Genomic DNA, 57,197 nt, shown 5'->3' on the forward strand with positions numbered 1-57,197 from the left:
GCGTGCCTTGACAAACCCGACCGGCGGCTGAAGGGAAGGCTGGGATGAGGGGCGGGGGAGGTCTGGTGACGTCGTTGGCCAGCTTGCGCTCCCGGCCGCCGGCCGGACAAGGCCTGTGGACAGCGCCTGCGGAGGCCGCCGGTTTTGTCGGTGCCCTCCGCTAGCGTGGAAATCGGGGGCTGCTCAGCTCGGTCCCGCACGAACCTTGCCTCCTGCAGGAAGTGCCCCGCCCCTGCGATCACCGGGTGGTCCGACGGCCGGACCGACGTGAGCGGCCCGGCACCCGCCGCGGTCAGCCCGAATTGGCCAAGTGGGCCAAGGCCACCCGCAGCAGCTGCCGGGCCTCCGGCGGCAGCCCCGCCAGCTTCCGCTCCTCCACCTCGCGGATCGCGGCCCGGACCGCCGCGTGCCGGCGGGTTCCCTCCGGTGTCAGGCGGACCACCCGGGCGCGGCGGTCGGCCGGGTCCGGGTCGCGGGCCACCAGGCCCTCCGCTTCGAGCGCGTCGAGCAGGGCGATCAAACGGGTCTTGTCGTAGCGGATCTGCTGGGCCAGCACCAGCTGGCTCGGCGCCGCTCCGGCGGCCAGCGCCGACAGCACGACGTACTGCCACATCGAGAGACCGTGCCGCTCCAGCACCGGCCGCTCGGCCTCGGCCAGGACGCGGCCCGCCCCGGCGCAGAGGGCTCCGAGATCGTCGTCCTCGTTCACCCGCAGAATTTTACGCGTGGACAGATCGTACGCAGCTGCGTATCGTTTTCCGTATGACACGCATGAGCTCCACGACACCGGGACGGGCCGAAACCCGCACCATCTCCGTCGCCGCCCCGCCCGCGCGGGTCGTCGAATACCTGGCCGATCCGCGGCACTTCCCCGAGTGGGCGCCGGGGTTCGCCAGCGCGGTCGACCACGACCACGACGACATCTGGCGCGTCCAGACCGAAGGCGGCCCGCAGCGGGTGGCCGTGCGGGTCGCGGCCGACCACGGCGTCGTCGACGTCGTCAGCGCCGATGCCCCGCACCTCGGCCTGTTCACCCGTGTGGTGCCGAACCTGACCGGCGCCGAGCTGATCTTCAGCCTGTTCTTCCCCGACGGCACCGACCCGGCGGCGGTCGACGCGCAGATGGTGGTCGTCGGGGAAGAACTGCGGGCTGTGCGCGATCGCGTCGAGTCCGGACGCTAGCCCGCCGCGCAGAGGACGCCGTTGAGGGTGAACGCCGCCGGCAGGATGTTCGGCCCGCTGTAGTCGGCCGTGAACCCGACGTCCACCCCCGCCGCCGGCGGGGCCGACGACGAGACCGTCACCGTCGTGCCGTTCTGGGCCCAGGTGCCGCTCCAGCCGCCGGTGAGCCGCTGCCGCGCGGTCGGCCAGCCGAACGTCAGGGTCCAGTCCCCCACCACACCGGTGCCGGTGACGTGGATGGCGCCGACGAAGCCGCTCGCCCAGTCGGTGGTGTCGGTCAGCCGGACCGTGCAGCTGCTCGCCGCCGGCGCGCCGGTCGTGAACGTCAACGGCGGGGAGGCCGCGGACACGTTCCCGGCCGTGTCCCGCGCCAGCACGTTGACCGTGTACCGGCTGCCCGGCACGAGGTTCGCGACGTCGAGCGACGTCCCGGTCGTCTCGCCCCACTGCTCGCTCACCGCGCCCACCTGGCGGTAGACCTCGTACTTCGCGATCGGGTGGGCGCCGGGCGCGGCCGCGGGCCAGCTGATCTTCGCGGTCCGGTCGGTCGCCGTGCCGGCCGGCTGCCCGGGTGTGCCGGGCCCGCCGGCCCCGGCGGCCGCCGGGTGCAGCACCACGGTGGTGAGCGAATACGGCGGCAACGTCTGGGCTGTGCTCGTGCCGGTCGTGGCGCTGCTGATCGCCGTCGCGCCGTTGGTGAAGGTGAACACCTGCGGCGCGGCGGCCGCCGGGGTATAGCCCGCGTAGTCCAGCGTCACCGCCCTGGCCTGGTCGGGGTCCTTGTTGAGCAGCAGCACGGCGAGGTCGCCGTTCGGCCGACGGACGGCGTGCGCGCCGACGAGCGGGTCGTCCGCGGCGGCCCGGACGTACTGGTCACCCGGGCGCGCGAAGGTGCTCAGCATCTTCAACCCGTAGTAGGGCGCGAACGGGGTGTTGAGCGCGGGCTCGCAGGCGCCGTCCTCGAGGCAGGTCGCGCTGGAGAGCAGGCCGGAGTCGCCGTAGTCCGGATAACCGGCCACAGTGGACAGTTTCGTCCCGCCGTTGTGCGTGTCCCACCAGTCGACGGTGAACACGCCGTTCTCCAGCAGCGAGCTGTAGGTGTCGGCGGCGAACAGGGCGCCGGGCTGGGTGTCCATGCCGACCGGCGTGTTGGTTTCGGTCATCGAGATGCCGATCCGGCCGGAGTTCGCGCCCGCGTACCGCGTGATCTGCTCGCGCGCCAGGTAGATCATGTCGGTGATCTGCTCCGGCTTGGTGAGGGCTTCCGCCGCCGTCGAGCCGCTCGGGTACCAGTGCAGGATGACGAAGTCGATGTGCGGGCCCGCGATCGAGAGCACGGTCTGGTTCCAGGTGGCCGTGTCCCCGGCGCCGACGATGCCGTCCGGCCAGTTCGCCGGGGTCGTCAGCACGGCCCCGATCTTGACGCCCGGGTCGGCGGCCTTCATCGCGTCGGCGTAGGCGACCACGCCGTCGGCGTAGGCGGTGGGGCTCTTGTCCGCGTGGTTGTCGGCTTCCCAGTTCGCCCCGTAGTGCCCGTTCCCGTAGAGCTCGTTGCCGATTTCCCAGTACTTGACGCCGTAACCCTTGGTCACGTTGGCGTACCGCACCCAGTCCGCGGCTTCCGCCGGCGTGCCGGTGCCGTAGTTGGCGATGACGATCGGCTGCGCCCCGGCTCTGCGCACACCGCCCATGAAGGTGTCGAAATCGGTGTTCGGCGCCACGTACCCGCCCGGCGCGGTGTTGTCCTTCCAGTGGTAGATGTCGCCGTAGGAACCACCGGGGTACCGCATGGTGCGGACACCGGCGGCGCCGAACAGGTCGGCCACCTGGTCGGTGCCCAGCTGGCTGTCCCAGACCGCGTGGTTGATGCCGATCCCGGTGTCCGGCACGGTGGCCAGCCCGGCTCGGGCGTTGACGGTGACGGTCGCCGTGGGCGTGGTCGCCGCCCCGGCGCTACCGGCCGCCGGCACCGCCGCGGCAAGCACGGCGATCACCGGCCACGCTGCCCAGCGCAGACGTCGAGCTGTCATGAAGTCCATCCTCACTTCGTCGGGCACGAACGGATGACTGGGAGCGCTCTCAGGAGAGAACCACCGGGGAAGCCCGAAGTCAACGGAAGTCGCGGGAGGGCCCGGTCCGCATCGACGGCACCACACCACAGCCCCGGGTCGCGATCGACTCATTCGAAACTCCGAGAGCCGGCCCACCGACCCGCACGCCCCTCGATCGACGCGGGAGTCATCGATGCGACCCGAAGCCCAAGCCCGATGTAGGTCTCAGGACGCGTGACATCTCCTCAGCCACGTTGAGGGTTTACACGTCGGCTCCGCCGTTCGGGGCACATGGGTTGATCCCCACGCCGGTCTGAGCCGTGGCGCGTGATACTGGACCGATGCGTCACCATTTCGGCTTGCCGGAACCGGACTTCGCCAACACTGTGGCCGGCGATGTGCAAGGAACCGTGGTACAGGCGCACACGGTCCACGGTGGGCTGCATACCCACCATCACCCGGTCCGGTCCGCGGTCACACTGCCGCACCGGATCGGAGTCGTGCCGCCACGAACCCGGTTCTTCCAGAACCGCTCGGCGCTCCAAGTGCTTACGTCGCCGTCCGAGTACGAGAACGGCGTGGCTGTGACTGCAGCCGGTGTGCCACAGATCCGTGTGTTGTCCGGGCTGGGTGGGGTGGGCAAGACCCAGCTCGCCGTGAACTACGCCGAGCAGTTGTGGTCCGCGAATGAGATCGAGCTACTGGTCTGGGTGACCGCCGGGTCGGTAGACGCCATCGTGTCGGGCTATGCCCGCGCGGCCGCAGCCTTGACCGGAGTCGACGACTCAGATCCGAAACACAGTGCGGTGCGTTTTCTCGAGTGGCTGGCCAGCACGCCCGTGCGCTGGCTGGTGGTGCTCGACGATCTCCAGAGCCAAGCTGACCTGGCTGGTTTGTGGCCACCAATCACACAATCCGGTCTCGTCGTGGTGACCACCCGGCGCGCGGACGCGGCACTGCGCGGCACCGGGCGGCAACTGATCAAGGTCGGCGAGTTCGCACCGCCCGAAGCCCAGGCTTACCTTGAGGCGTTGCTGGCCGAGCAGCCGGGGTTGGCGGATGACGAATCCGCCTTGTTGACGCAGGACCTCGGGTATCTGCCGTTGGCGCTCGCACAGGCGGGTGCGTACATGTGCGATCGGGATCTGACCTGCTCTCGATACCGGGCCCGACTGGCCGACCGGCAACGTAGCTTGGATTCGCTGTTTCCCGACCGTGATGGGTTGCCGGACGACCACCGGGCTACGGTGGCGGCGACTTGGTCGTTGTCGATCGAGCAAGCCGACCGGCTGGCACCGGCGGGCGTGGCGCGTCCACTGCTGGAAATCGCCAGCGTGCTGGATGCCAACGGCATCCCCGCTGAGGTGTTCACCGCACCCCCGGTGCTGGACTTGCTCAGCACGCGTGCCGGGCGGCCAATCGACGAAAATGACGCGTGGGACGGGCTGGGATGCCTGCGACGGCTGAGCCTGATCACATGGGAACCGAGGGCAGCGTCGCGAGCCGTGCAGGCACACGGGTTGGTGCAGCGTGCCACCCAGGACAGCCTGTCTGTCGACAGCATCGTGTCGGTGACTTTCACGGCCGCGGACGCGCTGGTCCAGATATGGCCAGAGGTCGAGCGTGACACCGTGCTGAGCCAGGTTCTAAGGGCCAACACCGACGCGCTCGACGTAGCCGTTGGCGAGCATTTGTGGGGCTCGGGATACCACCCAGTCCTGCTTCGGGCAGGGACCAGTCTGGGCGCAACAGGACAGTTCAAAGAGGCAATGACATACTTCGGCGCGCACCGTGACGCCGCCGCCCGCCATATGGCCATCGACCATCCTGACGTTCTGACCATCGGCCACAACCTCGCTCGCTGGCGTGGTGAGGCGGGCGATGCGGCCGGAGCCGTTGCCGTATTCCAGGATGTACTTGTGGACCGACTGCGGGTTCTCGGCCCCGACCACCCTGACACCTTACGTACCCGCCACAACCTTGCGTGGTGGCTTGGTGAGGCTGGCGATGCGGCCGCAGCTGTCGCCGCGTTCGAAGACGTGCTTGCGGACCGGCTGCGAGTTCTCGGCCCCGACCACCCCTGCACCCTGATTACTCGCAACAACCTCGCGTTCTGGCGTGGCCGGGCCGGCGACCCGGCAGGAGCGGTAGTTGCTTTCGACCAACTACTCAGCGATCAACTTCGACTCCTTGTTACCGATCATCCTCATTTCCTGACCACGCGTCACAACCTCGCCCGTTGGCGTGGCGAAGCCGGCGACCCCGCAGGGGCAGCAGCCGCGTTCGACGAGCTACTCGCTGATGACCTGCGTGTCCTTGGGCCTGACCATCCAAGTGTCTTCAAGGCTCGCCACAACCTCGCCTTCTGGCGTGGCAAAGCCGGCGACCCGGCAGGTGCGGCAGCTGCGTTCGAGAACCTGCTCGCCGATCAACTGCGGGTACTCGGACCCGACCACCCACATACCCTGAAGGTCCGCAAACAACTTGCACGCTGGCATATGGATGCGAAGCCAGGTGTTGCTGCGGAACTGCCATCGCCGGAAGCGGAGACCGACACCCGATACAGTTATGATTGCGCACATGTACCAGACGCCTGAAGGTACACTAGTGCCACGATCTTTGGAAAAATGCCATTGATTTCGGCACCGTAAAAGCCCGAATACCCGGAGCCCGAAGTCAACGGAAGTCGCGGGAGGGCCCCGTCCGCATCGAGAGATCGAGGTTTTCGATGCGGTCCGCGACGAGCGTGACGACGCCTTCGGCGGCCTGCACCTGCCCGCGGACGAGCAGGGCGGCGCTCGTGCGGGCGACCAGCCGCTGCCGCTGCCAGAGGCCCGGCGAGACGAGGACGTTGGCCATGCCCGTCTCGTCTTCGAGGTTGAGGAACGTGATCCCGCCGGCCGTCGCGGGGCGCTGGCGGTGGGTGACCGCGCCGCCGACCCACACGCGCGTTCCGTCCTCCGTCCGCATGAGCTCGGCGACGGTGATCGCGCCGCGGCGGTCCAGGAGCGAGCGCAGGTACTCCACCGGGTGGCTGTCCGGGGAGACGCTCGTGGCCCACAGGTCCGCCGCCGTCACCTCCAGGCGGGTCATCCCCGGCAGCGCGGGCGCGTCGAGGCCCGGGGCGAGGCCGGGCAGGTGCCCGGGCCGGGTCGCCGCGGCCGCGCCGGCGGCCCACAGGTCCTGACGCCGGTCACCGCCGAAACCGCTGAACGCGCCCGCCGTCGCCAGGGCCTCGGCGACGTTCTTCTTCAGCGGCACCCGGCGGGTCAGGTCGCCGATGCTCGTGTACGGGCCGTGCGCATCCCGTTCGGCGACGAGGAGATCGGCGACGTCGTCGCCGAGGTGGCGGACCGCGGCGAGGCCGAGCCGGAGCGCGACGCCGCCGGTGCTGCCGGCGTCCGGTTCGAGGGTGGCGCCGGCGAGGCTGGCGTTGATGTCGGGCTCGCGGATGTGCACGCCGTGCCGGCGGGCGTCGGCGACCAGGGACTGCGGGCTGTAGAAGCCCATCGGCTGGGCGCGCAGCAGCCCGGCGCAGAACGCGGCCGGGTAGTAGTGCTTGAACCACGCCGACGCGTACACCAGCAGCGCGAAGGACATCGAGTGCGCTTCGGGGAAGCCGTACCCGGAAAAGGCGTGGATCTGCTCGAAGATCCGGGTGGCCAGTTCCCGGTCGAGTCCGTTCGCGGCGCAGCCGGCGAAGAACCGCGCCATCAAGGCCTTCATCTTCGCACTGGACCGCTTGGCGCCCATGGCGCGCCGCAGCTGGTCGGCCTCGGCGGCGGTGAACGAGGCGACGTCGACCGCCATCTGCATCACCTGCTCCTGGAACAGCGGCACCCCGAGGGTGCGGTCCAGGGACGCGGCCAGCAGCGGGTGCGCGTGTTCCCACTCCTCGTCACCGCGGCGACGGCGGATGTAGGGGTGCACCGAGCCGCCCTGGATCGGGCCGGGGCGGATGAGGGCGACTTCGACGACGAGGTCGTAGAACTTCCGGGGCCGCAACCGCGGCAACGTCGCCAGCTGGGCGCGCGATTCCACCTGGAACACACCGACGGCGTCCGCCGCGCAGAGCATGTCGTACACCGCCGGGTCGGCGAGGTCCAGCTTCCCGATGTCCACAGTGGACGAATGGTGGTCGGCGACGAGGTCGATCATGTGGTGCAGCGCCGAAAGCATGCCGAGGCCGAGCAGGTCGAACTTGACCAGCCCGACGGCGGCGCAGTCGTCCTTGTCCCACTGCAGGACGCTGCGGTCCTTCATGGACGCCCACTCGACCGGGACCACTTCGGACACCGGCTGCTTCGAGAGCACCATGCCGCCGGAGTGGATGCCGAGGTGGCGCGGGAAGTCCTCGATCCGCGCCGCCAGGTCGAGGACGTCGTCCGGGATCGCCCCGGCCGCCTGCTGCTTCGTGGCGGCGACCCCGCCCCAGCGATCGACGAGCTTGCCGTAGGCGTCCTGCTGCCCGGGGCTGTGGCCGAGCGCCTTCGCGGCGTCGCGGATCGCCGAGGGTGCCCGGTAGGTGATGACGTTGGCGACCTGGGCGGCGTGGAACCGGCCGTGCTTTTCGTAGACGTACTGGATGGCTTCCTCGCGGCGGCCGGACTCGATGTCGACGTCGATGTCCGGCGGCCCGTCCCGCTCCGGCGCGAGGAACCGTTCGAACAGCAGGTTCCACTTCACCGGGTCGGCGTGGCAGATCTCCAGCGCGTAGCAGACCGCGGAGTTCGCGGCCGATCCGCGGCCCTGGCAGAGGATGCCGGCTTCCCGGCAGAACCGGACGATGTCCCAGACGACGAGGAAGTAGCCGGGGAAACCGAGCTTCTCGATGACGGCGAGTTCGTGGTCGAGCTGGGCGTAGGCCTTCGGGTTGTCGTCCCGCGGCCCGTAGCGCTTCGCCGCGCCCTGCCGGGTCAGCTCGGTCAGGAACGACATCTCGTCGTGCCCGGCCGGGACGGGGAACGGCGGCAGGTCCGGCGCGACCAGCTGCAGGTCGAACGCCACTTCGACGCCCAGGACGGCGGCCCGGCCGACGGCGCCCGGGTAGCGGCGTTCGAAGCGGCGCCGCTGCTCCATCCCGGACCGCAGGAACGCCTGCCCCGACGGCGGCCGCCAGCCTTCGAGGTCCTCGGCCGACCGCCGGGCCCGGACCGCGGCGACCGCGTCCGCCACGACGGCGTCTTCGGGACGGGCGTAGTGCACGTTGCCGGACACGACCGTCGGCAGCCGGAGGTCCTTGGCCAGCGCGGCGAGGAGGTCGTTGGCGGCGTCGTCGCGGGGCTGCCGGTGGTCGATCAGCTCGACGGCGACGTGCGAGCGCCCGAACCGGTCCACGAGCCGCGCGAGCTCGGCGTGCGCGGCGGCCGGGCCGCGCTCGGCCAGCGCCCGCCGCACCCCGCCCTTGCGGCAGCCGGTGAGCACGACGACGTGCCCGGCCAGCTCTTCGGCCAGCTCGTCGAAGTCGTAGACGGGCCGCCCCTTTTCCCCGCCGGCGAGCTGGGCGCGGGAGATGACGCGGCACAGCCGGTGGTAACCGGTCTGCTGCCGGGCGATCACGAGCAGGTGCGACCCGGCCGGATCGGGCGCCCCGGCCTGCGGCGCGGGCAGCCCGAGCGAGAGTTCGGCCCCGAAGCCGACCCGCACCCCGAGCTCCCGCGCGGCGTCGTTGAACCGCACGGCACCGTACATGCCGTCGTGGTCGGTGAGCACGAGCGCGTCGAGCTCGAGCCGCGCGGCCTCCTCGACGAGGGTCTCGGGGTGGCTGGCGCCGTCGAGGAAGCTGAAGTTGGAGTGGACGTGCAGCTCGGCGTAGGGCGCGCGGATCCGGTCCCCGCCGTCGTCCCGCCCGCGCCGGTTCCGGAGGTCTTCGGGCGCGCCGGCATAGCCTTCGCGTTTGCGCGACCACGCCGGGGCGTCGTTGCCGTCCCCGGGAACGGGCGGCCGCCCGGAGGCGATCCGCTCCACTTCGGACCACGGCACGCTCGGATTGTTGAACGCCAACACCAGCTCCCACCACGTTCGCTGTGGGGAAGCCAGCGACTACTGTTCGAACACACGATCGACTACTGTGGACCGATCCTGCGACGCGCACGCCGCCGATGTCAACCGGGACCGGCCACAAGCGACAGTCGTCACCCCAGCCGTGCGGCGCGGGTCAGCAGGTGGCGCCGTTCGGGTTCGCTGGTGGTGCGCCGGGCCGCCGCTCGGTAGCCGGCGCGCGCCGCCTCGTGGTCGCCGGCCAGCTCCAGCAGGTGGGCCCGCACGGACAGAAGGTGGTGGGAGGCGGAGAGGCGTTCGTCGGCGGAGAGGGCGTCGAGCAGGGCGAGTGCGGCCGCGGGTCCGTGGACCTCGGCCACCGCCACCGCCCGGTTGAGCGTCACCGCCGGGTTGGGCGCCACGCGCTCCAGCACCGTGTAGAGGGCGAGGATCTGCCGCCAGTCGGTGGCTCCGGCGGTGGGTGCCTCGTCGTGGACGGCGGCGATCGCGGCCTGGAGCTGGTACGGGCCGATCGGGCCGCTCGACAGGGCCCCGGTCACGAGGGCCACGCCCTCGGCGATGGCCCCGGTGTCCCAGAGCGTCCGGTCCTGCTCGCTCAGCGGCACGAGCGACCCGTCCGGGGCGGTGCGGGCCGGGCGGCGGGCGTCCGTCAGCAGCAGCAGGGCCAGGAGCCCGGCCACCTCGCCGTCGCCGGGGACGAGCCGGTGCAGCTCGCGGGCCAGCCGGATGGCCTCGGCCGTCAGCTCGGCCCGCACCAGCCGCGCCCCCGACGTGGCCGTGTAGCCCTCGTTGAAGACGAGGTAGACGACGTGGAGCACGACGCCGAGCCGCGCCGCCTGCTCGGCGGGCGGCGGCAGTTCGAAGCCGGCTCCGGCCGCCTTGATGCGGTGCTTGGCCCGGCTGATGCGCTGGGCCATGGTCGCCTCGGGCACGAGGAAGGCCCGGGCGATCTCGGCGGTCGACAGGCCGCCGACGGCCCGCAGGGTCAGCGCGACCTGCGACGACGGCGTCAGCGCCGGGTGGCAGCACAGGAACAGCAACGTGAGGGTGTCGTCACCGGCTTCGGCCTCGCCGCCGGCGGGAGGAGGCGTGCGGAGGGCATCGGCCTCCTCCCGCCGGCGGCGGGCGGCGTCGCTGCGCACCTGGTCGGCGAGGCGGCGCGACGCCACCGTCACCAGCCAGGCCCGCGGGTTCTCCGGCCACCCCGCCACCGGCCATTGGGCCGCGGCCGCCGCCAGCGCTTCCTGGACGGCGTCCTCGCAGGCGTCGAACGGGCCGTAGCGGCGCACCAGCACGCCGAGCACCTCCGGGACCAGCCGCCGGACGGCCTGCCAGCCGGTCACGGCCCGACGTTCGCCTCGTGCATCAGCGGCCGCACCTCGACCCCCCAGTAGCGCGCCGACGGGGCGCGGGCCGCGATCTCCAAGGCCCGGTCCAGGCCGTCGCAGTCGACGATCATGAAGCTGCCCAGGAACTCCTTGGCTTCGGCGTAGGGACCGTCGGTCACCACCGGGGTCCCGCCGGTGACCCGGACCATCTTGGTGTTCTCCTCGTCGGCGACGCCGTAGGCGCCGACCAGCTCGCCCGACTCGAACAGCTCCTGGTTGAGCGCGTCGGTCTCGCGGATGAGCTCGGCGAGCGCCTCCGCGCCGATCGAGGTGAAGGCTTCCTCGTTGCCGTAGATCAGCAGCATGTACTTCATGGCGCGGTCCTCTCTCACTGCCCGGTCTTGGCCGGTCCGACCAGGTCGCCGCTGGCCCCGCGGTCGTCCAGCACCAGTTTCGACCGCCCGGTGACGGTATAGCGGAGGTGGGTGACGCCGGGCGCGTCGACGACCCGGGCCGGGACCAGCTCGATGCCGTCGTCCGGGCCGAGGCCGAGCCCGGGGCCGAACAGGCGCTGGCCCTCGCCCAGCAGCACCGGCGCGATGTGCAGCTCAAGCTGGTCGAGCAACCCGGCGGCGAGCACCTGGCGCAGGAGCTCCCCGCCACCGGCCACCGCCACGTCCTTGCCACCGGCGGCGGCCCGGGCCAGCTCGACGGCCCGCTCGGGTCCTTCGGTGACGAAGGTGAAGGAGGTGCCACCCTGGCGTTCGAGGACCTCCCGGGGCCGGTGGGTGACGACGAACACCGGGGCGCGGAACGGCGGCTCGTCGCCCCAGGGGACCTCACCGGCGTCGAACATGCGCCGGCCCATGACGTAGGCCCCGGCCGCGGCGAACGTCTCCTCGACGATCCGCGAGTCGATCGACTGCTCACCGCCGGCGAAGCCCTGCCGCTCGCGCCAGGCCATGGCGTCGACGGCCCAGCGGGTGACCCGGAAGAAGCCGGGCGCTTCGGGCCCCCGCATCCAGCCACGCATGTCCTGGTTGCCCTGCGGGTCCCGCGGGCCGGTGTAAAAGCCGTCGAGGGACACCGACATCTGGGCGGTCACCTTGGTCATCGTTCGTGCTCCACTCGTGGGGGCGGCCTCGTTCGGCCGCCGATACCCCCAGTCGGAGCCGATCGCGCGTTCTCGACACGTGCCGGGGAAAAAATCCGGGAAGTGCCGCCGGTCCATTCCGAACCGAGCGCTCAGTCGTAGCAGCCTTCGACCGTCCACCGTGGATCATCCCCGACGGTGACCCGGAGCAGGAGCGCGATGTCGCCGTCTTCCGCGGTGTCGCCCTCCAGCACCACCTGGACGCGGGCGAGGGGCCGCTCGCCGCGGCGGCCGGGCAGGGCCGGGTGCACGACCCACGGGCCCGCCGAGCCGATGACGCGGCGCGGCGGTCCCCCGGCGACGGCGACCGTCGACGGCGGGTAGCCGAGTTCGCCGCGCGTGGTGCAGCGGACGACGTCGCCGACCGCGTCGAGCACCTCGGCCGGCACCGGGCGGGGCGGCACCACCGTCGGCGAGGGCGCGGGGAGCCGTCCCGGCCACGGCCGGTCCGCGGCCAGCGGCCGGCGCGGCTCGCCCCACGGGATTAGCCGGACGCGTTCGGCCGGGCCGCGGCCGCCGTCCAGCAGCGGGGTGACGACCGCGTCCGGACCCAGCAAGCCCTGGATGCGGACCAGGGCGCGGCCGGCGCGTTCGGCGGCGTCGGCGTCACGGCCCACCGAGCCGAGCTGCAGCTGCAGTGCTTGGCCGCCGACGACCTCTTCGGGGTCGAGGCGCAGCCGGACGATGCCGGCGGTGGGCCGGTCCCGCGCGGTGAGCCAGCCTTCGCACTGCCACCGCACGCGATCGGCCGTCGACCGGGCGGTGAGGGGCTCGGCGCAGCGCCAGACGCGTACGCGTTCTTCGCCGGCTTCGGTGACGGCGACGATGGCCAGGCGCGTGCAGGCGAGGCCGTGGTTCGCGAGCCCGGCGAAGAAGCGCTCGCCGAGGGTTTTCGCGACGAAGGCGGCTTCGTCGATTCTCCGCAGGGGTTCGTCGAAGGTTTCGGTGACCGCCAGGTCCGGCGGGAGGGCGCGGCGCAGCGGCGGGCGTTCGGAGAGGCCCCGCGCGAGGCGGTGGGCAGTGATGGCGTCCTTCGGGAAGCGGCCGGCGACATCGCGTTCGGTCAGCGCGCCGAACGCACCGAGGGTGCGCAGGCCGAGCCGCTTGAGCAGGTCGACGAGCTCCCCGCGGTCGTCACCGGGCTGGTTCAGCTCGGCGATCGAGAGCGGCGCGAGGAATTCGTGCGCCCGCCCACGCGGGACGAGCGCCGATCGGCGCGCGGCGAGGGTGGCGGCGAACAGCCCGTCGGCGATCCCGACCTGGCATTCGACCCCGGCCCGGGCGGCGACTTCGTCGATGAGCAGCTCGGCGAGGGCGGCCTCCCCGCCGAAGTACCCGGCGGCCCCGTCGACGGGCACGGCGACCAGCCCGGGCCGGACGACTTCGACCCCGACGGCCTGCGCTTCGACGGCGGCGGCCACGGGTTCGAACAGCCGCGCATCCCGATCGGGATCGTGCTGGTGCACCACGAGCCCGGGACACCGCGACTGCGCATCCCGGCGCCGCATCCCCCGCCCGACACCGTGGTGCCGCGCGGAAGCGGAGCAGGCCACGACGCGGTTGGCGGAGAAAACGGCGGCGGCAGAGGTGGGCGGGGTCCCGGCAGCAGCCCCGGCGGCGACGACCGGCCAGTCCGGGCACCACAGCACGAGCAACCGTGGCGCATCGCTCATCCGGCAACCAGCGCGACGAGCAACCTCGGTGCACCGCTCAGCCCGCGACCGGCCACCGACCCAGCCGACACGAGCGACCTCGGCACCGCGCTCGGGCAGCGAACCCGCCCACCACCGCACCGGCCACCGCCGCCGACCTCACCCGACCACCCACCGGCCGGCGCGCGCAGCCTGACCACCGCGCTCATCCCGCACCCGGACCAGCCGAAAACCCGGCCCAAAACCCCCGGCACCCACAACCACGCCGCCGAGGTCACCCGGCCACCTCGACCAGCCGCCGCCCGGGGAGACCGCCGCCGGCCAGCGCTCCTTCCGGGCCGGGTAGCAGCAACCCCACCGACGACGGCCGCGCCGCCGCGCCTCGGCCGCGGCTGGTCGCCACTACGTCGCGGGCGCGCAAATGGCCGTGGCCGTCTTGCGTCAAGCCGTGCCAGCGGCGGCCCGTCACCCTCAGCTCCAGGTCGGCTCCCGGCCAGGCGCCCGCCGTCAGCAGGACCGTTCCCCGGTTGCGGACCCGGCCCGCCAGCCGGCGGGCCGTCTGGTCCGACACCGGTGCCGGGCCGAGGACCACCAGGTCGAACCCGTCGACCAGCGCCGACAACACCGCCACCAGCTCCGCGCCCGGGTCCGGCACCAGCGCGAGGCGCTCCAGGTCGACGCCGAGTTCGGCGGCCGCGGCCAGGCCCAGCTCCGGCAGGCCGGTCACCGCCGCCCAGGAACCGTTGCGGGTGGCCGCCGCGAGCAGGGCCAGTACCAGCGATGTTCCTCCGCGCACCGCGATCGTGCTGCCGCGCCGCAGGCCGCCGCCGGGGAGCAGGCGGGCCAGCTCGGGCAGCACCGTCAGCAGCTCCCCCGGCCCCGCGTCCGGCTCACGCAGCTGCGCGGCCGTGCGCACCCCGGGGATGGCCGTGAGCGCCTCCGGCACCGCCACCGCCGCTCACCTCCAGCACCACGTACTCGTACCGGAGACACCCGCGTCAGGAAGCCACAGGCGAACCCAGAACAATCATCGAACACTTGTTCGCATAGTGCGAGACGAGCAGCCCCGCTGTCAAGCCGGGCGCGGCATCGGGGGGAGGACGCCGCTGACGTACCGCACGTCGCCGGTGCGCAGGTCGTCGTCCTCCAGCGGGGCGAGACCGTGGGCCGCGAGCAGCTCCCGGACGGTGCTCCCGGTCAGCTCCCAGCCGCGGGCGGCCAGGTAGGGCGCCGCTTCGTTGCGTTCACCGAAATAGCGCAGCTTGGCCATGTCCGTGTCGAAGCTGTGCTCGCGCCAGCGTCCGGAGAGCCGGTCCAGGCCGGCCTTCGTCCTGGCCTCGTCGCCCGGCCGCGGGTTGGGCCGGTTCTCGGTGGCCACCCGGCTGCCCGGCGCGCTGAGTTCGGTGATCGTGTCGAGCAGCCGGTCCTGCGCCTCGGGCGGCAGGTAGCCGAGCAGGCCTTCGGCGCTCCACGCGGTCGGCCGCGCCGGGTCGAAGCCGGCGGCGCGCAGGGCGGCGGGCCAGTCCTCGCGCAGGTCGGCCGCCACCACCCGCCGGTCGGCGGTGGGCTCGGCACCCAGCCCGGCCAGGGTGCGGGTCTTGAATTCGAGGACCTCCGCCCGGTCGACCTCGTACACGACGGTCCCGGCGGGCCACGGCAGCCGGTAAGCGCGCGAATCCAGGCCCGAGGCCAGGATCACGGCCTGCGGGAGACCCGCCGCGCGGAAGAACTCGTCGTAGAACTTCGTCCGCACCTTGGCGACGTCGATCCACACCGGCTCGACCAGGTCGCCGGGCGCCGCTTCGCCGCTCGCCAGCCGGGTGAGGAGGTCGACGCCGACCGCCCGGACGAGCGGTTCGGCGAACCGGTCGTCGATGAGCGCCGGATCCGCGCGGGTCGCCATCGCCCGCGCCGCGGCGGCCATCGTGGCGGTCGCGCCGACGCTGGAGGCCAGGTCCCAGGTGTCGCCGTCATGCCTGCTCGAAGCCATGCGTTCCCCCGTCTTCCGGTGGCCGCGGGCCGACCACCCGGCTCATGATCCACGCGTGCGTGCCGAGCTGCCGCCCGCGGGCGAACCCGAACTCTTCGAACAGTTCCGCGGTGGCGGTGAACAGGAACCTCCCCGGCGCGTCCCGGCCGGCGGTCACCTCGGAGACGGCCTCGACGAGCCCGCCGCCGGCCCGCGCGATCAGGTCGAGCGCGCCGGCCAAGGCCGCGCGGGCGATGCCGTGGCCCCGGTGCTTCCTGTCGACGAAGAAGCAGGTGATCCGCCAGTCCGGCCGCGGCGGCGCGTCCTGGTCGTAGGCACGCCGGTGCTTGATGCCGGGCAGCTCCTCGGGGCTGCCGTACTGGCACCACCCCTGCGCGACGCCGTCCTCGTCGAACACGAGCGCGGCGTGCGCGCCGCCCGTCCGGACCCGGTCTTCCTTGATCGTGCGGCGCACCGGGCCCCGCTGAGCGCGTTCCGGGTGGAACCCGAGGCACCAGCAGCCGCCGAAGACGCCGTTGTTGCGCTCGACGAGTTCCGCGAACGCGGCCCACGTCGAGGTGCCGAGGGGCCGGACGGTGTGCACCATCCACCGGATTTTGCCCGATCCGCCGTGCCGCTGCGGCGGTCACCGCCTTCGACCGGGCCGCCGCGCCGCCCGCGGTGCCCGACCTCGCTTCGCCGATCCCGGGCGCGCGGACCGTGCCCAACGCCCAGCACGCCTACCGGCAGGGAAAGCTGCTGGCCCGCAACATCATCGCGACGCTGCGCGGCCGGGAACCGAAGCCGTGCGTGCACCACAGCCTGGGCGCCATCGCGACGCTCGCCTTCATGGCGGCGGGCCGCACCGTCACCAGTGCGGCCCGCCCCATTCAAGATCAGCCCGCGAACGGGCTGGCGTCGATCGTGCAGACCTTCCCCGCCGCGGGGAAGGTCCCCGAGATCAGGTAGTCCCGCTTGACCTGCTCGGTGCACGTGCTCGGCACGTACATCGAGGAGTGCCCGTAGCCCTCGGTCACGAACACGCGCGCCCGCGCCAGTTCCGCGGCGCCGTCGCGGGCGCCGGGCAGCGGGGTGGACGGGTCGTAGCGGTTGTTCAGCACCAGGATCTCCGCCGACGTCGGGCGGTTCCACGGGCCCGTGTAGCGGTCGGTGTCCTTCGCCTTCCAGTACGCGCAGCTCATCATGTCCAGCACGGCGATCCGGCCGAAGTACGGCACGCGCTGGTCTTCCGACTCGGCGTAGCGGCTGTAGATCGCCGGGTCGGTGGGGACGTCGCTGTCGGAGCACTGGATGGCGTTGAACGCTTCGGTCCGGTTCGAAACGTACTGCTCGCCCTTGACAGCCGCCGAACGCAGAGCCGGCGTGGCCGGCGCGTCGTAGAGCCGCTGCAGCAGCGCGGCGATGTCCGCCCAGCCCCGCGAGTCGGACAGGTCGGCCGCCGCGTTGATGATGCCCGAGTAGGTCCACGTCTCGCCGTCGCTGACGATGGGGGCCTGCTTGGCGCGCGCCGTGAGCGCCGCCCACTTCGCCTTCGGGTCACCCGAGGAGAACGCGCACTTCGGGCCCGCTTCCGTGCACAGCCGCAGGAACTGCTCGAAGGTCTGCGCGATGCCGGTCGCGACGTCCTGGCGAGTGTCCAGCGGCACGCTCTTGCCGTTGCCGTTCTGCCCGGTCGAGTTGCCGGCGAAGTCCATCGTGCCGTCGAACACCATCGCCCGGATCCGGTTCGGGAACAGGTTCGCGTAGGTCGCGCCGAGCTGCGTTCCGTAGGAAATGCCGTGGTAGTTCAGCTTCGGGTCGCCGACCGCGCGGCGCAGCAACTCCAGGTCACGGGCGGTGTTGGCGGTGGAGACGTGCTCCAGGATCGGGCCCGCCTTCGCCGAGCAGCGGTCGGCGAGCTCCTTCGACTTGGCGTAGAAGGCCGCGTTGCCGCTCGGGTCGCCCGGCATCTCCGGGAACGACCCGAAGAAGTCCTGCTGCTCGGCCAGGGTGCCGAAGCACCGGACCGCCGTGCTGTTGGCGATCCCGCGCGGGTCCCACGAGACCAGGTCGAACCGCGCGCGCAGTTCGTCGGAGAACAGCCACGGCCACTTGCCGCGCTCCCGCAGCCGCTGCAGGCCGGACGCGCCGGGCCCGCCGAAGTTGACGAACAGCGTGCCGATCCGGTGCGCGGGATCGGTGGCGGGCAGCTTGATCAGCGCCAGGTCGATCTGCGTGCCGGCCGGCCGGTCGTAGTCCAGCGGCACGGATGCCTTGCCGCACTGGAATCCGTCCGCGCAGTCCGTCCAGCTCAGCTGCGGCGCCGGCACTGTGTCCACGGAGGCTGGTGCCGTGCCGATCGAGGCCGGTGCCGCGGACGCGACCGCCGGTCCCGCCGAGACGGCCATCGAGACACCGAGCGCGACGACGACGCCGCGCACGATGCCTCCCCCAGAAAGTCGACGCACGAAAAGTCCCTTCGGAGAGGAAAACGATCACTTCGCCTCCACAGACGCCGCATCGGCGGCGAGGTTGACTCCGGCGATCCAAAAGATCACTGGCCCCACCGGCAGCACTTAGCTATAGTGCTAGGTAACTAGATAAATGGAGTTGCCCATGATCGAGTTCAACCTGGACGCGAGGTCCGGCCTGTCGCCGTACCAGCAGCTGGTCCAGCAGGTGCGGCACGCGCTGCGCCTCGGCCTGTTGACCAAGGGGGACCAGCTCCCGAAGGTCAAGGACGTGGTCGCGAGCCTCGCGATCAACCCGAACACCGTGCTGAAGGCCTACCGCGAACTGGAGCACGACGGCCTGGTCTCGGCCCGTCCCGGCGTCGGCACGTTCGTGACGGCGACGTTGAACGGCGGAGCGTCCTTCGCCGTGCTCGGACCGCTGCGGAGCGACCTGCGCCGCTGGCTTTCCCAGGCTCGCAAGGCGGGTCTCGACGAGGAGAGCATCGAAGCCTTGTTGATGTCCACGTTTCGCGACTCCGCCAGAGAGGACATAGCGTGACTGTCCTGAAAGCCCAGGGACTGGGCAAGAAGTACGGGCGCAAGCAGGCGCTGACCGGCTGCACGCTGGAGATCGAAGCCGGCCACGTCACCGGGCTCGTCGGCCCCAACGGCGCCGGCAAGTCGACGCTGCTGAACATCGCGGCCGGCATGCTGGAGCCGACGAGCGGCACGATCGAGGTGTGCGGCGGGCTGCCGGGCAGCGGCCCGGAGCAGCTGGCCAAGGTCGGGTACGTCGCCCAGAACACTCCTGTCTACAGTGGACTGACCATCGAAGAGCACCTGCGGCTCGGCGCGCACCTCAACCCGGGCTGGGACACCTCGCTCGCCGAGAAGCGCATCGACCGGCTCGGGCTGGACCCGAAGCAGCCCGCCGGCAAGCTCTCCGGCGGCCAGCGCGCCCAGCTGGCGCTCACGATCGGCATCGCCAAGCGGCCCGAACTGCTGCTGCTCGACGAGCCGGTCGCGGCGCTGGACCCGCTGGCGCGCCGGGAGTTCCTGCAGGACCTCATGGAAGCCGTCGCCGAGCACGGGCTGTCCGTCGTGATGTCCTCGCACCTGGTCAACGACCTCGAGCGGGTCTGCGACCACCTCGTCGTGCTGGTGGACTCCCAGGTCCGGGTGATCGGCGAGGTGGAGACGCTGCTCGCCACGCACCACCGGCTCTCCGGGCCGCGCCGCGACGTCGAGACGCTGCCGGCGGACCAGCACGTCGTCTCGGCGAAGCACACCGACCGCCAGACCACCGTCCTCGTCCGCACCGAGGCACCGATCCTCGATCCCGCGTGGACGGTCGGGCAGCTCGGCCTGGAGGACCTGGTCCTCGAATACATGAGCAACCCCACCGCCGCCCGCCCCGCCCTGGAGGTCCTTCGATGACCTGGCTGACTTGGCGCCAGTTCCGCATGCCCGCACTGTCGGTGTTCGCCGGCCTGATCGCGATCGCCGTGGTGCTCGCGATCACCGGGCCGGACCTGGTCGGCCGCACCAACTTCTCCGACCAGGACACCCTCTTCACCGGCACGATCCTCGCGCTGTACCTGCTGCCCGCGGTGATCGGCGTCTTCTGGGGCGTCCCGATGATCACCCGCGAGCTGGAAAGCGGCACGCACAGCCTGGTGTGGAACCAGACCGTCACGCGCAAGCGGTGGCTCGCGACCAAGGTCGGGTTCGGGCTCCTCGCCGCGATGGTGGCGGCCGGGCTGCTCGGCTGGGCGGTGTCGTGGTGGGCGAGCCCGATCGACGCGCTTTCCGCCGTCCAGACCGACCGCGGCACGATGTCGCGCATGGCGCCGGTGGTGTTCGGGGCGCGCGGCATCGTCCCGATCGGCTACGCGGCCTTCGCCCTGGCGCTCGGGGTGGCGATCGGGATGCTGCTGCGGCGCACGGTGGCGGCGATGGCCGTCACGCTCGTCACGCTCGTCGCCGTGCTGCTCCTGGTGCCGAACTTCGTGCGGCCGTACCTGCTGCCGCCGCAGACGGAGACGATCGCGATCACCGGCGAGAACATCACGAACATCACCGGCGACGAAACCGGCGACATCCTGGAGATCGGCATGCGGCACCAGGCGGGTGCCTGGGTGCTGGCGAACGAGACCGTGGACCCGGCCGGGAACGTCGTCTCGCCGCTGCCGGACTTCGTGCAGACCTGCGTTCCGCGCCCCAGCCGCGATGCGGGCCCGCCGCCGCACGGCAGCCTCGAAGCGTGCATGGCCCAGCTGGGCACCCACGGCTACCAGCAGCGGCTGACCTACCAGCCCGGCTCCCGGTTCTGGCCGCTGCAGTGGCTCGAACTGGCGCTCTACCTCGCCCTGACCGCCCTGCTCACCTGGTTCTGCTTCCGCCGTCTCCGCCACCTGTCCTGACGAAATCCCGACTGGGGGAATCATGCGCACTCTCGCGGTAGCCACCGCACTGACACTCACGTTGTCCGCGTCGCCCGCTTCGGCGGCCACGACGCCCCACCTGCCCGCCCCGACCGGGCACCAGCCCGTCGGCGTCACCACACTGTCCCTCAAGGACACTTCACGGCCCGATCCCTGGGTGCCGACGGTGCCTTACCGGGAGCTGATGGTCTCGGTCTTCTACCCGGCGACCTCGGCGAACGGGCCGAAGAAGCAGTACATGACCCCGCTCGAGTCGGAACGCAACCTCGAACGGGAGAACATCCCGGGCCTGTCCCTCGACATCCTCAGCACGGTCCGGACGAACGCCGTCGTCGACGCGAGGCCGGCCGGGCGGTGGCACAGCCTGCCGCTGGTCGTGCTGTCCCCGGGCTGGACCCAGCCGCGGGCGACGCTCACCGCGCTGGCCGAGGAGCTGGCCAGCCGCGGGTACGCCGTGGCGGCGATCGACCACACCTACGAGAACCGCGCCACGACCTTCCCCGACGGCCACGTCACCGGCTGCGCCGCCTGCGAAGTCGACGAACAGCCCGGGTTCTGGGAGAAGTTCGCGCAGGTCCGCACGAAGGACACGTCGTTCGTGCTGGACGAGCTGCTGCGCTCGCGGTGGGGCGCGCTGATCGACCCGCAGCGGATCGGCATGACCGGCCACTCCGCGGGCGGCGCGGTCACCACCCAGGCGATGCTGGCCGACCCCCGGATCCGCGCGGGAGCCGACCTGGACGGCAGCGTCCACGTCCCGATCCCGGCGTCCGGGCTGTCCCGGCCGTTCATGTTCGTGGGCCGCGCGGACGACTACACGCCGGGCGCGGAGGGTCCCTACGACGACTGGGAAACCGACTGGACCCACCTGACCGGCTGGAAGCGCTGGATCATGGTCTCCGGCACGGTGCACGCGTCGTTCACCGACCTCGGCGTGCTCGCCGGCCAGCTGGGTGTCGACATCGGCGACTCGATCGACCCCTACCGCGCGCTGGCCATCACGCGGACGTACGTAAGCGCTTTCTTCGACCTGAACCTGCGCTGCCGCCCGCAGCCGCTGCTGGCCGCGCCCTCGCCCGCTTACCCGGAAGTGACGTTCATCGGATGAGAATCAAGAGTCTCATGGTCATCACCGCGCTCACCCTCGCCTTGACATCGCCCGCCGCATCGGCGGCCCCGGCGCTCACGCTGGCGAAACCGACCGGCGACCGGCCGGTGGGCACGACATCGCCACCGGACCTCCCGGCGTCCCTGTTCTACCCCACGGTTTCCCCGGCCGGGCCGAAGTCGCACTTCATGACCGAGGCCGAGGCGAAAGCCGTCCTCGACCAGGACGGCATCACCGGCGTGGCGCCGTCGGTCCTGGCCGGCATCCGCACGGATTCGGTGCTGAACGCCCCGCCGGCCGGGCAGCGCCTGCCGCTGGTCATCCTCGACCCGGGGGCCGGGCGGCCGCGCGGCGAACTCACGTCGCTGGCGGAGGACCTGGCGAGTCACGGCACGCTCGTCGCCGTGGCCGCCCGGGCCGGCGAGGACGTGGCCGTCTCGGCCGTGCTGGACTCGCTGCTCCGGTCGAAGTGGGCGGCGCTGGTCGATCCCGCCCGGATCGGCCTGGCCGGGACCGCCGCGGGTGTGCCGGCCGCGATGGCGGCCGACCCGCGGCTCAAGGCCGGGGCGACCATCGACGGCCCGGCGGAGGACCCGCTGCCCGCCGCGCTCGACCGGCCGGTCCTGTTCCTGGGCCGGGCGAACGCTCCGGGTGACGCCACCTGGAAGCAGCTCACGGGCTGGAAGCGCTGGCTCACCGTGGCCGGCACGGCGCACCCGTCGTTCACCGACCTCGGCCTGGTGGGCGAGCAGCTGGGCCTCGACTTCGGCGCGACCACCCCGGCGGTGCGCGGCCAGGCGATCACCGCGGCGTACGTCCGGGCGTTCTTCGACCAGCACCTGCGCGGCCAGCCGCAGCCGCTGCTGGACCAGCCGTCCCCGCGGCACCCGGAGGTCGCCTTCGCCCGGACGTCGACGCCGTACCTGCCCGCCCCGAGCGGCGACCGGCCGGTGGGCAGCACGGCGGTGTACTTGAAGGACACTTCGCGCCCCGACCCGTGGGTGCCTTCGGTGCCCTACCGCGAACTGATGGTTTCGCTCTTCTACCCCACCGCTTCGGCGAAGGGCCCGAAGACGCAGTACCTGACCCCGGCGGAGTCCGCGGCGTTGCTGCAGGACAGCGGCCTGGACGTGGCCCCGGACCTGCTCGCGGGGATGGTGACCAACTCCGTCGCCGAAGCGCGGCCGGCCGGGCGCGGGCTGCCGCTGATCGTGCTTTCGCCCGGCTACACGAAACCCCGCGCCACGCTGACCGCGCTGGCCGAGGACCTGGCGAGCCACGGGTACGCCGTCGCGCTGGTCGGCCACACCTACGAGAACGCCGGGCAGAGCTTCCCGGACGGCCGCTTCGCCGGGTGCGCGTCCTGCGAAGTGCCGCACGACAACCCGTTCTGGCAGAAGCTGGAGCGGGGCCGGGCCGCCGACGTGTCGTTCGTGCTGGACTCGCTGACGCAGTCGAAGAAGTGGGCGCCGTTGATCGACGCGTCCCGGATCGGCATGGCCGGGCATTCCATGGGCGGCGCGAGCACGATCCCCGCGATGGTCGCCGACAGCCGGATCAAGGCCGGGATCGACATCGACGGGACGACCGAGCTCCCGCTCACCGCGCCGGGGCTGGCGCGGCCGTTCATGTTCGTCAACCACGAGCACGTGCCGAAGTGCGCGCCGGGGAACGTGCCGTGGGAGCGGGACTACGCGCAGATGACCGGGTGGAAGCGGTGGATCGAGGTGGCGGGCACGCAGCACGCGTCGTTCACCGACGTCGGGCTGCTGGCCGAGGAGTTCGGCGTCCCCATCGGCGGCCCGAACGCGGCGGTGCGGGCCCAGGAGATCACCCGGGCGTACGTGAACGCGTTCTTCGACCGGCACTTGCGGGGCGAAGCGCGGCCCGTGCTCGATCAGCCGGGTTACCCGGAAGTCTCGTTCTGCCGCTGACACCGCGGAAGCGGCGCACTGGGGGTGCGCCGCTTCCGCCGTGTCGTCGGTCAGTGGTCGAGGCCGAGGAACGAAATCGCGTACGCCAGCTGGCCGGTCAGCGGCAGCTGGTGCCCGACGCCGGCGACGCTGACCGCCTCCACCGTGGCCTGGGTACTCGTGGTGCCGTACCGGGTGCGCGTCCACGACGACTGCGGGTGGTCGGTGAACGCCGGTGTCTGGCTCAACCCGTTCAGGTTGGTCCACTGCTTGATCTCTTCACCGAAGTTCGGGTACGACAGCGTCGTGTCGGTGGTGCCGTGCCACAGCTGCATCCGCGGGTAGCGGCCGGTGTAGCCCGGGTACATCGACCGGGCCAGATCGCCCCACTGCTGCGCGGTCTTGATCGACTTCCCGCCGGAGCAGGTGCTGTTCCACAGCGAGCCGTTCGTGGTGGCGAAGCACCCGGCGGGCACGCCGGAGAACGCCGAAGCCGCCGAGAACACGTCGGGGTACTGGGCGGCCAGCACGTTCGTCATCATCGCCCCGGAGGAGAACCCGCTGGCGACGACCCGCGCCGGATCGACGTTGTAGCGGGACTTGGCGTAGGCGACCATCGACATGATCCCGGTCGAGTCCCCGCCGCCGCCCCGCCGCAACGCGTTCGGCGTCGAGACGTCGAAGCACTTTTCGCTCCGGGTCGCCTCCGGCAGCACGATGACGTACCCGTACCGGTCGGCCGCGGTGACGTAGTCCTTGCCGTTCCAGCCGAAGATCGAGCTCGCCGAGCCGCCGCAGTAGTGCACCAGCACCAGCAGGGCGGGCTTGGCCGCCACCCGGTCGGGGACGTAGACGTACATGTTCAGGTTCGTCGGGTTGGTGCCGAAGCCGGTCACCCTGGTCAGCGCGGCCGCTTGGGCGGGCGAGGCCAGGCCGGTGACCAGGACCACCAGGGCCAGGAGGACACCGAGCATGCGTTTCATCGCTGATCTCCTTTACGCAGCGGCGGCATGCGGGTTGCCGATGCTGCCCGGGACCGACCGCAGGGCGGTGTACCAGACGGCCGCCATCTTGTCGTAGCCGGCGGCGTTCGGGTGGACGCCGTCGGGGAGCTCGGCGGTGGACACCGCGCCGTGCATGTCCACCAGGTGCACGCGCTTGCCGGCGTTCACCTTGCCCTGCACGATCCCGGGCAGCGCGTTGTTGAACGTCCGCACGGCGGCGTCCCCGCTCGCCCACCCGATCGGGATGAGCTGCGCGACGAAGACGTCGGCGTTCGGCGCGGCGGCGGTGAGGTGGTCGATGAGCGTGGACAGCCGGCCGGGCGCGCCGCCGACGTTGTAGTTCTGCAGCACGTCGTTGGTGCCGATGTGCAGCAGCACCGAGCGCGGGTTGTAGGTCCGCATCCAGCCGGTGACGTTCGCGTCGATCTGGTCGATGCGCCAGCCGGGGTGCCCTTCGTGGTCGTGGTCCCACAGGCCGGCGGGCCCGTTGAACTGCGAACCGACGAAGTCGTTGGTGTAGCGGCCCGCGGCCAGGCGCTGCCACAGGCCGATCCGGTACCCGCCCGGCACGCCGGTGCCGTAGGTGATCGAGTCGCCCAGCGGCATGATCCGCACGCCGCCGTTCGATTCCGCATCGGCGACACCGGTCAGGCCGGTGAACGCGATCGTCAGGGCCGCCGCGGCGGCCAGGAACCTTTTCATCGTCCTCCTCCTCAACAATTCTTCGGCGCGATCCGGCCGCCCGCGTGGGAAATGTCGCTGTTGGCCGAGTAGGCGGCGATGCTGTGCGTGGCAACGGACGGTGGCGGCCGAAACTTTCGCCGGCGGATCCGAAATTCGACGAATTCCCGAAACTTTCGCTTTTGCTGTTAGCGATAACAATCGATTGTCGGCGACAGCTTAAACCCGCACGGCACCGGATGACAACGGTCGCAATACCGGTCGGCTCACCAGTTCGGGTGCGTGGTGACGCCGCCGTCGACGACGAGGTCGTGGCCGGTGATCCAGGACGCCAGCGGGGAGGCCAGGAACACGCACGCGTTGCCGACGTCGGCGGGCGTGCCCAGCCGGCCCAGCGGTGCCGCGCGGTGCCACCGCTCGACCCCCTCCGGCCAGTCCTCGGCCAGCCCCGGCCGGGCGATCAGCCCGGGCGACACCGTGTTGACGCGGATCCCGCGCGGCCCGTACTCCAGCGCCGCGCCGCGGGCGTGCATGACCAGCGCCGCCTTGGCCGCGCTGTAGTGGACGTGGCCGGGCGCCGGCTGCCGGGCCTCGATCGAGGCGATGTGCGTGACGCTCCCGCCGTCGCCCATCAGCCGGGCCGCGGCCTGGGTGCAGGAGAACGCGCTGGTCAAGGTGGCCTCCAGCATGGCCCGCCAGCGCTGGACCGTCAGCCCCTCGAGGGCTTCGACCGGCTGGATGCCGGCGTTGTTCACCAGCGCGTCGAGCCGGCCGCCCCACTCCGCGACGGCGTCGAGCAGGGTGTGGTCTCCGGTGAGTTCGGCGGCGAACGCGCGGGCCCGCCCACCGGCGGCTTCGATCGCCGCGACGACGTCGCCGGCCGCCCCGGGACGGCGGTGGTGCACCGCCACGGCCGCGCCCGCCTCGGCGAACCGGAGCGCGATCCCGTGGCCGATCACCCCGGAAGCGCCGGTCACGCAGGCGATCGTGCCGGACAGGTCGGGCAGGCCGGGCGCGGGAGACACCGGCCGATCGTAGCTGCGCACCCCGGATCCGTCGTAGGTTGTCGGACATGGCCAAAACCCGGAAGTTCGCCGAACTGCTGCAGACGCAGATTCGCCACGAGTTCACCGCCGCCCAGCAGTACATCGCCCTGGCCGTCTGGTTCGACGCCCGCGACCTGCCCCGGCTGGCCAAGCGCTTCTACCGGCAGTCGATCGAGGAGCGCAACCACGCGCTGGCGATGGTGCGCTACCTGCTCGACCGCGACGAGCCGGTCGCCATCCCGGGCAGCGACGAAGTGCGGAACGACTTCTCGAGCGTGCACGAAGCGATCGAGCTCGCGGTGACCCAGGAACGCGCGGTCACCGCCGACATCGAGGCGATGGCGAAGGCCGCGCGGCTGGAGGAGGACTACCTCGGCGAGCAGTTCGTGCACTGGTTCCTGAAGGAACAGGTGGAGGAGGTGGCGGAGATGTCCACGCTGCTCACCGTCGTCGAGCGGGCCGGCGGCAACCTGTTCGAGGTCGAGAACCACCTGTTCCGCGAAGCGGCCACGGAGGTCGCGGACGCCCCGGACATGCCGCCGGTGGCGGGCGGGAAGCTCTGACGATGGCGGTTTCCCCCTGCTAGAGTGAAACGTGTTCTAGTTCCGGGCCCGGGGAGCGCGATGTCCGAAAACCCGTTTCCGATCGTCGACGGCGTACCGCCCGGGCGGGCACTGCTCGGCTCCCGGATTCGCGAGCTGATCGACGCCTCCGTCCGGGTGCGCGACGACGAAGCCGGCCTCGCCGCCGCGGCCCACCGGATCGAAGCCGTCACCGAGGCACTGCGCGCGGCCGGCGGCGCGCAGCCGCTGCTGCTCACCGCCCTCGACGGCGGAGGTCACCTGAGCATCAACAACCCTCTGGAAGGGCCGGGGAACCCGCTGGCGCCCCCGCTGTCGTGGGTGCGCGTGGGCCCGGAGTCGGTGTGCGCCGACGTCCTCCTCGGCGCCGCGCACGAAGGGCCGCCCGGGCGCGTGCACGGCGGCTGGGTCGCGGCCGTGCTGGACCACGTCCTGGGCCGCGCCACCGCCGCGGCCGGCTTCCCGGGCATGACGGCGTCCCTGACCGTCGACTACCACCGCGGCACGCCGTACGCGGTGCCGCTCACCGCCGAAGGGCGCCTCGTCCGCCGCGACGGCCGCAAGCTCCACGCGGCGGGCGAACTCAGAGCGGGCGACGTCGTCTGCGCCACCGCGACGGCGATCCTGGTCCACTTCAACGCCGATCGGTTCCCGGTGCCCACCACCGCCACGAGGTCCGCACCGGACTAGGGCCGGTCCTCGAAGTGGTGAGGATGACCTGCTTTGCTCCGGGGTTGTGGTGTGCGGGCATGAGCAAGCTGATGCGCAGTGGCAAGCGATCGAGCCGTTGCTGCCCCACGCAGGGGGAACCGCGGCGCGCGGCGGGCGCGGCCAGCCAGGCGATCATGCCATCGGCCGGTCCCGCGGCGGACCCGGCCAAGCAGGGTTCTGGCGGACAAGGGCCACTCCGGCCACGCCATCCGCACTTGCCTACTTCGAGGACAGCTCCGAGTGCGCGACCGTCGTGTGCCGCGGCGCCTCCGAACTCGACGTCGCCATCAGGACCGCGCAGATCGGGACCGCCATCGCCAGCGCCGCCAGGACGAACACCGGGAACAGGAACGAGAACACCTCCGTGCCGGACGGGTCGGGCGCACCCGGGTCCAGGTGCAGGCGCACCGCCGCCATGCCGGTGTAGTGCATGCCGGTGACCGCCGCGCCCATCACCAGGCCCGCCGCCAGCCGGGGCAGGAGCTTGTCCAGCCCGACCGTGAACCACAGCGCCGCCGTGGCCGCGACCACGGCGATCACCACCGAGAGCACCACCAGCGTCGGGTCGTAGCCGACCACGCCCTTGACCTGCACCGCCCACATCCCGGTGTAGTGCATGACGGCCACCGCGAGCCCGGTCAGCAGCCCGCCGAGCAGCAGCCGCTTCCACGCGAACCGGTTGCGGACGCCGAACACCAGCAGCCCGCAGAACACCGCCGCCACCGACAGGATCGCCGACAGCGCCGTGCGCAGGATGTCGTACCGCACCGGCATGCCGGGCGTGGAAAAGCCGAGCATCGCGATGAAGTGCATGACCCAGATGCCGACCCCGCCGATGGACACCGCCGCGAGCACCAGCCAGGTCAGCCGGGTGCGCGGGCTGTCGGTGGAGCGCGCCTGCAGCGTGCAGGCCAGGCCGAGGGCGCAGCCCACCACCGAGGTGAGGTACGCGAGCACGACGAGCCAGTTGCCCATCGCGAAGTCTTCGTGGTCCATGGGCATTTTGCGGGCTCCTTCAAGCTTTCCGTGATCGGGGGGCGTGGTGCTCGGCGAGCGCGTGCTCGGCCGCGGCGATGAGGGTCTTCTTCGTCGACTCCGGCGAGCGCGCGTCGCAGGTGACGACCTCCACCGCGGCCGGGATCTTGAGGGCCTCGCGCACCTGCTCGGGCCCGTGCTGGCGGGTGTCCTGGAACTGGTTGATGGCGACCAGGAACGGCAGGCCGCGCGACTCGAAGAAGTCGATCGAGGCGAAGCAGTCCGCCAGCCGGCGCGTGTCCACCAGGACGATCGCCGCCACGGCACCGCAGACGAGGTCGTCCCACATGAACCAGAACCGGTGCTGGCCGGGCGTGCCGAAGACGTAGAGCACCAGGTCGTCGGCCAGGGTGAGCCGGCCGAAGTCCATCGCGACCGTGGTGGCGAACTTCCCCGGCACCGCTTCGGTCCGGTCGACGCCGACGGCCGCGGACGTCATCAGGGCTTCCGTCCGCAGCGGGTCGATCTCCGAGACGGCACCGACGAACGTCGTCTTGCCGGCCCCGAACCCGCCGGCCACGACGATCTTCGCCGAGGTGATCCGGCCGCTTCGGGACGCACCGCGCGGGGAAACACCGCTTTGCGTAACACTGTCAGAGCGCACGTAGTCCACTGAGGACCCTTTCGAGCAGGTCGTTCCGTTCGTCCCAGGAGGCGTCCGCGGTGAGCGTGTCGCGGATCGACACCTGGCCGGCGATGAGCAGATCGCCGATGAGCACCCTGGCCACGCCGAGCGGCACGCCCAGGTGGGCGGCGACCTCGGCCACCGACCGCTGCTGCAGGCACAGCTGCGTCACGACGGCCAGGGGGTTGGTCGGGCTGAAGGGCGCCACACGGCCCTCCGCCGTCGTCTCCACGAGGGCTTCCACCGCCAGGTCGACCGTCGGCCGGGTGCGGCCGGCGGTCCACGCGTACGGGCGGGCCAGCGACGCCGCGTGCCGCCCACCCTCGCGTCGCCGGCCTTCGGTCACCGGGCCGCTCCCGGCGCGGCCGCGGGCCGAGCCGGGGTCTCGACCACCTTCCCGACCCGGTCGACCAGCAACGTCATCTCGTAGCCCACCAGCCCGATGTCGCAGCCCGGGTTGGCCAGCACCACCAGGTTCGAGCCGTCGCCGACGTTCATCAGCAGCAGGAAGCCCTGCTCCATCTCGATCACCGACTGCACCACCCGGCCCGCGGTGAACAGGTCGGCGGTGCCGAGCGCGAGGCTGGAGAGGCCGGACGCGATCGCCGAGAGCTGGTCGGCGCGGTCGCGCGGCAGGGCTTCGTCCGCCGCCACGAGCAGGCCGTCCGCCGAGACCAGCGCGGCGTGCGCGACGCCGGGCACCTCCCGGGTGAACGCCGACACCAGCCAGTTCCGGGACCGCTCGGCCACTTCCGCTCCTTCCTGCCGGGTGCTCATCGCTGCTCCGCCTCGGGCTCGCCCGCGACCCGGTGCCGGGCCGCGCGCATGCCGCTGTAGTGCCGGGAAAGGTTGTTCCGCACCGCGGCCGGGTCGCGGAAGGCCGGGTCCGGCGGCTGGGGCGCGCGCGGGGTCACCGAGCCCGGCGCGAGCTGCGCGCCCGGCGTCCGGGCCGGCAGCCCCGAGTCGGTGAACTCGCTGTCGTCGAGGGTGCCGACCGCGGCTTCCGCGGCCTGGCGGACCTGGTCGGCGGGCGTCGCCCAGGTGCCGGGCCGGGCCGGTGTCGCCGGGGCTTCGGCGAACCAGTGCGACAGCATCTGGTCGAAGATCGGCGTCGGCGGGTCCGCCACCGGCGGCGGTTCTTCGGCGGGCCACCGCGGTTCGAGCTCGTGCCGGGAAGTGCCGTTGACCGCGCCGTTGACCGAACCGTTGACCGCGGGGGTGAGCATGGGCGGGACGGCCCGGGGTGGCAGGTCGACCAGGATCAGCACGCCCGGGACGTGCACGCTGGCGGTGATGCCGGCGCTCGCGGTCCGCGTGGTCGTGGGCCGCAGCCGGACGGTGATCCCGTGCGACGCGGCCAGCCTGCTCACCACGAACAGGCCCATCCGGCGGGTGGTCTCCGGGCTGACCGCGGCCCCGGCGGCCAGCCGGGCGTTCGCCGCTTCGAGGTCCTCGCGGGTCATCCCGAGCCCGACGTCGACGACCTCGATCAGCAGGCCGCCGTCGAAGCCGCGGTCGGCGGTGAGCACGACCTGCTCCTCCGGCGGGGACGACCGGATGGCGTTCTCCAGCAGCTCGGCGAGGATGTGCACGACGTCCGCCGCGGCCTCGGACTGCACCGAGCCGCGGGGCGCGTTGCCGAGCGAGACGCGCTGGTAGTCCTTGACCTCCGACGTCGCGGCCCGCAGCAGCTCGACCGTCGCGACCGGGCCGACGTCGCGGCGCACCGGCTTGCCGCCCGCGAGGACCTGCAGGTTCTCGCCGTTGCGCCGCAGCCGGGTGGCGATGTGGTCGATCTGGAACAGCTCGGCCAGCCGCTGCGGGTCCTGTTCGTCGGCTTCGAGGTCTTCGATCACCGAAAGCTGCAACTCCACCAGCGACTGGCTGCGCCGGGACAGCGTCATGAACATTTCGCTGACCTGGATCCGCATCTCGGCCTGCTCGCCGACGGCCAGGCGGACCGCCTGCCGGTGCATGTCGTCGAAGGCCCGGGCGAGCTGCCCGATCTCCTCCTCGGAGTCGACCGGGATCGGCGCGGTCCGCCGCCAGTCGACCTCCTCGCCCCCGCGGATGCGTTCGATGGTGCCGGGCAGGCGGCGTTGCGCGGTGTCGAGCGCGGCGGCGTGCAGCCGCCGGATCGGGGCGACGACCGACCGGGCCACGGCGAGGGCGATGGCGAGGGCGCCGAGGAGCGAGGCGATCACCAGCGCGGCGTCGCGCAGCGCGTCGGACCGCGCGGTGTTGGTCTGCGCGCCGACCGCGTCCGAAAGCGTTTTCACCTGCTCGGCGAGGACGGTGCCGAGCACCGTGCGCTTCGCCTCGGCGCCTCCCGCACCGGCACTGGTCGCCGCGGCGAACCGGGCGGCCGCGGCCCCGGCGGGCAGGGCGCGCCGGATCTGTCCGGTGAGTACGGTTTCTTCGGCCGCGGCGCGCTCGGCGGCGGCCGCCGAAGTGCCTTCGGACCGGCCGGCCAGCGCCTGTTGATCGGCGAGACTGGTCCTCAGCTGCACCAACGATTCGGCGACGGCGGCCAAAGCGCCGAGATCACCATTCCCGGCCTGCTCGACGATCCCGGCGATCAGTTCGCTGAGCGCGACCGTGAAGTCGTGGTAAGCCGCGGTTTTCGCGGCCGGCGAACCGGTCTGCTGCCGCAGGTCGGCCAATTTACCCAGCTGATCTTCCAATGACCGCGACAGCTCCGGGCTGAGCTGGGAAAAGGCGGCGTCGTGCCGGACGGCGGCGGCTTTCTCGTCGACCGCCGCGGTCTGGGCGGCCGCGCCGTCCTGGATCATCTCGTCGTCGACCAGCCCGGCGAGTTCGGAAATCCCTTGCACGACCGGCATTTGGTCGCGGACCGCGCTGAGGCCGCCGGCCCGGGCGAGTTCGGCCTGCACCCGGCCACCCGCCAGCAGGAGGGCGACCAGGACGGGCAGCAACAGGACGACGGAGATCTTGGTGCGCAACCGCCAGCTACCGGGATTCCAGGAGGCGACGGAACGGCGGGACGGGGGTTCATCTTCTTTCATCGGTGGCGTGGCTCGATTCGTACCGGTGACCCGAGAACGATTTCCGGTTCCTTTTCCGCGGAATTCAGCCGGTGACGTAACTCCGGACAAGGTGGTGTTGTCAAGGAATGCCGGTCGTTTCCCCCGTACGCACCAATCACACAGCGTGAACTGCCACGGCGCGGCTTTTTACCCTTGCGGAGGGTGAAGACGGCTCGTCAGACCGTGCGGAATTCGGGGGCGGGTGCGTGAATTTCCGGCGGCCGCGCGACCCCCGTCGGAAGCCCCGGCGCTGCCCGTTACCCTCGGCCGGGAAAGGGGGTGTCGGCGTCGATGTTGAAAATTCACTTCACCGAAGCGGACTTGGCGAAGGTGACCCTCGCCGAGGACGCCGACCCGATGTGGGAGCTGCTGATGAGCAGTTACCGCATCCGGCGGCCGGAGGGTGAGCCGTTCTTCGGCCGCTGGCGGCGGGGCTCACGTTCCGCGGTCCCGCAGTCCGGCCGGCTGCTGATGTCCGCCGTCCCGCCGTACGGCTACTGCCCGGACTTCCTCACCCCGGCCGGCGCCCGCACGATCGGCGACGGGATTTCGGCGGTGCTCGAGACACCCGCACCGGTGCTGGCGGCGGACGTCGGCGAGCTGGCGGCACAGGGCACCCACGTCCCGGCGTGGCTGCGCCGCGTCGGCGACGGCGAGCCGCAAGAGCTGCGCCGGCTGGGCGCGGCCCTGCACGACTACTACCGCCAGTGCGTCGCGCCGGACTGGGCGACGGTGCGCCGCGCGGTCGCCCGCGACCGCCACCGGCTGCAGGCCAACCTGGACCGCGGCGGGCCGCAGCTGCTGCTGTCGACGTTGCACCCGGAGGTGACGTGGTCCCCGCCGGTGCTGCGGGTGCGCTTCCCGATCGACCAGGAGCTCCACCTCAACGGCCGCGGCCTGAGGCTGATCCCGGCGTTCTTCGCCCACGGCATGCCGACGACGTACAAGGACCCGCTCCTCCCCCCGGCGCTGGTCTATTCGATCAGCCACCCGAGGTTCGACAGCGACGCGGAGCCAGGCCCCTCCCTCGCGGCGCTGCTGGGCCAGACGAGGGCCAAGGTCCTGGTGACGATCGCGACGACGAGGTGCAACACTAGCGAGCTGGCCGACCTGACGGGCATCTCCCCGGCGACGGCGAGCCAGCACGCGTCGGTGCTGCGGGCGAGCGGGCTGATCAGCAGCAACCGGTCCGGGAAGTCGCAGATCCACGAGATCACGCCGCTCGGCCTGGGAATCATCCGAGCGAGTTGAGGCCGGGTAGCTGCGATCGACGGGCGGCCGGCGACTGAGGGCGGCTGGCGGCGGGCCGCACTCGCGCCCCGAGCCGCGGGGAGCCATCGCCGTGCCGAGCGAACTTCGCCCCCCACCTCCGAGCCCGTGCGCGACGTTCCGGGGTCGTGTTAGCCTGTCGCCGTGCTGCGCCTCACGTTGTCCATGCGACTCGTAACCCGGCGCGCCGGCTGAACCCAGGTCGCCGGTGCGCTGCGTCGGCGATCGCCCTTTTTTCCGGGACCTGGCCCCGATCTCATTCCGCCCTCCACAAGGGAGATCCGCCATGTCCACCTCCTTCGCCGTTCCCGCGCCGCGCTCGGCCATGCTGCTGCGCCGCCGGATCGCCACCTACTTCGTCGGCGGGGCCGACGAGATCTCCGCGCTGGTCGGTGCCCTCGAAGGCCGGCCTGTGCACGAACTGTCCGTCGACATCAAGGACGGTGTCCGCGAGAGCAGCATGGTCTGCGCCGTCCTGCTGGCGGCCGACGAGACCGGCCCCCTGCTCGACCGGCTGCGCGAGCTGCCCTCGGTCGTCTCAGCCGAACTGGCGTAGCCGTTTGTCCGGTCCGGCGCCGGGTAGTCCGGCGCCATGACCGAAGTCGAAACTCGGCGGAGCACCGCCCGGGGCGCCGCCCTCCTGTTCGGGATCGCGTTCCTGCTCGTCGGCGTGCTGGGGTTCGTCCCGGGCATCACCGCGGACTACGACGCGCTGAAGTTCGCCGGGCACGAGTCCGGCGCCCAGCTGTTCGGCGTGTTCACCGTTTCGGTGCTGCACAACCTGGTCCACGTGCTGTTCGGCGTGCTCGGCGTGCTGGCCGCGCGCGCCAACGGGAGTTCGCGGGCCTTCCTGATGATCGGCGGCGGGATCTACGTGCTGCTGTGGGTGTTCGGCCTCGCGATGGACCGCGACAGCGCGGCCAACTTCCTCCCGCTCGACAACGCCGACGACTGGCTGCACCTCGGCCTCGGCCTGGCGATGATCGCCGCGGGCATCGCGACGGCGGCCGCCGACCGGGCCCGTGGCCAGTACCCCGAGCCGGAGAAGCAGGGCCGCTGACTTCAGGGAAGGCGGCCCATTCCCGTCGAGATCTCGTGCAGCCGGTGCCGGTCCGGGGCCAGCGGTGCCGTGTCCGCGCCGGCGCCTTCCCGCAGTCCCGCGAGGAACTCCTTCAGCGTGGCCGCCGCGTCCCGGCGCGGCTGCCAGTCCAATTCGGACTCCGCGCGGCTCGTGTCCATGACCGGCAGCCGCATGACCGCGTCGAACAGGCCCGGTGACGCCGGGATCGCGTGCAGGCGCCAGGCCGCGTCCACCGCCGCGCGGACCACGGCCGCCGGGACACCGATCGTGCGCGCGCCCAGCAGGTCCGCCGCGAACCGCGGGTCCACCACCGGGCCGGTCGCGATGTTGAACGCCCCGCGCACCGGGCGCGTCACCGCGCGGCGGACGGCGTCGGCGAGGTCGTCCGTGTGCACGATCTGGAACCGCAACCCGCGGACGTCCGGCACCACCGGGAGCAGGCCCGGCCGCACCAGGGAACCCGGGACGAACGGCCCGGCGAACAGGCGGCGCTGCTCCGTCGCGGCACTGCGCTGGAAGACGAACCCCGGCCGCATCCGGACGACGTCGAGCTTCGGGTGCCGGCCCTCGAACGCGTCGAGGTACCGCTCCAGATAAGCCTTTTCCCGCGTGTAGGCGGCTCCGGGCCAGCCGTGCGTCGGCCAGTCCTCGGTCACCGGCTCGTCGTCCTGCCGCGGCGAGTAGGCCCCGATCGACGACGTGTAGACGAGCCTGGGCACACCCGCCGTCGCCGCCGCCTCGAACACCCGCATCGAGCCGAGGACGTTCGCGCGCCAAGTCCGTTCGGGACGCCGGGTGGGCTGGAACAGCCACGCCAGGTGCACGACCGCGTCGGCGCCGCGCAAGTGCGGCACGAGGTCGTCGCGTTCGACGTCCGCCGTGACGACGCCATCGGCCGGCCGCCGGGCGAGCTTGACGATGGTCTCGACCTGCGGGTCCGCGCCCAACGCGCGCACGACCCCGGTTCCGATGTTGCCGGTCGCTCCGGTCACCACGATGCGCATCCGGGCCGGTTACCCGGGGTACAGGCGGACAACCCTGCTATCTTCGAAGGGAAGATCCCTTTCGTGAGGAGACCAGTCGTGGCAGGTGACGTCGACATCTCCGGATAGCTCCGGAGTGTGCAGGCCCCCGGCAGTGCCGGTGCGGGCCGCCGTCGACGTCCCCTGTTCCGCTCACCCCTCGAGGTCTTCGCCATGTCCGAAATCGTGCTGTCCGGCCTGTCCTTCTCCTGGCCGGACGACACCCCCGTCTTCGACCACCTGTCCGCCACCTTCCCGGGCGGCCGCACCGGTCTCGTCGCCCCGAACGGCTCCGGCAAGACGACGCTGCTGAAGCTCGTCGCCGGTGCCCTGAAGCCCACCACCGGCAGTGTCACCGCCGACGGCACGCTCGGCTACCTCCCGCAGGACCTGCCGCTGAGCGGGGAGCCGTCGGTCGCCGAAATCCTCGGTGTCGCCCCGGTTCTGCGCGCGCTCGCCGCCGTCGAATCCGGGGACGTCGGCGAGGAGCACTTCACCACCATCGGCACCGACTGGGACGTCGAAGAACGCACCCGCGCCCAGCTCGACCGGCTCGGCCTCGCCGGCATCGGCCTCGACCGCACGCTGAGCACCCTCAGCGGCGGCCAGATCGTTTCGCTGGGCCTCGCCGCGCAACTGCTGAAGCGCCCGGACGTGCTGCTGCTCGACGAGCCCACCAACAACCTGGACGCCGAGGCGCGCCGCAAGCTCTACGCCGTGCTCGACGACTGGTCCGGCTGCCTGCTCGTGGTCAGCCACGACCGGGCGCTGCTCGACCGGATGGACCGGATCGCCGAGCTCCACGGCGGCGAAATCCGGTTCCACGGCGGCAACTTCACCGCCTACGAAGAAGCCGTCCGGGCCGCCCGCGAAGTCGCCGAGAAGCACGTCCGCAGCGCCGAACAGGAGGTCAAGCGCGAGAAGCGGGAGATGCAGCAGGCCCGCGAGCGCGCCGCCCGCCGCGCGAGCACCGCGTCGCGCAACCTCGGCAACGCCGGGCTGCCCAAGATCTTCGCCGGCACGATGAAGCGCAACGCGCAGGAGTCGGCGGCCAAGGCGGACGGCACGCACGCCGCCCGCGTCGGCGCCGCGAAAGCCAAGCTGGACCAGGCGGAACGCGAACTGCGGCCCGAGCAGAAGCTCAGCCTGCAGCTGCCGCGGACGGAGGTCCCGGCGGGCCGGACGCTCTTCCTCGGCGAGGGCCTGCGGGTGCGGGGCCTCTTCGGCGACGGCGCCGACCTGGCCATCCGCGGTCCCGAGCGGATCGCGCTCACCGGCCCCAACGGTGCCGGGAAGTCGACGCTGCTGCGGCTGGTGCAGGGCCACCTCGAGCCCGACGGCGGCACTCTCACCCGCGCCGACGGCCGGATCGCCTTCCTGTCCCAGCGCTTGGACCTGCTGGACGACGACCGCAGCGTCGCCGAGAACCTGGCGGCGGCCGCCCCGGCGCTGCCCGCCGCGCAGCGGATGAACCTGCTGGCCCGCTTCCTGTTCCGCGGCTCCCGGGTGCACCTGCCGGCCGGGGTGCTCTCCGGCGGGGAACGGCTGCGCGCCACGCTCGCCTGCGTCCTGTTCGCCGAACCGGCGCCCCAGCTGCTGTTGCTGGACGAGCCGACGAACAACCTGGACCTGGTCGGCACCGGGCAGCTGGTGAGCGCGCTGGCGGCGTTCCGCGGCGCGTTCGTCGTCGTCAGCCACGACGAGCGCTTCCTCGCCGAGATCGGGATCGACCGGTGGCTGCGGCTCGCGGACGGCCGGCTGCGGTGACGTACACGGGTGACGTCGGGCGACGGTCGCCGCGGGCCCGCCGGGATTCCTAGCGTGGTGAAGTCACCCGCTGAAAGGAACCCCATGTCCGAAGTGACCTACACCGCCGTCGCCACCTCCACCGCGGAGGGCCGCAACGGCGGCCGCGCGACCTCCGACGACGGCGCGCTCGACGTCACCCTCGCCGTGCCCAAGGCCTTCGGCGGCGCCGGCGACGGCACCAACCCGGAGCAGCTGTTCGCGGCGGGCTGGGCGTCCTGCTTCGTCGGGGCCGTGCGCCGGGTCGCGGGCGCGAAGAAGGTGCCGCTGAACGACCTCGCCGTGGTCGCCGAGGTGACTCTGCACCACGACGTCGAGGCCGGCGAGTTCGGGCTCAGCGCCGCGCTGCACCTGGAGGCGACGGGCATCGACCAGGCCACGGCCGACGAGCTCGTCCAAGGCGCGCACCAGGTCTGCCCGTACTCGAAGGCCACGCGCGGCAACATCGAGGTCACCCTCGACGCGACGGTCGCCTGAGCATCAGCGCACGTTGTCGTGAGTGGTAAGGCGGGTTAGAACCCGCCTTACCACTCACGACCGTTACAGGTGGTCTGCGTCCTGAATCGCCTGGGCGAACGGCCGCGGCGCTTCTTGGGGCACGTTGTGGCCGATGCCGTCGAAGATCCGGTGCTCGTACTTGCCGGTGAACTTCGCGCGGTAGGCCCGGCCGTCCTTGGCCGCGCCGTCGAAGTCGCTGCCGATCGTGATCGACGGGACGCCGATGGTCGCGCCGGCGGCCAGCTTCTCTTCGTACGCCTCGTACTGCGGCTCGCCCGGGGCGAGGCTCAGGCGCCAGCGGTAGTTGTGGATGACGATGGCGACGTGGTCGGGGTTGCCGAACGCGGCCGCGCTGCGGTCGTAGGTCGCGTCGTCGAAGTGCCAGGCCGGGGACGCGGTCTTCCAGATCAGCTTGTTGAAGTCGTGGCGGTTCGCCGCGTAGCCGGCCCGGCCGCGCTCGGTCGCGAAGTAGTACTGGTACCACCAGCCGAGCTCGGCTTGGGGCGCCAGCGGCTGCTGGTTCGCCTTGAGGTTCGTGACGATGTACCCGCTGACCGCGACGATCGCCTTACAGCGCTGCGGCCACAGCGCGGCGATGATGTCGACGGTCCGGCCGCCCCAGTCGTAGCCGCCGAAGACGGCCTTGTCGATCTTGAGGGCGTCCAGCAGCGCGATGACGTCCAGCGCCACGGCCGTCTGCTGGCCGTTGCGGACGGTCTCGGCGGACTTGAACGCCGTCGGGCCGTAGCCGCGCAGGTAGGGGACGATCACCCGGTAGCCGGCGCCGGCCAGGATCGGCGCGACGTCGACGTAGCTGTACGGGTCGTAGGGCCAGCCGTGCAGCAGCACCACCGGCTGCCCGGTCGCCGGCCCAAACTCGTGGTAGGCCATGGTGAGCACCCCGGCGTCGGCCCGCTTGACCGGCCCGAGCGAGGTGTGCTCCCCCGAGCCCGCCCGCAGGTCGGGCGCCGGAGCGGGGGCGACGGCGGGAGTGCCCGACGAGCAGGCCGCCAAGGACGTCGCCGCGAGCCCGGCCGCGAACGCCTGCCCGAACCTTCTCCTGCTGATCATCTGCTGCTCCTGTGCGAAAAGACCGTGGGACTTTCACCACGTTAGGAGCTGTCCGGTGAACCGCGCGCCCGTCAGGTGACGCAGCCGGTGTACGTCATCCGCCGAGGGTCTTCAGCTTCCCGGCGAGGTCGGCGCGGGAGCTCACGCCCAGCTTGGGGAAGATCCGGTGCAGGTGGGTGCCGACGGTCCGGTGCGAAAGGTACAGCCGCTGCCCGATCTCCCGGTTCGTCAGCCCCCCGGCGGCCAGCTGCGCGATGCTCAGCTCGTGCGGGGTCAGCTTGTCCCGGGCGTCCGGGCCGCGGTTCGGGCTCGACTCGCCCGCGCTGCGCAGCTCGCGGCGGGCCCGGTCGGCCCAGGCGGCCATGCCGAGCGCGTCGAAGGTCTTGCGGGCGGTGCGCAGGTGCGTCCGCGATTCGACGACCCGCCGCTGCCGCCGCAGCCACTCCCCGAAGGCCAGGTGGACGCGGCCGCGTTCGGCGGGCCAGCCGGCCAGGTCGGCTCGCAGCGCTTCGGCGAACCGCTCGTCGTCGGGGTCGAGCACGGCTCGCGCGTAGCGGAGGCCGATGTGCAGCGCGGGTGACGGCGTCTTCGCCGCGAGCGGCTCGAGCTCGGCGAGCACGTCCCGCAGCGCGTCCGTCCGCCCGGCCCGCACCGCGGCCTCGGTGAGTTCCGCGACGCAGTACGTGCGCAAGGCCAGCTGGTAGGCGGGGTCGGCCGGGTCGAGCAGCCGCCGCAGGTCGGCGAACGCGTCCTCGAACCGGCCCTCGCTCAGGCCGGTCAGCCCGCGGGTGAGCTGCACGGTGGCCAGCACGGGCCGGGCGCCGGCCGCGAGCCCGGCGCGTTCGGCCTCGTCGGCCAGCGTCTTCGCCTGCTTGTGCTCGCCGCGCAGGGCGGCGATTTCGGCCTGGACCGCGGTGGCGAGCCCGGCCATGAACGGCTGGCCGGTCTCCCGCGCGAACCGGGCCGCCTCCGCCGCGGCCGGCACGGCCCCGGCCAGGTCGCCGAGCCGGACGCGGCTCCACGCCTGGACGGCCAGCGCTCGCGGCAACAGGCCGAGCCGGCCCTGGGCCCGCAGGCCGGGAGCGGCGGCGGCGGAGAACCGGGCGGCGAGGTCGAAGGCCCCGACCTGCAGCGCGGCGCTGCCCAGGTACCGGTCGACCTCGGGATCGGCGCCGGTCTTGGCGACCAGCTCCCGCAGGTGCGCCAGGACGGCTTGGCCGCGTTCGAAGGGCGCCACGTACGCGGTGACGGCGACGATCCGCGGGTCGGTTTCCGGGATGGGCAGCCGATCGGCGACGTCCAGGAGGGCTTGTCTCGCTTCCGGACCGGGTTCGGTCCAGAAGCACCGCATGGCGGCGCTCCAGAGGATCCGCATGGCGGCGTCGTGCTGCCCGTCGGCGGCGACGGAGGCGGCGGTGCGGGCGAGTTCGGCGACGCGGGCGGGGTCTTCGCGGACGCCGTCTTCGAACTCGCTGAGCAGCCGCCCGGCGGTGGCCCGGCGGCGCGGGTCGGCGGGGTTGGCGGCGTGCACCAGGCGTTCGGCGGTCTCCCGCCGCCCGGACTCGACGGCCAGTTCGGCGGCCTTGAGGAGCCGGTCGGCCTGGTCCTCGGCGTTCGGGCTCAGCCGCGCGGCCTGTTCGAGCGCGGCGATGGCGGCGGCGGCCCCGCCCCGGAAGCGCGCTCGTTCGGCGGTGCGTTCGAGTTCGCCGGCGACGGTTTCATCGGGCCCGGCGGTGGCGGCGGCCTGGTGCCAGGCACGGCGATCGGGCTGGTCGCGGAGGGCTTCGACGAGGGCGAGGTGGGCGTGCCGACGGTCGAGCGGGGTCGCGGAGGCGGGGATGGCGGACCGCATGAGGGGGTGCCGGAAGGTGACGGCCCCGGCGGACAGCTCGACCAGGCGAGCCTCGACGGCGGGGGCGAGGATGCCGGGGTCGGCGCAGGCCCCGGGCACGCCGGTTCCGCCAACTCCGGCACCCGCCGCAAGCAGCGCCCCCGTCGCCGCCAGCGTCTCCGCCAGCGAGGTCGTCTCGTTCAGCGCCGCCACCAGCAACGCCGTGCGGGTCACCTCGGGCAGCGCCGCCACCCGGGCCGTGAACGTGCGCTCCAAGCGCTCCGTCAGCGGCAGCACCGGATCCAGCCCGTCGAGCTCACCCACCGCCAAGGGCAGTTCCGTCAACGCCAGCGGCAACCCCGCCGCCTCCGCCAGCAGCCGCGTCCGGACCGCCGGTGCCAGCCGCGGCGCCACCGAATCCAGCAGCTCGGCCGCCGCGTCGGGCGGGAGGCGGTCCAGCACCATCGAGGGCAACCCCGCCTCGAGCAGCGGGGACTCCGCGCCGTCCCGCAGGGTCGCCAGCAGCACGATCGGCTCGGTCTCGATCCGCCGCGCCACGAACGCCAGGACGTCCGCGCTCGCCCGGTCCAGCCAGTGCACGTCCTCCGCGACCAGCAGCAACGGCTTGGCCGCCGCCTCCTCGGCCAGCAACGTCAGCGCCGCCAGCCCGACCAGGTACGCACTCGGCGAAGGGCCGTCCGCCAGCCCCAGCGCCGTCCGCAGGGCGTCGCGCTGCGGGGCGGGCAGCTCCGCCACCCCGGCCCGCACCGGGTACAGCAGCTGGTGCAGCCCGGCATAGGCCAGGTTCCGCTCGGCCTCGGCCCCGGCCGTGCGCAGCACCCGCAACCCCGCGACCGAGGCCGCCGCGGCCGTCGAAGCCACCAGCGCGGACTTCCCGATGCCGGCTTCCCCGCGCAGGAGGACGCCGCTGCGGTCCTCCGGGCCGTCGACGAGCTCGCCCAGCTCCTTCAGCTCGGTGTCCCGTCCGCTCAGCGCCATGGAAACGACCTTACCCAACGCCTGTTTCCGCAGCTCACGGCCGAGTGACGTACGGCAGCAGCGTCATCCGACGGGCGCGGGGTCCGCGGCCCCGCGCCTACCGTTCCCCCCGCAATGTCCACATCGGACGCAAAGCGACCGGAGAGACCGATGAAACGCCTCCTTCTCGCCGCCGCCGTGCCGCTCCTGCTGACCACCGTCACGCAGCCGGCCGCCTCGGCAGCAACCCCGACCCCGTGCGCCGCCGTCGCGGTGCCCGCCCCGCCCGGCGCCAAGATCGAATCGGTGCAGGCCGCGCCCCAGCCGGCGTACTGCCTGATCACCGTCACGCTCACCCACACCGGCACCGACCACGTCAAGGTCGCCGTGGCCCTGCCGGACACCGGGTGGAACGGCCGGCTCCAGGCCCTCGGCGGCAGCGCCTACGCCGCCGGCAACTTCGACGCCCTCCCGCAGGCGGTCAAGGACGGCTACAGCGCCGTGACGACCGACGCGGGCGTGTCCCTGGACGGCCTCGACACGTCCTGGGCGCTCGAAGACGGTCAGGTTGACCAGACGCTCCTGACCAACTTCGCCACCCGCTCGGTGCACGAAGAAGCCGTCCTCGGCAAGGCCGTCACGCAGCGGTACTACCAGCGGCCGATCTCGTACTCCTACTGGACCGGCTGCTCGACCGGCGGCCGCCAGGGCTACTCGGAAGCCCAGAACTACCCCAAGGACTTCGACGGCGTGCTGGCCAACGCCCCCGCCGTCGACTGGACGCAGTTCGCGGTCGCGACCCTCTGGCCGCAGGTGGTGATGAACCAGAGCCACGACTTCCCCAGCCCCTGCGTGCTTTCGGCGTTCCGCACGGCCGCGGTCCAGGCGTGCGACGCGCAGGACGGCGTGACCAACGGCATCGTCGACCGGCCGGACGAGTGCGGCTACGACCCGCGCGGCCTCGTCGGGACGAAGGTGCTCTGCGACGGCCACGAGGTGACCGTCACGGCTGCGGACGCCGAGGTCGTGCGCAAGATCTGGGCCGGCCCCACGGACGAGCGCGGCCGCCAGCTGTGGGCGGGGCTGCCGAAGGGCGCGGACTTCACGTGGCTGGCCGGCACCCAGCCCGGCCCCGACGGCACGCTGACCGCGCCCGGCTTCCCGGTCGCCGTCAAGTGGGTGCAGTCGTTCCTGGAGAAGCAGGCGGCCTTCGACACCTCGAAGCTCACCTACGCGCAGTTCACCGCCTTGTTCCGCCAGTCGGTGCGTGAGTACGACGACGTCATCGGCACGTCCGACCCCGACCTGTCGGCGTTCCGCCGCGCCGGCGGCAAGCTGATCACCTTCGTCGGCGCGAACGACCAGCTCATCCCGCCGGGCGGCACGCTGTCCTACCGCACCCAGGTGGAACGCACGATGGGCGGCGCGCAGCGGGTGAACGACTTCTACCGGCTGTTCCTCGCGCCGGGCGTCGAACACTGCTTCGGCGGTGGCGGCCCGGAGCCGACGAACGCGCTGGGCGCGCTCGTCGGCTGGGTCGAGCACGGCAAGGCGCCGGCCACCCTCGCGGCGGCGTCCGCGGACGGCAAGACGCGCAACCTGTGCCCGTACCCGCGGGTTTCGCGCTACACCGGCGGCGACCCGGCCACGGCGTCGAGCTACCGCTGCCGCTGAGCCCGGTCCGCGAGCGCTCACCGCGGCGCTCGCGGACTGGACTTGCGGGTCCAAAAACGGCTCGGCACGCTGAAGTCATGGCACTCGACCAGTACTACCTCCTCGGCCGCTCCGGGCTGCGCGTCAGCCGGCTCGCCCTCGGCACGATGAACTTCGGCACCGGCGGTTTCCACGCCGCCTACGGCAAAACCCAGGACGAAGTCCGCCCGATCTTCCGGAAGTACGTCGAAGAGGGCGGCAACTTCGTGGATACGGCGGACTTCTACACCGCCGGCGAGAGCGAGACGATCCTCGGCCGGCTCATCGCCGAGACGAACTCCCGCGACCGCCTGGTGCTCACCACCAAGTTCACCAACACCGTCGACCCGGCCGACCCCAACGCCGGCGGCAACGGGCGCAAGCACCTGATCCGCGCCCTCGACGCGTCGCTGCGCCGGCTGGGCACCGACTACGTCGACGTGTACCTGCTGCACACCTGGGACCGGATCACCCCGGTCGAGGAGGTCGTGCGCACGTTCGACGACCTCGTCCGCGCGGGCAAGATCCGCTACCCCGGCCTGTCCGACGTGCCGAGCTGGTACGCGGCGCGGGCGCAGAGCCTCACCGAAGCGCACTCGCTGGCGCCGATGGTCAACCTGCAGCTGCCGTATTCGCTGGTCGAGCGCCAGATCGAGACCGAGCACGTCCCGATGGCCCAGCACCTCGGCCTCGGCGTCACGGCGTGGAGCCCCTTGGCCGGCGGCATCCTCACCGGCAAGTACCGCGACGGCGGCGCGGGACGGCTCAGCGACGGGCCCGCCTGGACCGGGCGCACCCCGCAGGTGCTCGCGCCCCTCGAAGAGGTCGCGAACAAGCTGGGCGTCACGATGGCCCAGGTGGCGATCAACTGGGTGGCCACCCAGCCGGCCATCGCGGCGGCGATCGTCGGGGCGAGCAGCGCCGAGCAACTCGGCAAGAGCATGGCGGCCCTCGACTTCGAAATCCCGGCCGAGCTGCGCACCTTGCTCGACGAGGCGAGCGCGGTCCCGCCGGAGTCGGTGTACCGCATGTTCACCCCGGCGTACCAGAACTGGATCGTCAGCCCGGAGTTGAAGATCGGCGACAAGCCGGCGGGGTACGCGCCGGCGGTCCGGAACTGGTAACGGCAGCGCCACTCTTTCGAGTGAAATTTCTTCAGTTATTCCTTTCGCGAGTTACAAGCCGAGAAGCGATGTAACCGGACGACATCTCCTCGGATGCGTTGCCATGGAGGCGATCCGGCACCGCTGAAGCTCTACAGTAGACTGCGGAAAGTGCCGCAGCCCGTCGAATGCGGAGCGAATTCGCCTGGTCAGGCGACCGCGCCGTTTTCCTCGGAAGTGGCGCACGGTCGAATGACCACCCCCGATGATTCGACCTCATCCAGCACATATATCCTCTCGGCAACCCAACCGAATGACCACCGAACGAGGCTCACCCCCTTGGTCACCGCACTCCGCATGAGGGCAAAGATGATACCTCGTCCACCTGCGGAGCGAGCGGCTCCTGGTCCTGATCGATGGAAGGAGAAGTCGTTGACGCACCTGATGCCGCTTTGGTGGATCATCATGGCGGCCTGAACGCCTGAACCACCCTACTGGGGGCGAGTTGCGCCGGGTTTCGCGGCCGAAGCCGCGAGACCCGGCGCCGCCGGCGTCACGGCTGGCCCCGGCGGCGGAGTTCGACACCCTCCGCGAGGAGGACGTTGCGAGTCTGGTTGTAGGACATGCCGTAGGTGGTGGCGAGCTGGCGGATCGACCGCCCGTCGAGGTAGGCGTTGACCAGCCCGGGCGGGGTGGGCGGCAGCGGGATCCGCGGTGGGCGCAGGGTGACGCCGGCGTCGAGCAGGGCGACCCGGATCTTGCGATAGCTGTAGGGGTACCGCGCGACCAGGCTTTCGATCGTTTCCCCGGCGGTGTAGTGCTCCACGAGGGCTTGGACGAGCTCGGCCGGGATCTCGACGGGAACCGGCTCGGGAGGACCCGTGTCTCTGTGATCGTCGCTCACCAGATCATCGCCGCCCCGACCAGCTGATCCGTGTGCGTGCGAACGCGGCCCCGGTCGCTGGCTCGCGTGTCACGCGGTCCACATCCACCCAACGACATCGATGTCGGCGGGTACACCGCCAACCGAGTGGCCGTCGTTCGTCACATGCGCTCATGGCTGGTTCCGCTCCCCGGTGCGGTGTGCCTGTCCATGGGTGTGGACCACCTGATCCGACGATCGTGACGTCGGTGAGCAAAGTTATGACGGTCGTTACACGCGTGACCGAAAAGCCGAGTTGTCGTTTTGGGTGGATCAGGCGCATGCACCCAGCATGGTTGCCACCCCCGGCGCCCGCCAACGATCAGCCGGCGCAGACGGCTGAGGTGTCAGCCACTGTTGACGATCGTGCACCGAAAGGCATTACCTGCCAACGGTTTCGCACGTCTTCTGTAGCGGATCCGCGCCGTTCACAAGAAAATAAATGCCGTATCAGGTGAATTTTGACCGTGTCTAACGGTTTCGCCGCAACCGCGGTGGCAGCATCGCCACCGTGTCCCGCTCACCGTCGCGCGCCGCCGGGATGATCGGCTCGGAGGCATCCAGCTCGGCGACCAGCTCCTCGATCTCCGCCGCACGCCTGGTCCGTGCCCGCCCCCGGTAGAGCTCCGCCGCCTGCACCCACAACGCTCGTGCGTCTTCCCGGTTCCCGTGGTCGCGAAGGATCACCGCCAGCGTCGACAACGCCCTGGCCTGGCCGGTGGCGTGGCGGGTCCGGTCGGCCAGTTCGACCGCGCGGTGCGCGTACCACAACGCCGCCCGGGCATTGCCCTGCTGGTGCCGCAACCGGGCCAGCACGGTGTTCAGCTTCATCACCGCCGGCAGGTTGAGGCACGCCGGGGTCAGCTCCGCGGCGCGCCGGCACTGCTCATCAGCCTCGTTCAGGCGCCCGAGGTCGGTGAGCAGCGCACCCAGCGCGGTGTGGATCTGCAACCGCGCCGTCCGGTCGCCGGATTCCCACAGGTGTTCCAGCGCCTCGGCGTAGAGGTCCAGCGCCTCCTGCTCGAAGCCACCGGCCGCGACCAGCGCGTTCGCCAGCCGATGGGCCGCGGCGGCACACAACGACGGCTCGTTCAGCTCATCGGCCAGCTGCAGCGCCAACCGGCACAGCACCGCCGCCTCCGGCGCCCGGCCGACCCGCAGGTGCCACCGGGCCAGGTTCAGCGTCGAAACGAGCCGGCCCAGCGGAAACCCGTCGGCCTCGGCGAGCGCCAGCGCCCGCCGGAGGTGGTGCTCCGCCCGCGGCTCTTCGCCCATGTGCATCAACACGACCGCGAGGTCGTTCAGGTGGGACCCGAGTACCTGACGCAGCTGCGACGCGGAGTCACCCCCTTCGGCGAGCACCTCTTCGACACGGCGGATCGCTACGGTGAGGCAATTGACCGCGTCGGTGTAGAAACCCATTTCCGTGATCAGCTCAGCGAACAACGCGGGTAGGTAAGCGCTTTCAGCACCACCGGCAGCAGCGATTTCCAGTAGCACGTTCTTTTCCCGGACCACCCACTGCCGAGCCAGTGCCGCGCTGCCGAAACCGGCCCCCGGCCGCGTCCGGGTCGCCGGCAGCTGCGGCGGCGGTTTGTACGGGAAAACCAGACGATGCGCCTCATAGGCCATCTGCAGGTGGAAATCGAACAGCCGGCACCGCACTTCCGCCACGTCGGCCAATTGCTCGGCGACCGAGGCGGCGTAGGCGTGCAAAAGGTCGTGGACGCGGTAGCGATCCAGATCGCTCGGGTGCTCGAGCAGGTGCGCCGCCACCAGGACGTCGAGCGAACGGCGTACCGCAGGCAGCGGGCGCCCGTCCCCGGCCGCCACCGCTTCGGTCGTCACTTCCGCTCCCGGGTGCACCCCGATCACCGCGAACGCGCGTCGCTCACCCGGCCCCAGCACCTGGTAGGACGCCGTGAACGCCGCACGCAGGCTCCGCTGGAGGGCATCTCCCTCGTACCCGAGGTCCAGCAGCATGTCCGCGTCCCGCAGCTGCCCGGCCAGGGTCGACAAGAGCAGGCCGGTCCGCGCCGCGGCGCGGTCGGCCACCAACGTGAGCGCCAGCGGATTCCCCTGGCACACCCGCACCAGTTCGGCCACGCCGTCACGATCTTCCCGGGCCCGCCGGCCGATCCGGCGGTCGAGCAGCGCGGTCGCGTCCTGCTCGGTCAGCGGCGGCACGGTCACCACCGGCGGGGAAACCGTCGCGGCCAGCGAAGGCAGCCGCCACCGCGAAACCACCAGAACCGTGCAGGCGTCGAGCACGCCGAGCAGCGGGGCGATCTGCTCGCGGCTGTCGACGTTGTCGAGGACCACCAGCACCGGCCGCCGTTGCAGGAGCGCTGAGAGCTTCGCTGCTCTCGCCACGGGATTCACCACCTGGCCGACCGGGAAATCCAGCAGGGACAACAACGTGTCCACGACCTCACCGCTGTTCGCGGAGGCCGCTTGACCATCCCCTCGCAGGTCGAGCAGGACGGCGCCGTGCGGAAACCGGCGCCGGGCCCAGTGCACCCACCGCACGACCGCCGTGGACTTGCCCACGCCCGGCCCGCCGGTCACCACGACCACCCCGCGCCGGGAGGCGCCGCTCGAATCGGAGGTGAACGCGTCGAGTTCCGCCAGCAGCTCGGCCCGTCCTTCGATCCCGTCGCAGTCCGGCGGCACGTGCCAGACCTGCTGGCCGGCCGGCTCTTCGACGTCCACGGCGCGAATCCGCACGACCTGGCGGGGGAAGCCACCGTCGCCGCTGATCACCTCGTCGTGCACCGCCCGCAGCTCGTCCGCGGCGCGCAGTTCGCCGACGTCGAGGTACTGGCGGCGCTTGGCGAAGTAGAACTCGGTCACCTCGTCCGGGCGGTCCGTCGCGGCCAGGGCGCGCAAGCGCAGTTTCGCCAGGCCGAGTTCCAGCGGGTGCGCGTGTTCGAGCTCCAGCAGCCTGCCGAGCGCCACGTCGCCATGACCGACGGCGAGCAGCTCGGCGATCAGGAAAGCGTTGGCGGGCAGCCAATGGCCGCGCATCCACTGCGCACGCCAGTCGTCGGCCCGCTGCGTCGGCAAGTCGGCGAGCGGATCGTCCCGCCACAGCCGCACCGCCGCCTGCGCCTCGATCTGCGCGCGCCGGTGGTCGCCGTGATCACGCAGCTCGCGCGCCCGCGCCATCAACCGGGAGAACAGGCGGTGATCGACCAGTGCCTCGTCGATTTCCACGACACAGCCGTTCTTTCCGACCCCGACGCGGGCCGGGATTCCGCTCTTCTGCAGCGCTTGCCGCAGGTGCACGGCGTTCTGGTGCAGGGTGGCCAGCGCTCCTCGCGGCGCGTTCTCGTGTTCCGCCCACACCCAGTCCACGACCGCGTCGACCGGGAACCGCTGGTTCGGGGACGTCAGCAAGGCGGCGAGCACCTGCCTCGAGCGCGGGTGAGCCCACTTCACATCCACTTTCCCGTGCAGCAGCATGGCCGTTTGCCCGAGAATTCCGAGCGCGATTTCCATGCGACCCCTCCGCCACGGCTTCGGCCACCGGCCGACCACCCCACCGCCGGTAGTTTTCCATTGTTCCCGGTAAAAGACCACGTCAGCGCCGGTTCGCCGGCCCGGAAATGGCGATTGTTGATCGATTGTCAACCAACGAAACCGCAGGCCGAAAGCCTTTTGTGAGCCCCGTCCTCCACCTTCGTGACAACAACTGGACAATCACGAGGAGGACCGCGATGGCCGCCACCTGGGTACGCAGCCCCATCGAGCGCGCCGATGCCCACTGGGCTACCCGATGCGGAACGAAATCCGTCCTGGTGCTCGTGCCGCACGTCGTCGCCGGCACGCGGCTGCTGGACCTGCTCCCCCTGCTCGAAGCCGACCACCGCGTCCAGATCGTGTTCACCGATCCCGAATCCGGCGAAAACTGGCAGGCCACGCACGATTTCCTGCGCGCACAGGGCGGCCCGGTGCTGCCGTGGGGCCAAGCCCGCCGCAGCGACGTCGACCTCGTCCTCGCCGGCAGCACCCGCGGCCTCGACGACCTGACCGCGCCGGTCCTGCTGATCCCGCACGGTGGCGGCCTCGGGCAGTACCGGCCCTGGCGCCCTCCCGCCACCACCCGGCCGCACCACCCCGAGCTCGGTCTCGGCCCCGGCCAGCTGGTGCGCGAAGGCCGGGTCCGCGCCGATGCGATCATCCTGGTCCACGACCACGAGCGCGACCTCCTCGCCCGCGCCTGCCCGCAAGCGCTCCCCGCCGCGGTCGTCGCGGGCGACATCGCCCTCGACCGCATCACGGCCAGCATGCCTTACCGCGACCGGTACCGGGACGCCCTCGGCGCCACCGGCGATCAGCAGGTCGTCGTGGTCACCTCGACCTGGTCACCGCGGTCGGCGTTCGGCCGTCACCCCGATCTGTTCGACCGCGTCCTGGCCACCCTCCCGCGGGAGGGCTACCGGGTCGTCGGTGCGCTGCACCCCGCGATCTGGGCCCACCACGGGCCCCGGCAGGTCCGCTCGTGGCTCGCGGCGGCCCTCCGCGCCGGACTCGTCCTCGTGCCGCCCGAAGAAGGCTGGCGTGCCGCTCTGGTCGCCGCCGACCACGTGCTCGGGGACTACGGATCCGCTACCGGCTACGGCGCGGCCACCGGTGCGTCGATCCTTCTCGACGACAACCCCGGCCAGCCGCTCCTGAGTGGCACCCCGGCCGAGGTCCTCGCCCGGCACGCGCCCCGCTGGCGGCCCGGCCGGCCACTGGTTCCCCAGCTGCGCGCCGCCGCCGCGGCCCGCGACGCCGCTCGTCTGCCCGGCACCGTCCACCGCCTCTTGACTTCCCGGCCCGGCGAGGCCGGCCCCATCCTGCGCCGCACCTTGTACCGGCTGCTGGGGCTTCCCGAACCGGCGCACGCCGTCCCGGTCGCCCCGGTGCCGCTGCCGAATCCGGTGCCGGCATGACGCTCACGACATGGCACTACACCTGCGGCCACCGCGAAGGCACGCTGGTCACCGGCACTCCCGGCGACCGGGCCACCCTCGCCGACGCGGTGATCGCGCCGGCCCGTCGCTGCGAAGCCGGTGGACGAGCCGCGGTGGCCGGGCTCTTCGACCGGCTTCCCGGGCTCACCCTGGCCGCCGTCCCGATCCGCTCGGCCGGGCTGCTGCTCGGCGACCGCCGCGGCGAGACCACCCTCGTCGGTCGCGGGCCCGCCGAACCGGCCGCGGTCGCCGCCTGCGTGTGGCTGACCACCGGACGGCCGCTGGGCACGCTCACGGCCATCACCGGCGTGGAGTGGCACCTCGACCGGAGAGGTGAGGGCTGGTTCGTGCTGTTCGGCGCGGCGAACTCGGCGGCCGGGGCTCCCGATGAGCTCCGGTGCCAGCCGGCCGCCGCCGACCTGCTGCACCGGCGCCCTTCGAGGTAGCCCGAGTCATGCGTATCGGCCTCTCGTACCCGACCCGAGACTGCACAAACCGCCGCCGTGCGGGGCGCTCGACGGCGCCCGCGACCAGGCGCGGGCGCTCACCGAGTACCTCGGCGTGGCCCGGCGAGCACGTCGCCGGGCCACGCCGTCACACAGCGGTCTGGGGACGCTGTTCAGTGGCGGGCCGTACCCCCGTCGGCCGAACTCATGCGCTTTGTGAAGCGGGCCGCCACGTCTCGGAGCTTGATGTTCGTGTGCTGGGACTCCACGATCAGGCGGTGCATCGCCGCGTCCTCGGTGACCCGGTGGATCAGCATCAGCATGCCCTTGGCCTGCTCGATCACCGCGCGCGTCTCCATCGCGTTGCGCAGCTCGTCCGCCAGGCGCCGGGCTTCGCGGTAGCGGCGGGTCAGCCGCAGGACCGTCTCCACGCACAACGTGAACAGCCGCAACACCTTCGTGTCGAACTCGTGGTAACCGTGGGTCTCGAAGCCGAACAGCGTGATCGCGCCCACCAGGGTGTCGTCCACCCGCAGCGGGACCGCCAGGTAGCTGCCCACGCCGAGTTCCTTGGCCGCCGCCACGAATTCGGGCCACTGATCGCCCGTCTCCGCGACCGCCACCCGCACCACTTCGCCCGTCAGCGCCGCGAGCAGGCCGGGACCGTCGCCCGCCGCGTACTGGACGTCGTCGATGCGCCGGGCTCGCTCGTCCGTGAAGGCCGCGGTCTGGGTCACGCCGTCGCGGACGACCAGGATGCTGGCCAGGTCCGCGTCCGGGACCACCCGGACCGCCTCGCCGCAGACCGCGTCGAGCAGCCCGGGCGTGTCGGACATCGATTCGAGGACCCCGACAAGATCGGCCAGCACGGCGTTCAGCTCGTCGACCCGCTCCGCCATGCCGTCGCCAGTGGTCGGCAAGGCCCACCCCTCCCATGCGTCAAGCGGCGAGCACGGGATGAGCTCGCCAGCAGCGTCAACAGAGACCACCGCTGGCGTTTCAACGGGTCCGGAGGAATTCTACCGGCCACCGGCGGCGGATTGACGTCGGCCGCGCCGGGTAGGCCGGGAGAATGGACAATCCCGCTGTTGACGACGAGCTGTGGGCGGAGTTCCACCGGGTGGTGAACATGACCTCGCGCGAGCTGGAGGACTGGCTGCGCACCCGCGACGCGGGCCCGGAGACCGAGCCGCTCCCCGACGAGGCAGGCCCGCCGACGGGCCACCAGGTGCTGAGCGTCCTGCGCAAGCGGCGGTCCGACGTGGACGACCGCGACGCGGACGTGATGCGCAAGGTGGTCGACCGGGTGCTCTCCGAGCGCCGCGACGACCTGGAGCCCACCGCCGGCCAGGCCCACTGGCGCCACCGCCTGATGTCGCTGGGCCACGACCCGCTCAAACCTGCCTGACCAAGCCGTCGTGAGTGGTAAGGCGGGTTCTAACCCGCCTTACCACTCACGACCGGGACGGGTCAGCCGGCGATGGCCTGCCAGCGCTGGTTGGGCCCGTTCGTCGGCTTGTACAGGCCGATCCGGGCGCCGTCGTCGCGGGACTCGCTCGTGACGTCGAGCAGCTGCCCGCTCGCCGCGTTGACGAACGTCCAGGTGCCGTCGCCGGTCGTGGACAGGGTCCACTGCGCCGCCGGGTCGCACGTGCCCGCCGCGGCCAGCGTCACCGCGCCGCCCGCCGTGGCCAGCACCTGGCCCGTGCCCGCGTTGGTGATGGTGAACCGGTCGCGGTTGCCGTAGCGGCCCGTGCGGTCGGTGAGCGTCCAGCGCTGCGCCGGCGCCGAAGCGTCCGTCGTGCGCTGGACCAGCGCGCCGTTCTCCGCCGACAGCGACTTGCCGCTCTGCACGCCGGTGAAGGTGACCGGCTTGCCCGAGCCGAGGCCCGTGCCGGGCGCCGCCGAGGAGACGCCGTCGACGAGGAAGCTCGTCACCGAGCGCGCCGGCACCCGCAGGGTGGCGTGCGAAGACGTCACCCGCACCGGCTTGCCCCGCTTCAGCGCCCCGGTGACGTCGGTGACGACCGGCGTCACCGAAGCGCCGTTCCGGACGTTCCGGAAGCCCGACAGGTCCAGCGTGACGTCCTGGTCGGTGGTGTCGGCGTTGGTGTGCACGACCGTCGCCAGGTCGTCGCCGCGCATCGCGGCCGTGGACGCGGTGTCGTTCACCCCGACCAGCCGGTCACCCGGCCGGATGTAGTGGGTGAAGTTGCGCATCGTGTTGAACTTCGTGTTGGTCTTGACCTGGCAGGTCTGCAGCGTGGCGGTCTTCGGGCAGTCGAACGGGACCTGGATCTCGCCCCAGTTCATCCCGGCCGCGGACTCCCCGCCCGGCTTCATGTTGTTGTAGTCCTCGATCGGCTGCCAGCTGACCCACGCGCTCGGCTCGAGCAGCCGCAGGTCGTCGGTGATCTGCTTGGCCATGCCGAGGCCGGGGTCCATGTCCGTGAAGTCCTGCCGGTCCAGCCAGCTGCCGCCGACCTCGCTCATCCACAACGGCTTGTCCCCGCCCTTGGCGAGGTCCCGCGGGACCGGCCGGTTGCCGGTGCCGTAGGTGTGCACGTTGAGCCGGCCCGCCGCCGCGCGGGCGCCGGCCGACCAGCCGGCCCAGTCCGCGGCGAAGATGTCCGGGTTGGTCTCGTCGGGCGCGGAGACGATCGCCCGGGAGCCGGCCGCCTTGAGGGCCCCGGCCATCGCCGGGATCAGCTGGGACTGGACCGACGGCCCGATGTGCGCGCCTTCCTGCCGTCCGCCGGTCGGGTTGCCGTCGGCGCCGAGCGTGGTCTTCCAGTAGTTCGTGTTGGGCTCGTTCAGCGGGTTCACCGACGCGAACTTGATGCCGTGCGCGCGTTCGAGGGTCCGCACGACCTGCGTCAGGTAGGCCGTGAAGTCGCCGATCTTGTCGGGCCGCAGCTGCTCGTCGGTGGCGTTGAAGCCGCCCGAGACGTACCCGGACACGGTCTGGAAGTACGGCGGCGAGTTGCTGAACGCCTCCCACTTCGTGACGCGGTTCTTGATCTTGTCGACCCACCAGCGCTGGTTCGGGTCGGCCTTCGGGTCGAACTCGGCGGCGTTGCCGGGCGTCCACCAGTCCTTGTCGGCGCGGGTGGTGCCGGCCGGCGCCTTCCACCAGCCCGGAACCGCGGCGCCCGGACGCAGGTACGACGGGACGTCGGGGGCGTTGCCGCCGCCGACGTTGAACCGGGCGATGTTCAGGTCCAGCCCGTCGGGCCCGAAGACCAGGTCCGCCAGCTTGTTCCGGACCGCGTCGGGGTAGCCGCCGGTCGCCTCGGCCATCCACGCCAGGCTGGCACCCCAGCCGTCGAACGGCTGCTGCCGGTAGGTCGGGTCCGGCTTGACCGTCACCCCGGTGGCCGCTTCCGCCGGAGCCACCGCCAACCCGGTCGTCACGATTGGTACACAAAGGACGGTGAGCAAACGCCGCAAGTTCATCGTCGAACTGCCCTTCGGTGCGGTGGGGACTCTTTTCTCAGGCCTCGGTGTGGCCGAGCAGCGGCCGCGGCACGAACCGGGCCGCGGGGTCGAGCATCGTGCCGAGTTCGAGCACGACGAGTTCGTTGGCACCGGCCCGGACGACCGGGCGCGGCACGTACAGCGTCCGTTGCGGACCGCGCCGCCAGTACCGGCCGAGCGCGAACCCGTTGAGCCACACGACGCCCTTGCCCCACTCCCCGGTGTCGAGGAACAGGTCGGCGGGCTCGTCGACGTCGATGTCGGCGCGCAGCAGCACCGGTCCGGCCACCGCACCCGTGACCGACGATGGCGACGAGGGCCGCAGCGACGGCAGCGCGGCCAGGTCGAGCGGCAGGACGTCCCAGCCGGTCAGCGGCTCGCCGTGCAGCGCCGCCCCGCCGATGATGCCCTTCGCCTCGCCGATGCGCGGGCCGTAGTCGACGCGGCCTTGGTCCTCGACCAGCACCAGCAGCTCGCCGCGGGCGCGCGGCAGCGGGATGGCTCGCTCGTGGTGGTCCCGGCTGAGCGTGCCCACCAGGTCGCCGTCGAAGAACACCGTGGCGCGGTCGCGGACCTCGCCGAAGGTCAGCACGCCGGGCCGCTCCCCCTCGACGGTCGTGCGCAGCAGCGCGAGCTGCGGCATCGGCGTCAGGTCGTCGAACGCGGGCAGGTCCTCGTGGAACTCCCAGGTGCCCCAGCGGTCCGGCGCGTCGAGCAGCCGGACGGGGTCGCCGAGCACGCCGGCCGGGGTCGGCGCGGGCCGCGCGGGCGGCGGAACCGTGTCGGGCACCTTGTGGTAGCGGGCGATCACGTCGCGGAAGGCGTGGTACTTCGGCGTCGGGTCGCCGGCTTCGTCCAGCGGCGCGTCGTAGTCGTAGGAGGTGATCAGCGGCTGGTAGACGCCCTTGTCGTTGGCGCCGTTGGTGAGGCCGAAGTTGGTGCCGCCGTGGAACATGTAGAGGTTGACCGACGCGCCCGCGGCGAGCAGCGCGTCGAGCTCCGCCGCCGAGTCCGCGGCCGGCGTCTTGTGGTGGTGCGCGCCCCAGTGGTCGAACCAGCCGTTCCAGAACTCGCTGCACATCAGCGGCCCGGCCGGCTGGTGCGCGCGCAGGATCGCCAGCCGCGCCTCGGCGCCGGAGCCGAACGACGCGGTGCGGTGCAGCCCGTCGAGGCTGCCCGCTTCCAGCATTTCCGGCGTCGGCTGGTCCACTGTGGTCAGTGGCACGGTGACGCCGGAGTCGCGCGTGTGCTCGGCAAGCGCTTTCAGGTAGCGCTTGTCGTCGCCGAACGCGCCGTATTCGTTCTCCACCTGGACCAGCAGCACCGGTCCGCCGCGGTCGACCTGGTGCGGGACGACGACCTCGTACACCTTCGTCAGGTACTCGCGGACGGCGTCCAGGTACTTCGGCTCGTACCGGCGCACCCCGACCGACGGGTCGCGGAACAGCCACGCCGGCAGCCCGCCGTTGTCCCACTCGGCGCAGATGTACGGGCCGGGCCGCACGATCGCGTACATCCCGGCGTCGGCGACGAGCCGCAGGAAGCGGTCGAGGTCGAGGCCGCCCGACAGGTCGAACGCGCCGGGTTCGGGGGCGTGCGCGTTCCACGCCACGTACGTCTCGATGGTGTTGAGCCCCATCCGCCGGGCCTTGTCGATCCGGTCGGCCCACAGGTCCGGGTGCACCCGGAAGTAGTGCAGGGCACCGGACAGGATGCGGAACGGGCGCCCGTCGAGCAGGAAGTCGTGCTCCCCGATGGCGAACTCAGGCATCCGGGGCCGCCTGCGGGGTCAGCTGGAGCACGGTCCAGGACAAGGGTGGCAGTGTCACGGTGATGGTGGTCCCCCCGGGATCGGACGTCGCGACCGTGCCGGGTAGCGGCACCGGCCGGACCGGTTGTGCGTCGGCGGTGTTCACGGTGTGGCGGGTCTCGCCGTCCGGTGTGGTCAGGGTTTCGGCGGCGTAGACGCCGAACCGGGCGCCGCGCAGGCGGATCCGGACTTCGGTCGGGGACGCCGTGGCGCGGTTGGTCAGGAACACCGCGCCGCGCCCGGAGTCCTCGACCGTCGCGGCGGCGTCGACGAGGCCGACTTCGCCGTGCTGCGCGGTGCGCAGCCGCTCGCCTTCGACGGCCAGGCGCAGGCTCGCCCCGCCGGCCAGCGCGGCGACCTGCCGGAACGGGTGGAACGTCGTCTGCCGCCACGCCGGGCCGCCGGGCTCGGAGCGGATCGGCGCGATGACGTTCACCAGCTGGGCCTGGTTCGCCATGGTGACGCGGTCGACGTTGCGCAGCAGGGAGCTCAGCAGCGAGCCGACGACGACCGCGTCGGTGACGGTGTAGGTGTCCTCGATGATCCGCGGGTGCTCCCGCCAGCCGCCCGCGGCGAGCTCCGCCTGGTCGACCTCGTTCCAGCGGCGCAGGTCCCAGACGTTCCACTCGTCGACGCTGATCCCGATCTTCTTGTCGAGCCCCAGCTCGTCGAGGGTTTCGTCGATGACCCCGGCCGTGGTGGCGATGTAGTCGTCCAGCGCGGCCGCGCTGGCCAGGTAGCTGTCGGTGTCGCCGTGCAGCTCCTGGTAGTAGGCGTGCAGCGAGATGTGGTCGACCAGTTCCGCGGTGTGGCGCAGCACCGTGCGCTCCCACGAGCCGAACGTCGGCATGTCGGCGTGCGAGCTGCCCGCGACGACCAGCTCGACGCCGGGGTCGATCATCCGCATGAGGCGGGCGGTCTCGGCGGCCAGGCGGCCGTACTCGTCGGCCGTCTTGTGGCCTATCTGCCACGGGCCGTCCATCTCGTTGCCCAGGCACCACAGCTTGAACCCGAACGGGCGGTCGGCGCCGTTCGCGCGCCGCCGCTCGCTCAGTTCCGTGCCGTCGGCGTGGTTGCAGTACTCCAGGACGTCGGCGGCTTCCTGGACGCCGCGGGTGCCGAGGTTGACGGCGTACATCACCTCGGCACCCGCGGCTTCGGCCCACGCGACGAATTCGTGCAGGCCGAAGCGGTTGGACTCCACGCTGTGCCACGCCGGGTCCAGCCGGACCGGCCGGGTCGCGGCC

At 71.9% G+C, this 57,197-nt stretch carries 48 protein-coding genes (1 of these 48 running past the window's edge); 20 read left to right on the forward strand and 28 right to left on the reverse strand.

Going from position 1 to position 57,197, the window contains the following annotated elements; translation table 11 throughout:
• Positions 1-292: 292 nt before the first annotated feature.
• A complete protein-coding gene (locus C2L58_RS30590; RefSeq protein WP_103341144.1) occupies positions 293-709 on the reverse strand; it encodes a MarR family winged helix-turn-helix transcriptional regulator in 417 nt (138 codons plus the stop codon).
• A gap of 53 nt (positions 710-762) precedes the next feature.
• Here C2L58_RS30590 and C2L58_RS30595 point away from each other — a divergent pair, with 53 nt between their 5' ends.
• Positions 763-1,182 carry an SRPBCC family protein gene (locus C2L58_RS30595; protein WP_233226033.1) on the forward strand — a complete coding sequence of 140 codons (420 nt, stop codon included), beginning with the start codon at positions 763-765 and terminating at the stop codon, positions 1,180-1,182.
• On the opposite strand, the gene C2L58_RS30600 is transcribed toward C2L58_RS30595, so the two are convergent.
• Positions 1,179-3,212, reverse strand: coding sequence for a cellulose binding domain-containing protein (locus C2L58_RS30600; RefSeq protein ID WP_233226034.1), 2,034 nt, complete (start codon positions 3,210-3,212; stop codon positions 1,179-1,181). The two genes, C2L58_RS30595 and C2L58_RS30600, sit on opposite strands and share 4 nt — an antisense overlap.
• A gap of 362 nt (positions 3,213-3,574) precedes the next feature.
• Between C2L58_RS30600 and C2L58_RS30605 the strand changes: the two genes are divergently transcribed.
• Positions 3,575-5,830 carry a tetratricopeptide repeat protein gene (locus tag C2L58_RS30605; RefSeq protein WP_103341147.1) on the forward strand — a complete coding sequence of 752 codons (2,256 nt, stop codon included), beginning with the start codon at positions 3,575-3,577 and terminating at the stop codon, positions 5,828-5,830.
• Positions 5,831-5,909: 79 nt separating this feature from the next.
• Here C2L58_RS30605 and C2L58_RS30610 read toward each other — a convergent pair whose 3' ends face one another.
• The 8 genes from C2L58_RS30610 to C2L58_RS30645 all read right to left on the reverse strand — a co-directional run bounded on the left by C2L58_RS30610 (position 5,910) and on the right by C2L58_RS30645 (position 15,942).
• The gene (locus C2L58_RS30610; protein ID WP_199191520.1) at positions 5,910-9,236 is read right to left on the reverse strand and encodes an error-prone DNA polymerase; all 3,327 of its coding nucleotides are present in this window, start codon (positions 9,234-9,236) and stop codon (positions 5,910-5,912) included.
• Between the two features lie 131 nt (positions 9,237-9,367).
• Positions 9,368-10,576, reverse strand: coding sequence for an RNA polymerase sigma factor (locus tag C2L58_RS30615; protein WP_103341149.1), 1,209 nt, complete (start codon positions 10,574-10,576; stop codon positions 9,368-9,370).
• Positions 10,573-10,935, reverse strand: coding sequence for a YciI family protein (locus C2L58_RS30620; protein ID WP_103341150.1), 363 nt, complete (start codon positions 10,933-10,935; stop codon positions 10,573-10,575). The genes C2L58_RS30615 and C2L58_RS30620 overlap by 4 nt, the downstream gene beginning before the upstream one ends.
• Before the next feature lie 14 nt (positions 10,936-10,949).
• Positions 10,950-11,675, reverse strand: coding sequence for a dihydrofolate reductase family protein (locus tag C2L58_RS30625; RefSeq protein WP_103341151.1), 726 nt, complete (start codon positions 11,673-11,675; stop codon positions 10,950-10,952).
• 131 nt (positions 11,676-11,806) lie between these two features.
• Complete coding sequence (locus C2L58_RS30630) at positions 11,807-13,387, reverse strand: DNA polymerase Y family protein (RefSeq protein ID WP_199191521.1); 1,581 nt, start codon at positions 13,385-13,387, stop codon at positions 11,807-11,809.
• 253 nt (positions 13,388-13,640) lie between these two features.
• Complete coding sequence (locus C2L58_RS30635) at positions 13,641-14,318, reverse strand: hypothetical protein (protein WP_103341152.1); 678 nt, start codon at positions 14,316-14,318, stop codon at positions 13,641-13,643.
• Between the two features lie 120 nt (positions 14,319-14,438).
• The gene (locus C2L58_RS30640) at positions 14,439-15,356 is read right to left on the reverse strand and encodes an SAM-dependent methyltransferase (RefSeq protein ID WP_103341153.1); all 918 of its coding nucleotides are present in this window, start codon (positions 15,354-15,356) and stop codon (positions 14,439-14,441) included.
• Positions 15,337-15,942: a GNAT family N-acetyltransferase gene (locus C2L58_RS30645; RefSeq protein ID WP_103341154.1), complete on the reverse strand. Its 606-nt coding sequence runs from the start codon at positions 15,940-15,942 to the stop codon at positions 15,337-15,339. Before C2L58_RS30645 ends, C2L58_RS30640 begins: the two co-directional genes overlap by 20 nt.
• 74 nt (positions 15,943-16,016) lie before the next feature.
• Between C2L58_RS30645 and C2L58_RS49955 the strand changes: the two genes are divergently transcribed.
• Positions 16,017-16,304, forward strand: coding sequence for a hypothetical protein (locus tag C2L58_RS49955; RefSeq protein ID WP_199191522.1), 288 nt, complete (start codon positions 16,017-16,019; stop codon positions 16,302-16,304).
• On the opposite strand, the gene C2L58_RS30655 is transcribed toward C2L58_RS49955, so the two are convergent.
• Entirely contained in the window at positions 16,232-17,776 is a 1,545-nt protein-coding gene (locus tag C2L58_RS30655) for an alpha/beta hydrolase (RefSeq protein WP_103341155.1), read from the reverse strand. The two genes, C2L58_RS49955 and C2L58_RS30655, sit on opposite strands and share 73 nt — an antisense overlap.
• 175 nt (positions 17,777-17,951) lie before the next feature.
• Between C2L58_RS30655 and C2L58_RS30660 the strand changes: the two genes are divergently transcribed.
• The 5 genes from C2L58_RS30660 to C2L58_RS30680 are packed head-to-tail and all read left to right on the forward strand — an operon-like array spanning position 17,952 to position 23,274.
• Positions 17,952-18,347 (forward strand): GntR family transcriptional regulator, encoded by a 396-nt coding sequence (locus C2L58_RS30660; RefSeq protein WP_199191523.1) that lies wholly within the window; start codon positions 17,952-17,954, stop codon positions 18,345-18,347.
• A complete protein-coding gene (locus tag C2L58_RS30665; protein ID WP_103341157.1) occupies positions 18,344-19,225 on the forward strand; it encodes an ABC transporter ATP-binding protein in 882 nt (293 codons plus the stop codon). The genes C2L58_RS30660 and C2L58_RS30665 overlap by 4 nt, the downstream gene beginning before the upstream one ends.
• Positions 19,222-20,211: an ABC transporter permease subunit gene (locus tag C2L58_RS30670; protein WP_103341158.1), complete on the forward strand. Its 990-nt coding sequence runs from the start codon at positions 19,222-19,224 to the stop codon at positions 20,209-20,211. Before C2L58_RS30665 ends, C2L58_RS30670 begins: the two co-directional genes overlap by 4 nt.
• Positions 20,212-20,233: 22 nt before the next feature.
• Positions 20,234-21,340 (forward strand): alpha/beta hydrolase family protein, encoded by a 1,107-nt coding sequence (locus tag C2L58_RS30675; RefSeq protein ID WP_103341159.1) that lies wholly within the window; start codon positions 20,234-20,236, stop codon positions 21,338-21,340.
• The gene (locus C2L58_RS30680) at positions 21,337-23,274 is read left to right on the forward strand and encodes an alpha/beta hydrolase (RefSeq protein WP_103341160.1); all 1,938 of its coding nucleotides are present in this window, start codon (positions 21,337-21,339) and stop codon (positions 23,272-23,274) included. The genes C2L58_RS30675 and C2L58_RS30680 overlap by 4 nt, the downstream gene beginning before the upstream one ends.
• A 50-nt stretch (positions 23,275-23,324) precedes the next feature.
• Here C2L58_RS30680 and C2L58_RS30685 read toward each other — a convergent pair whose 3' ends face one another.
• From C2L58_RS30685 to C2L58_RS30695, 3 genes are all read right to left on the reverse strand, one after another.
• Positions 23,325-24,236 (reverse strand): extracellular catalytic domain type 1 short-chain-length polyhydroxyalkanoate depolymerase, encoded by a 912-nt coding sequence (locus C2L58_RS30685; protein ID WP_103341161.1) that lies wholly within the window; start codon positions 24,234-24,236, stop codon positions 23,325-23,327.
• 12 nt (positions 24,237-24,248) lie between these two features.
• The gene (locus C2L58_RS30690) at positions 24,249-24,959 is read right to left on the reverse strand and encodes an SGNH/GDSL hydrolase family protein (RefSeq protein WP_103341162.1); all 711 of its coding nucleotides are present in this window, start codon (positions 24,957-24,959) and stop codon (positions 24,249-24,251) included.
• Positions 24,960-25,204: 245 nt separating this feature from the next.
• Complete coding sequence (locus C2L58_RS30695) at positions 25,205-25,963, reverse strand: SDR family NAD(P)-dependent oxidoreductase (RefSeq protein ID WP_103341194.1); 759 nt, start codon at positions 25,961-25,963, stop codon at positions 25,205-25,207.
• 47 nt (positions 25,964-26,010) lie between these two features.
• Between C2L58_RS30695 and C2L58_RS30700 the strand changes: the two genes are divergently transcribed.
• Positions 26,011-26,547, forward strand: coding sequence for a ferritin (locus C2L58_RS30700; protein ID WP_103341163.1), 537 nt, complete (start codon positions 26,011-26,013; stop codon positions 26,545-26,547).
• Between the two features lie 60 nt (positions 26,548-26,607).
• Positions 26,608-27,255: a PaaI family thioesterase gene (locus C2L58_RS30705; protein ID WP_103341164.1), complete on the forward strand. Its 648-nt coding sequence runs from the start codon at positions 26,608-26,610 to the stop codon at positions 27,253-27,255.
• 240 nt (positions 27,256-27,495) lie between these two features.
• On the opposite strand, the gene C2L58_RS30710 is transcribed toward C2L58_RS30705, so the two are convergent.
• The 5 genes from C2L58_RS30710 to C2L58_RS30730 form a co-directional block, all read right to left on the reverse strand.
• A complete protein-coding gene (locus C2L58_RS30710; RefSeq protein ID WP_199191528.1) occupies positions 27,496-28,272 on the reverse strand; it encodes an MHYT domain-containing protein in 777 nt (258 codons plus the stop codon).
• Positions 28,273-28,291: 19 nt separating this feature from the next.
• Positions 28,292-28,831 (reverse strand): GTP-binding protein, encoded by a 540-nt coding sequence (locus tag C2L58_RS30715; protein ID WP_103341166.1) that lies wholly within the window; start codon positions 28,829-28,831, stop codon positions 28,292-28,294.
• 73 nt (positions 28,832-28,904) lie between these two features.
• Positions 28,905-29,282 carry a DUF742 domain-containing protein gene (locus tag C2L58_RS30720; protein ID WP_103341167.1) on the reverse strand — a complete coding sequence of 126 codons (378 nt, stop codon included), beginning with the start codon at positions 29,280-29,282 and terminating at the stop codon, positions 28,905-28,907.
• The gene (locus C2L58_RS30725) at positions 29,279-29,713 is read right to left on the reverse strand and encodes a roadblock/LC7 domain-containing protein (RefSeq protein WP_199191524.1); all 435 of its coding nucleotides are present in this window, start codon (positions 29,711-29,713) and stop codon (positions 29,279-29,281) included. The genes C2L58_RS30720 and C2L58_RS30725 overlap by 4 nt, the downstream gene beginning before the upstream one ends.
• Entirely contained in the window at positions 29,710-31,899 is a 2,190-nt protein-coding gene (locus C2L58_RS30730) for a sensor histidine kinase (protein ID WP_103341168.1), read from the reverse strand. The genes C2L58_RS30725 and C2L58_RS30730 overlap by 4 nt, the downstream gene beginning before the upstream one ends.
• 375 nt (positions 31,900-32,274) lie before the next feature.
• On the opposite strand from C2L58_RS30730, the gene C2L58_RS30735 reads away from it, so the two are divergent.
• The 3 genes from C2L58_RS30735 to C2L58_RS30745 all read left to right on the forward strand — a co-directional run bounded on the left by C2L58_RS30735 (position 32,275) and on the right by C2L58_RS30745 (position 34,312).
• The gene (locus tag C2L58_RS30735; RefSeq protein WP_103341196.1) at positions 32,275-33,234 is read left to right on the forward strand and encodes an ArsR/SmtB family transcription factor; all 960 of its coding nucleotides are present in this window, start codon (positions 32,275-32,277) and stop codon (positions 33,232-33,234) included.
• Positions 33,235-33,538: 304 nt separating this feature from the next.
• Positions 33,539-33,808, forward strand: a complete 270-nt coding sequence (locus C2L58_RS30740) for a hypothetical protein (protein ID WP_103341169.1) — start codon at positions 33,539-33,541, stop codon at positions 33,806-33,808.
• Positions 33,809-33,844: 36 nt separating this feature from the next.
• Positions 33,845-34,312: a DUF4383 domain-containing protein gene (locus tag C2L58_RS30745; protein WP_103341170.1), complete on the forward strand. Its 468-nt coding sequence runs from the start codon at positions 33,845-33,847 to the stop codon at positions 34,310-34,312.
• 2 nt (positions 34,313-34,314) lie between these two features.
• On the opposite strand, the gene C2L58_RS30750 is transcribed toward C2L58_RS30745, so the two are convergent.
• Complete coding sequence (locus tag C2L58_RS30750) at positions 34,315-35,337, reverse strand: NAD-dependent epimerase/dehydratase family protein (RefSeq protein ID WP_103341171.1); 1,023 nt, start codon at positions 35,335-35,337, stop codon at positions 34,315-34,317.
• 192 nt (positions 35,338-35,529) lie between these two features.
• Between C2L58_RS30750 and C2L58_RS30755 the strand changes: the two genes are divergently transcribed.
• Positions 35,530-37,122 (forward strand): ABC-F family ATP-binding cassette domain-containing protein, encoded by a 1,593-nt coding sequence (locus tag C2L58_RS30755; protein WP_103341172.1) that lies wholly within the window; start codon positions 35,530-35,532, stop codon positions 37,120-37,122.
• 84 nt (positions 37,123-37,206) lie between these two features.
• Positions 37,207-37,638, forward strand: a complete 432-nt coding sequence (locus C2L58_RS30760) for an organic hydroperoxide resistance protein (protein WP_103341173.1) — start codon at positions 37,207-37,209, stop codon at positions 37,636-37,638.
• A 63-nt stretch (positions 37,639-37,701) separates the two neighbouring features.
• Here C2L58_RS30760 and C2L58_RS30765 read toward each other — a convergent pair whose 3' ends face one another.
• Together C2L58_RS30765 and C2L58_RS30770 are read right to left on the reverse strand one after the other, a co-directional pair.
• Positions 37,702-38,730 (reverse strand): alpha/beta fold hydrolase, encoded by a 1,029-nt coding sequence (locus C2L58_RS30765; RefSeq protein ID WP_103341174.1) that lies wholly within the window; start codon positions 38,728-38,730, stop codon positions 37,702-37,704.
• Between the two features lie 94 nt (positions 38,731-38,824).
• Positions 38,825-41,560: an AAA family ATPase gene (locus C2L58_RS30770; RefSeq protein WP_103341175.1), complete on the reverse strand. Its 2,736-nt coding sequence runs from the start codon at positions 41,558-41,560 to the stop codon at positions 38,825-38,827.
• 150 nt (positions 41,561-41,710) lie between these two features.
• Between C2L58_RS30770 and C2L58_RS30775 the strand changes: the two genes are divergently transcribed.
• Positions 41,711-43,213, forward strand: coding sequence for a tannase/feruloyl esterase family alpha/beta hydrolase (locus C2L58_RS30775; protein ID WP_103341176.1), 1,503 nt, complete (start codon positions 41,711-41,713; stop codon positions 43,211-43,213).
• Between the two features lie 77 nt (positions 43,214-43,290).
• A complete protein-coding gene (locus C2L58_RS30780) occupies positions 43,291-44,355 on the forward strand; it encodes an aldo/keto reductase (RefSeq protein ID WP_103341177.1) in 1,065 nt (354 codons plus the stop codon).
• Between the two features lie 532 nt (positions 44,356-44,887).
• Here the strand turns inward: C2L58_RS30780 and C2L58_RS30785 are convergent.
• Positions 44,888-45,238 carry a helix-turn-helix domain-containing protein gene (locus C2L58_RS30785; protein ID WP_146073712.1) on the reverse strand — a complete coding sequence of 117 codons (351 nt, stop codon included), beginning with the start codon at positions 45,236-45,238 and terminating at the stop codon, positions 44,888-44,890.
• Positions 45,239-45,727: 489 nt separating this feature from the next.
• Entirely contained in the window at positions 45,728-48,889 is a 3,162-nt protein-coding gene (locus C2L58_RS30790; RefSeq protein WP_146073713.1) for an AfsR/SARP family transcriptional regulator, read from the reverse strand.
• Positions 48,890-48,975: 86 nt separating this feature from the next.
• On the opposite strand from C2L58_RS30790, the gene C2L58_RS30795 reads away from it, so the two are divergent.
• Together C2L58_RS30795 and C2L58_RS30800 are read left to right on the forward strand one after the other, a co-directional pair.
• Positions 48,976-50,196, forward strand: a complete 1,221-nt coding sequence (locus C2L58_RS30795) for a hypothetical protein (RefSeq protein WP_146073714.1) — start codon at positions 48,976-48,978, stop codon at positions 50,194-50,196.
• Positions 50,193-50,663: a hypothetical protein gene (locus C2L58_RS30800; RefSeq protein WP_103341181.1), complete on the forward strand. Its 471-nt coding sequence runs from the start codon at positions 50,193-50,195 to the stop codon at positions 50,661-50,663. Before C2L58_RS30795 ends, C2L58_RS30800 begins: the two co-directional genes overlap by 4 nt.
• Positions 50,664-50,836: 173 nt before the next feature.
• Here C2L58_RS30800 and C2L58_RS30805 read toward each other — a convergent pair whose 3' ends face one another.
• Positions 50,837-51,562 carry an ANTAR domain-containing response regulator gene (locus C2L58_RS30805; protein WP_199191529.1) on the reverse strand — a complete coding sequence of 242 codons (726 nt, stop codon included), beginning with the start codon at positions 51,560-51,562 and terminating at the stop codon, positions 50,837-50,839.
• A 173-nt stretch (positions 51,563-51,735) separates the two neighbouring features.
• Here C2L58_RS30805 and C2L58_RS30810 point away from each other — a divergent pair, with 173 nt between their 5' ends.
• Complete coding sequence (locus C2L58_RS30810) at positions 51,736-52,071, forward strand: DUF3140 domain-containing protein (RefSeq protein ID WP_103341183.1); 336 nt, start codon at positions 51,736-51,738, stop codon at positions 52,069-52,071.
• Positions 52,072-52,133: 62 nt separating this feature from the next.
• On the opposite strand, the gene C2L58_RS30815 is transcribed toward C2L58_RS30810, so the two are convergent.
• From C2L58_RS30815 to C2L58_RS30825, 3 genes are all read right to left on the reverse strand, one after another.
• Positions 52,134-54,077 carry an RICIN domain-containing protein gene (locus C2L58_RS30815; protein ID WP_233226035.1) on the reverse strand — a complete coding sequence of 648 codons (1,944 nt, stop codon included), beginning with the start codon at positions 54,075-54,077 and terminating at the stop codon, positions 52,134-52,136.
• A gap of 79 nt (positions 54,078-54,156) precedes the next feature.
• Complete coding sequence (locus C2L58_RS30820; RefSeq protein ID WP_103341185.1) at positions 54,157-55,911, reverse strand: glycoside hydrolase family 35 protein; 1,755 nt, start codon at positions 55,909-55,911, stop codon at positions 54,157-54,159.
• Positions 55,904-57,197: the 3' portion of an alpha-N-arabinofuranosidase gene (locus C2L58_RS30825; RefSeq protein ID WP_103341186.1), read on the reverse strand. It continues 260 nt past the right edge of the window; 1,294 of the gene's 1,554 nt are visible here — the last part of the coding sequence; its start codon lies beyond the right edge, outside the window; the stop codon is at positions 55,904-55,906. The genes C2L58_RS30820 and C2L58_RS30825 overlap by 8 nt, the downstream gene beginning before the upstream one ends.

Source organism: Amycolatopsis sp. CA-126428, from assembly GCF_002904335.1.
Classification (GTDB): Bacteria; Actinomycetota; Actinomycetes; order Mycobacteriales; family Pseudonocardiaceae; genus Amycolatopsis.

Bases quoted from the DNA above. Each gene is read 5' to 3' on its own strand.
- C2L58_RS30625 (WP_103341151.1), bottom strand. From the start codon at position 11,675: ATGACCAAGGTGACCGCCCAGATGTCGGTGTCCCTCGACGGCTTTTAC.
- C2L58_RS30795 (WP_146073714.1), top strand. From the start codon at position 48,976: ATGGCCGCCACCTGGGTACGCAGCCCCATCGAGCGCGCCGATGCCCAC.
- C2L58_RS30810 (WP_103341183.1), top strand. From the start codon at position 51,736: ATGGACAATCCCGCTGTTGACGACGAGCTGTGGGCGGAGTTCCACCGG.
- C2L58_RS30700 (WP_103341163.1), top strand. From the start codon at position 26,011: ATGGCCAAAACCCGGAAGTTCGCCGAACTGCTGCAGACGCAGATTCGC.
- C2L58_RS30745 (WP_103341170.1), top strand. From the start codon at position 33,845: ATGACCGAAGTCGAAACTCGGCGGAGCACCGCCCGGGGCGCCGCCCTC.
- C2L58_RS30620 (WP_103341150.1), bottom strand. From the start codon at position 10,935: ATGAAGTACATGCTGCTGATCTACGGCAACGAGGAAGCCTTCACCTCG.
- C2L58_RS30755 (WP_103341172.1), top strand. From the start codon at position 35,530: ATGTCCGAAATCGTGCTGTCCGGCCTGTCCTTCTCCTGGCCGGACGAC.
- C2L58_RS30690 (WP_103341162.1), bottom strand. From the start codon at position 24,959: ATGAAAAGGTTCCTGGCCGCCGCGGCGGCCCTGACGATCGCGTTCACC.
- C2L58_RS30740 (WP_103341169.1), top strand. From the start codon at position 33,539: ATGTCCACCTCCTTCGCCGTTCCCGCGCCGCGCTCGGCCATGCTGCTG.
- C2L58_RS30645 (WP_103341154.1), bottom strand. From the start codon at position 15,942: ATGGTGCACACCGTCCGGCCCCTCGGCACCTCGACGTGGGCCGCGTTC.
- C2L58_RS30670 (WP_103341158.1), top strand. From the start codon at position 19,222: ATGACCTGGCTGACTTGGCGCCAGTTCCGCATGCCCGCACTGTCGGTG.
- C2L58_RS30800 (WP_103341181.1), top strand. From the start codon at position 50,193: ATGACGCTCACGACATGGCACTACACCTGCGGCCACCGCGAAGGCACG.
- C2L58_RS30595 (WP_233226033.1), top strand. From the start codon at position 763: ATGACACGCATGAGCTCCACGACACCGGGACGGGCCGAAACCCGCACC.
- C2L58_RS30775 (WP_103341176.1), top strand. From the start codon at position 41,711: ATGAAACGCCTCCTTCTCGCCGCCGCCGTGCCGCTCCTGCTGACCACC.
- C2L58_RS30725 (WP_199191524.1), bottom strand. From the start codon at position 29,713: ATGAGCACCCGGCAGGAAGGAGCGGAAGTGGCCGAGCGGTCCCGGAAC.
- C2L58_RS30805 (WP_199191529.1), bottom strand. From the start codon at position 51,562: ATGGCGGAGCGGGTCGACGAGCTGAACGCCGTGCTGGCCGATCTTGTC.
- C2L58_RS30765 (WP_103341174.1), bottom strand. From the start codon at position 38,730: ATGATCAGCAGGAGAAGGTTCGGGCAGGCGTTCGCGGCCGGGCTCGCG.
- C2L58_RS30735 (WP_103341196.1), top strand. From the start codon at position 32,275: ATGTTGAAAATTCACTTCACCGAAGCGGACTTGGCGAAGGTGACCCTC.
- C2L58_RS30680 (WP_103341160.1), top strand. From the start codon at position 21,337: ATGAGAATCAAGAGTCTCATGGTCATCACCGCGCTCACCCTCGCCTTG.
- C2L58_RS30710 (WP_199191528.1), bottom strand. From the start codon at position 28,272: ATGGACCACGAAGACTTCGCGATGGGCAACTGGCTCGTCGTGCTCGCG.
- C2L58_RS30675 (WP_103341159.1), top strand. From the start codon at position 20,234: ATGCGCACTCTCGCGGTAGCCACCGCACTGACACTCACGTTGTCCGCG.
- C2L58_RS30780 (WP_103341177.1), top strand. From the start codon at position 43,291: ATGGCACTCGACCAGTACTACCTCCTCGGCCGCTCCGGGCTGCGCGTC.
- C2L58_RS30770 (WP_103341175.1), bottom strand. From the start codon at position 41,560: ATGGCGCTGAGCGGACGGGACACCGAGCTGAAGGAGCTGGGCGAGCTC.
- C2L58_RS30660 (WP_199191523.1), top strand. From the start codon at position 17,952: ATGATCGAGTTCAACCTGGACGCGAGGTCCGGCCTGTCGCCGTACCAG.
- C2L58_RS30705 (WP_103341164.1), top strand. From the start codon at position 26,608: ATGTCCGAAAACCCGTTTCCGATCGTCGACGGCGTACCGCCCGGGCGG.
- C2L58_RS30640 (WP_103341153.1), bottom strand. From the start codon at position 15,356: ATGGCTTCGAGCAGGCATGACGGCGACACCTGGGACCTGGCCTCCAGC.
- C2L58_RS30605 (WP_103341147.1), top strand. From the start codon at position 3,575: ATGCGTCACCATTTCGGCTTGCCGGAACCGGACTTCGCCAACACTGTG.
- C2L58_RS30600 (WP_233226034.1), bottom strand. From the start codon at position 3,212: ATGACAGCTCGACGTCTGCGCTGGGCAGCGTGGCCGGTGATCGCCGTG.
- C2L58_RS30630 (WP_199191521.1), bottom strand. From the start codon at position 13,387: ATGAGCGATGCGCCACGGTTGCTCGTGCTGTGGTGCCCGGACTGGCCG.
- C2L58_RS30760 (WP_103341173.1), top strand. From the start codon at position 37,207: ATGTCCGAAGTGACCTACACCGCCGTCGCCACCTCCACCGCGGAGGGC.
- C2L58_RS30750 (WP_103341171.1), bottom strand. From the start codon at position 35,337: ATGCGCATCGTGGTGACCGGAGCGACCGGCAACATCGGAACCGGGGTC.
- C2L58_RS30685 (WP_103341161.1), bottom strand. From the start codon at position 24,236: ATGAAACGCATGCTCGGTGTCCTCCTGGCCCTGGTGGTCCTGGTCACC.
- C2L58_RS30820 (WP_103341185.1), bottom strand. From the start codon at position 55,911: ATGCCTGAGTTCGCCATCGGGGAGCACGACTTCCTGCTCGACGGGCGC.